General features: G+C 37.2%; 53 protein-coding genes and 2 riboswitches. Of the genes, 40 read left to right on the forward strand and 13 right to left on the reverse strand.

Annotated elements, in window-relative coordinates:
- Window positions 1-168 precede the first annotated feature (168 nt).
- The 8 genes from Q0794_RS05400 (at window position 169) to Q0794_RS05435 (ending at window position 8639) form a co-directional block, all read left to right on the forward strand.
- On the forward strand, window positions 169-1185 hold the full coding sequence (locus tag Q0794_RS05400; protein ID WP_298940716.1) for a YjgN family protein: 1017 nt from the start codon (window positions 169-171) through the stop codon (window positions 1183-1185).
- Between the two features lie 9 nt (window positions 1186-1194).
- Window positions 1195-2229, forward strand: a complete 1035-nt coding sequence (locus Q0794_RS05405) for a M48 family metallopeptidase (RefSeq protein WP_298940717.1) — start codon at window positions 1195-1197, stop codon at window positions 2227-2229.
- 315 nt (window positions 2230-2544) lie between these two features.
- Window positions 2545-3579 carry a methionine ABC transporter ATP-binding protein MetN gene (metN, locus tag Q0794_RS05410; protein WP_298940718.1) on the forward strand — a complete coding sequence of 345 codons (1035 nt, stop codon included), beginning with the start codon at window positions 2545-2547 and terminating at the stop codon, window positions 3577-3579.
- The gene (locus Q0794_RS05415; protein WP_298940720.1) at window positions 3569-4255 is read left to right on the forward strand and encodes a methionine ABC transporter permease; all 687 of its coding nucleotides are present in this window, start codon (window positions 3569-3571) and stop codon (window positions 4253-4255) included. The genes metN and Q0794_RS05415 overlap by 11 nt, the downstream gene beginning before the upstream one ends.
- A gap of 108 nt (window positions 4256-4363) precedes the next feature.
- Window positions 4364-5182, forward strand: a complete 819-nt coding sequence (locus Q0794_RS05420) for a MetQ/NlpA family lipoprotein (protein ID WP_298940721.1) — start codon at window positions 4364-4366, stop codon at window positions 5180-5182.
- Window positions 5183-5398: 216 nt separating this feature from the next.
- Window positions 5399-6610, forward strand: a complete 1212-nt coding sequence (locus Q0794_RS05425) for a hypothetical protein (RefSeq protein ID WP_298940722.1) — start codon at window positions 5399-5401, stop codon at window positions 6608-6610.
- Between the two features lie 152 nt (window positions 6611-6762).
- Window positions 6763-7233, forward strand: coding sequence for a nuclear transport factor 2 family protein (locus Q0794_RS05430; RefSeq protein ID WP_298940723.1), 471 nt, complete (start codon window positions 6763-6765; stop codon window positions 7231-7233).
- 569 nt (window positions 7234-7802) lie between these two features.
- The gene (locus Q0794_RS05435) at window positions 7803-8639 is read left to right on the forward strand and encodes a mechanosensitive ion channel domain-containing protein (RefSeq protein ID WP_298940724.1); all 837 of its coding nucleotides are present in this window, start codon (window positions 7803-7805) and stop codon (window positions 8637-8639) included.
- Window positions 8640-8792: 153 nt separating this feature from the next.
- Here the strand turns inward: Q0794_RS05435 and Q0794_RS05440 are convergent, their stop codons facing one another.
- The 7 genes from Q0794_RS05440 to Q0794_RS05470 form a co-directional block, all read right to left on the reverse strand.
- The gene (locus tag Q0794_RS05440) at window positions 8793-9272 is read right to left on the reverse strand and encodes a DoxX family protein (protein WP_298940725.1); all 480 of its coding nucleotides are present in this window, start codon (window positions 9270-9272) and stop codon (window positions 8793-8795) included.
- Entirely contained in the window at window positions 9269-10051 is a 783-nt protein-coding gene (locus Q0794_RS05445) for a DNA-binding domain-containing protein (RefSeq protein ID WP_298940726.1), read from the reverse strand. Before Q0794_RS05445 ends, Q0794_RS05440 begins: the two co-directional genes overlap by 4 nt.
- Entirely contained in the window at window positions 10051-10965 is a 915-nt protein-coding gene (locus Q0794_RS05450; RefSeq protein ID WP_298940727.1) for a DUF692 domain-containing protein, read from the reverse strand. Before Q0794_RS05450 ends, Q0794_RS05445 begins: the two co-directional genes overlap by 1 nt.
- Window positions 10966-10980: 15 nt before the next feature.
- Complete coding sequence (locus tag Q0794_RS05455; RefSeq protein ID WP_298940728.1) at window positions 10981-11253, reverse strand: DUF2282 domain-containing protein; 273 nt, start codon at window positions 11251-11253, stop codon at window positions 10981-10983.
- A 320-nt stretch (window positions 11254-11573) separates the two neighbouring features.
- Window positions 11574-11849, reverse strand: a complete 276-nt coding sequence (locus Q0794_RS05460; protein ID WP_298940729.1) for a DUF2282 domain-containing protein — start codon at window positions 11847-11849, stop codon at window positions 11574-11576.
- A 42-nt stretch (window positions 11850-11891) separates the two neighbouring features.
- Window positions 11892-12206 (reverse strand): thioredoxin family protein, encoded by a 315-nt coding sequence (locus tag Q0794_RS05465; protein ID WP_298940730.1) that lies wholly within the window; start codon window positions 12204-12206, stop codon window positions 11892-11894.
- Window positions 12207-12319: 113 nt separating this feature from the next.
- Entirely contained in the window at window positions 12320-12805 is a 486-nt protein-coding gene (locus Q0794_RS05470) for a YHS domain-containing (seleno)protein (protein WP_298940731.1), read from the reverse strand.
- A gap of 161 nt (window positions 12806-12966) precedes the next feature.
- Between Q0794_RS05470 and Q0794_RS05475 the strand changes: the two genes are divergently transcribed.
- Entirely contained in the window at window positions 12967-13788 is an 822-nt protein-coding gene (locus Q0794_RS05475) for an AraC family transcriptional regulator (RefSeq protein ID WP_298940732.1), read from the forward strand.
- 322 nt (window positions 13789-14110) lie between these two features.
- Complete coding sequence (locus Q0794_RS05480) at window positions 14111-15283, forward strand: hypothetical protein (protein WP_298940733.1); 1173 nt, start codon at window positions 14111-14113, stop codon at window positions 15281-15283.
- A gap of 382 nt (window positions 15284-15665) precedes the next feature.
- Here Q0794_RS05480 and Q0794_RS05485 read toward each other — a convergent pair whose 3' ends face one another.
- Window positions 15666-16616 (reverse strand): 5'-nucleotidase, encoded by a 951-nt coding sequence (locus tag Q0794_RS05485; protein ID WP_298940734.1) that lies wholly within the window; start codon window positions 16614-16616, stop codon window positions 15666-15668.
- 24 nt (window positions 16617-16640) lie between these two features.
- On the reverse strand, window positions 16641-17105 hold the full coding sequence (locus tag Q0794_RS05490) for an HAD hydrolase-like protein (protein ID WP_298940735.1): 465 nt from the start codon (window positions 17103-17105) through the stop codon (window positions 16641-16643).
- A 287-nt stretch (window positions 17106-17392) separates the two neighbouring features.
- Window positions 17393-17539: riboswitch (cobalamin riboswitch) on the forward strand.
- A gap of 143 nt (window positions 17540-17682) precedes the next feature.
- Between Q0794_RS05490 and Q0794_RS05495 the strand changes: the two genes are divergently transcribed.
- The 27 genes from Q0794_RS05495 to Q0794_RS05625 all read left to right on the forward strand — a co-directional run bounded on the left by Q0794_RS05495 (window position 17683) and on the right by Q0794_RS05625 (window position 47418).
- Window positions 17683-18519: a DUF4198 domain-containing protein gene (locus Q0794_RS05495; protein WP_298940736.1), complete on the forward strand. Its 837-nt coding sequence runs from the start codon at window positions 17683-17685 to the stop codon at window positions 18517-18519.
- Window positions 18520-18679: 160 nt separating this feature from the next.
- The gene (gene cbiM, locus Q0794_RS05500; protein ID WP_298940737.1) at window positions 18680-19288 is read left to right on the forward strand and encodes a cobalt transporter CbiM; all 609 of its coding nucleotides are present in this window, start codon (window positions 18680-18682) and stop codon (window positions 19286-19288) included.
- A complete protein-coding gene (locus tag Q0794_RS05505; RefSeq protein ID WP_298940738.1) occupies window positions 19288-19980 on the forward strand; it encodes a hypothetical protein in 693 nt (230 codons plus the stop codon). Before cbiM ends, Q0794_RS05505 begins: the two co-directional genes overlap by 1 nt.
- Window positions 19980-20774, forward strand: a complete 795-nt coding sequence (gene cbiQ / locus Q0794_RS05510) for a cobalt ECF transporter T component CbiQ (RefSeq protein ID WP_298940739.1) — start codon at window positions 19980-19982, stop codon at window positions 20772-20774. Before Q0794_RS05505 ends, cbiQ begins: the two co-directional genes overlap by 1 nt.
- A 4-nt stretch (window positions 20775-20778) precedes the next feature.
- A complete protein-coding gene (locus Q0794_RS05515) occupies window positions 20779-21468 on the forward strand; it encodes an ABC transporter ATP-binding protein (RefSeq protein ID WP_298940740.1) in 690 nt (229 codons plus the stop codon).
- Window positions 21469-21487: 19 nt separating this feature from the next.
- Window positions 21488-23353, forward strand: a complete 1866-nt coding sequence (locus Q0794_RS05520) for an AAA family ATPase (RefSeq protein WP_298940741.1) — start codon at window positions 21488-21490, stop codon at window positions 23351-23353.
- Window positions 23354-23418: 65 nt separating this feature from the next.
- The gene (locus Q0794_RS05525) at window positions 23419-24909 is read left to right on the forward strand and encodes a cobyrinate a,c-diamide synthase (RefSeq protein WP_298940742.1); all 1491 of its coding nucleotides are present in this window, start codon (window positions 23419-23421) and stop codon (window positions 24907-24909) included.
- A gap of 9 nt (window positions 24910-24918) precedes the next feature.
- A complete protein-coding gene (locus Q0794_RS05530; RefSeq protein ID WP_298940743.1) occupies window positions 24919-26103 on the forward strand; it encodes a cobalt-precorrin-5B (C(1))-methyltransferase in 1185 nt (394 codons plus the stop codon).
- On the forward strand, window positions 26100-26903 hold the full coding sequence (locus Q0794_RS05535; RefSeq protein WP_298940744.1) for a precorrin-6A/cobalt-precorrin-6A reductase: 804 nt from the start codon (window positions 26100-26102) through the stop codon (window positions 26901-26903). Before Q0794_RS05530 ends, Q0794_RS05535 begins: the two co-directional genes overlap by 4 nt.
- Window positions 26893-27534 carry a precorrin-8X methylmutase gene (locus Q0794_RS05540; RefSeq protein WP_298940746.1) on the forward strand — a complete coding sequence of 214 codons (642 nt, stop codon included), beginning with the start codon at window positions 26893-26895 and terminating at the stop codon, window positions 27532-27534. Before Q0794_RS05535 ends, Q0794_RS05540 begins: the two co-directional genes overlap by 11 nt.
- Window positions 27534-28943 (forward strand): precorrin-6y C5,15-methyltransferase (decarboxylating) subunit CbiE, encoded by a 1410-nt coding sequence (cbiE, locus tag Q0794_RS05545; RefSeq protein WP_298940747.1) that lies wholly within the window; start codon window positions 27534-27536, stop codon window positions 28941-28943. Before Q0794_RS05540 ends, cbiE begins: the two co-directional genes overlap by 1 nt.
- A gap of 14 nt (window positions 28944-28957) precedes the next feature.
- Entirely contained in the window at window positions 28958-29719 is a 762-nt protein-coding gene (gene cobI / locus Q0794_RS05550) for a precorrin-2 C(20)-methyltransferase (protein ID WP_298940748.1), read from the forward strand.
- Window positions 29716-30495, forward strand: coding sequence for a cobalamin biosynthesis protein (locus tag Q0794_RS05555; protein WP_298940749.1), 780 nt, complete (start codon window positions 29716-29718; stop codon window positions 30493-30495). Before cobI ends, Q0794_RS05555 begins: the two co-directional genes overlap by 4 nt.
- A gap of 95 nt (window positions 30496-30590) precedes the next feature.
- A complete protein-coding gene (cobJ, locus tag Q0794_RS05560) occupies window positions 30591-31376 on the forward strand; it encodes a precorrin-3B C(17)-methyltransferase (RefSeq protein WP_298940750.1) in 786 nt (261 codons plus the stop codon).
- 12 nt (window positions 31377-31388) lie between these two features.
- Window positions 31389-32195, forward strand: a complete 807-nt coding sequence (cobM, locus tag Q0794_RS05565) for a precorrin-4 C(11)-methyltransferase (RefSeq protein WP_298940752.1) — start codon at window positions 31389-31391, stop codon at window positions 32193-32195.
- On the forward strand, window positions 32179-33279 hold the full coding sequence (gene cobW, locus Q0794_RS05570) for a cobalamin biosynthesis protein CobW (RefSeq protein ID WP_298940753.1): 1101 nt from the start codon (window positions 32179-32181) through the stop codon (window positions 33277-33279). Before cobM ends, cobW begins: the two co-directional genes overlap by 17 nt.
- 6 nt (window positions 33280-33285) lie before the next feature.
- Window positions 33286-37092 (forward strand): cobaltochelatase subunit CobN, encoded by a 3807-nt coding sequence (gene cobN, locus Q0794_RS05575; RefSeq protein WP_298940755.1) that lies wholly within the window; start codon window positions 33286-33288, stop codon window positions 37090-37092.
- Window positions 37089-37742 (forward strand): 5,6-dimethylbenzimidazole synthase, encoded by a 654-nt coding sequence (bluB, locus tag Q0794_RS05580; RefSeq protein WP_298940756.1) that lies wholly within the window; start codon window positions 37089-37091, stop codon window positions 37740-37742. The genes cobN and bluB overlap by 4 nt, the downstream gene beginning before the upstream one ends.
- 85 nt (window positions 37743-37827) lie before the next feature.
- Window positions 37828-39063, forward strand: coding sequence for a sirohydrochlorin chelatase (locus tag Q0794_RS05585; protein ID WP_298940758.1), 1236 nt, complete (start codon window positions 37828-37830; stop codon window positions 39061-39063).
- A 259-nt stretch (window positions 39064-39322) separates the two neighbouring features.
- A complete protein-coding gene (locus Q0794_RS05590) occupies window positions 39323-39937 on the forward strand; it encodes a histidine phosphatase family protein (RefSeq protein WP_298940760.1) in 615 nt (204 codons plus the stop codon).
- Window positions 39934-40857 carry an adenosylcobinamide-phosphate synthase CbiB gene (gene cbiB, locus Q0794_RS05595; protein ID WP_298940762.1) on the forward strand — a complete coding sequence of 308 codons (924 nt, stop codon included), beginning with the start codon at window positions 39934-39936 and terminating at the stop codon, window positions 40855-40857. The genes Q0794_RS05590 and cbiB overlap by 4 nt, the downstream gene beginning before the upstream one ends.
- 131 nt (window positions 40858-40988) lie before the next feature.
- Window positions 40989-42032 (forward strand): threonine-phosphate decarboxylase, encoded by a 1044-nt coding sequence (locus tag Q0794_RS05600; RefSeq protein ID WP_298940764.1) that lies wholly within the window; start codon window positions 40989-40991, stop codon window positions 42030-42032.
- Window positions 42033-42241: 209 nt separating this feature from the next.
- Window positions 42242-42691 (forward strand): DUF302 domain-containing protein, encoded by a 450-nt coding sequence (locus Q0794_RS05605; protein WP_298940766.1) that lies wholly within the window; start codon window positions 42242-42244, stop codon window positions 42689-42691.
- Window positions 42692-42958: 267 nt separating this feature from the next.
- On the forward strand, window positions 42959-43720 hold the full coding sequence (locus Q0794_RS05610) for a transporter substrate-binding domain-containing protein (protein WP_298940768.1): 762 nt from the start codon (window positions 42959-42961) through the stop codon (window positions 43718-43720).
- A gap of 407 nt (window positions 43721-44127) precedes the next feature.
- Window positions 44128-44306, forward strand: a riboswitch (FMN riboswitch).
- Window positions 44307-44599: 293 nt separating this feature from the next.
- Window positions 44600-45523 (forward strand): DMT family transporter, encoded by a 924-nt coding sequence (locus Q0794_RS05615; RefSeq protein WP_298940770.1) that lies wholly within the window; start codon window positions 44600-44602, stop codon window positions 45521-45523.
- Between the two features lie 327 nt (window positions 45524-45850).
- Window positions 45851-46813, forward strand: coding sequence for a YHYH protein (locus Q0794_RS05620; RefSeq protein WP_298940772.1), 963 nt, complete (start codon window positions 45851-45853; stop codon window positions 46811-46813).
- Window positions 46814-46890: 77 nt separating this feature from the next.
- Entirely contained in the window at window positions 46891-47418 is a 528-nt protein-coding gene (locus tag Q0794_RS05625; RefSeq protein WP_298940774.1) for a hypothetical protein, read from the forward strand.
- A gap of 201 nt (window positions 47419-47619) precedes the next feature.
- Here Q0794_RS05625 and Q0794_RS05630 read toward each other — a convergent pair whose 3' ends face one another.
- Window positions 47620-51012, reverse strand: coding sequence for an EAL domain-containing protein (locus Q0794_RS05630; RefSeq protein WP_298940776.1), 3393 nt, complete (start codon window positions 51010-51012; stop codon window positions 47620-47622).
- A gap of 482 nt (window positions 51013-51494) precedes the next feature.
- On the opposite strand from Q0794_RS05630, the gene Q0794_RS05635 reads away from it, so the two are divergent.
- The 3 genes from Q0794_RS05635 (at window position 51495) to Q0794_RS05645 (ending at window position 53735) form a co-directional block, all read left to right on the forward strand.
- The gene (locus Q0794_RS05635) at window positions 51495-51878 is read left to right on the forward strand and encodes a VOC family protein (RefSeq protein ID WP_298940778.1); all 384 of its coding nucleotides are present in this window, start codon (window positions 51495-51497) and stop codon (window positions 51876-51878) included.
- A 205-nt stretch (window positions 51879-52083) separates the two neighbouring features.
- The gene (locus tag Q0794_RS05640) at window positions 52084-52707 is read left to right on the forward strand and encodes a YitT family protein (protein ID WP_298940780.1); all 624 of its coding nucleotides are present in this window, start codon (window positions 52084-52086) and stop codon (window positions 52705-52707) included.
- Window positions 52708-52850: 143 nt separating this feature from the next.
- Entirely contained in the window at window positions 52851-53735 is an 885-nt protein-coding gene (locus tag Q0794_RS05645) for an alpha/beta hydrolase (protein WP_298940781.1), read from the forward strand.
- Between the two features lie 152 nt (window positions 53736-53887).
- Here the strand turns inward: Q0794_RS05645 and Q0794_RS05650 are convergent, their stop codons facing one another.
- The 3 genes from Q0794_RS05650 to dgcN form a co-directional block, all read right to left on the reverse strand.
- Window positions 53888-54745, reverse strand: coding sequence for a D-amino-acid transaminase (locus Q0794_RS05650; RefSeq protein ID WP_298940782.1), 858 nt, complete (start codon window positions 54743-54745; stop codon window positions 53888-53890).
- A gap of 98 nt (window positions 54746-54843) precedes the next feature.
- Window positions 54844-55821: an N-acetyl-D-Glu racemase DgcA gene (dgcA, locus tag Q0794_RS05655; RefSeq protein ID WP_298940784.1), complete on the reverse strand. Its 978-nt coding sequence runs from the start codon at window positions 55819-55821 to the stop codon at window positions 54844-54846.
- Between the two features lie 10 nt (window positions 55822-55831).
- Complete coding sequence (dgcN, locus tag Q0794_RS05660) at window positions 55832-56836, reverse strand: N-acetyltransferase DgcN (RefSeq protein WP_298940786.1); 1005 nt, start codon at window positions 56834-56836, stop codon at window positions 55832-55834.
- Window positions 56837-57671: the final 835 nt, after the last annotated feature.

Consider the following 57671-nt stretch of genomic DNA (forward strand, 5'->3'; position numbering starts at 1 on the left):
CAGACAGAGATAAAAAAAGAGGTAGATTGCAATATGGTTTGCACGCGGTTACCTCTTAATGTCCAACCTATGAATAGATCTTACTTTTTAAAGATACTTTTACTGGATTAATTAGTGAGAACAATTTAATAAACATCATTCTTAACTCAAACTTCACAAGGACGTTTAATGACAAACCAAACCACCGAGTCTACCGTTAGCTCTTCTTCGCGTGCTCTTTTTAAATTTACTGGTAACGGTTCAGAGTATTTTAAAATATGGATAGTTAATGTGTTATTTACTATCTTAACTTTAGGTATTTATTCTGCGTGGGCAACGGTTAGAAACAATAAGTATTTTTATTCAAACATGTATCTTGATGGTAGCAACTTTAGATATTTAGCAGATCCTATGACTATTCTAAAAGGGCGTATTATTGCAATTGTTGTCTTAATTATTTACAGCTTGGCGGCAAATTATTCACCAGTGTATTCAATGATCATTCTTATCCCATTATTGATTTCAATGCCTTATTTTTATAATCAATCATTGGCTTTTCATATGAGAATGTCAGCTTACAAAAATATCCAATTCCGTTTTAAAGGATCTTATCTTGGTGCTGTCATGGCATTATTTGTATGGCCTATTTTAGGTGTGCTTACTTTAGGGATATTATTACCTACATCATTACAAAAAATAAATGAGTATGTTGTTAACAATAGCTCTTACGGTACTTCGTCTTTTAAATTTAGCGCTACTTATAAAGATTATGGAATGATTTTACTCATGATGATTGGTGCGACAGTGTTGTTTGCTATTTTTGGGGCCATTATAGGCGCAATCTTTGCTTTCTTTATACCTGTTCTGCTTCCTGTATTTATAGGCTTCTTTTATTTAATTATGCTTGTATTTTTTATCGCGTCGACAACGAACCTATTTTATCGTCGTCTATCTTTAGTTGATCATGAGTTTGATTGTACTTTAACTGTTAGTGGTTATATTAAAGTTATATTAATTAATACCTTTTTAATTATTATTACGCTTGGTTTGTATGCGCCAGCAGCTAAAGTACGTATGGTTAAATACTTGAGTGACAATATCGTTATGAAGGTTAATGGTAGCCTTGAAGGTTTTTCTGCTGCAGAGAAAGAAAATGTTAATGCTTTAGGTGAAGAGATGGGACAAGTTGTTTTTGATTTCGCATAAGCAATAACCATGAATCAATTAATTATTCATGGTTATTTCCTTGATGGGTTGAGTGCTAAACGTATTAATGCAAGCTTGCAATTAATCAATAACACCAGCCTATCATTGGTGATAGATAATAATGACATTACCCCTATCATTGTAGATTGTGGCGATATTCGTATCGAAGCACCTTTAGGTGATACACCCAGAGAAATTGAATTAGGTGATGAACGTTTATTTGTTAGTGATGATCATGAGGGGGTAGAACAACTTAATAAACTGACACAACAAAGTTCGCTTCCTTTTTCTTTAGTACATCGGTTAGAAAAAAGTCTTACTGCTGTCATATTGTTTAGTTGTTTGATGATTGGGTTTGTATGGGCGATAACCGTACATGGTATACCTGCCGCCGCTAAAACCATTGCATTCGAAATGCCGGAATATATTGAAGAACAGTTATCTACTAGCTTGGATCTATTAGATCAAACTGTATTTGAACCTTCAAATTTACCCATTAAAAAACAAGTTCAAATACGTACTCTATTTGCTAAGCACTTAGCACATCATAAAGCTCTTAATCCGCATATTTATTTTAGATCTGGTATGGGGGCCAATGCCTTAGCTTTACCTAATGGCGATATAGTTTTTACTGATGATCTCGTTAATTTAGTGGAAAATGAGCAAGAATTAGTTGCTGTTCTTTTTCATGAATTAGGGCATTTACATCATAAACATATTACACGACGTATTTTACAAGGTTCGATGGTTACATTAGTCGTTATATTATTAACGGGAGATCTGGATGCTGTTGATATTGTAACCGGACTTCCTACACTGGTGATTGATTTAGCTTATTCAAGAGAGTTTGAACTTGAAGCTGATAGATACGCTCTAAGTATGTTAAAAGCATCAAATATTTCTGTTAATGTATTTTCTTCTTTAATGACTCGCTTGAGCAATCATGCCAATGTTGATGGAGAAGCTCGCATAAAAATGAATGACTTTTTATCTACTCACCCGCATTTACAAGATCGTATCAAATTAACTGAAGAGTATAAATAACCTCCTGTGTGAAACATTATTATGAGAATCTAGGAATGGATTTTTACATCAAATTACCCAGTAATGGTATTATCATAAAAATCCTTCTTTCTCTCCAAAGTTAACCACAACGTCTTTTTTAAAGTAAGTTCTATTCACATGAATCGGAGTCAAATTTAGCGACTACAATATTGATCTAAATATTTTATTTATTTCGCTTTAATGATTAATTGCTTTAGACGTCTAGATGTCTTAGTATGCACGGGTAATTACGGTATAGATCACTAATAACAGTGGTGTTTGAGACGTAAGCTGTATTTAATTTCAGGAAATCTGATGATAGAAATAAAAAATGTAAACAAAGTGTTTTATCAGGGCGATAAAGTGATTAATGCACTTTCTGATATTAACCTGAATATAGCGCAAGGTAGTATTTTTGGCGTAATAGGCTCTTCTGGTGCAGGTAAAAGTACGTTAATACGTTGTGTTAACTTATTAGAGCGTCCAACCAGTGGTAAAGTGATTGTTGATAATATCGATTTAACGCAATTATCTGAACAAGAGTTAACACAAACACGCCGTAAAATAGGCATGATTTTTCAACACTTTAACTTATTATCATCTCGTACTGTTTTTAATAATATTGCATTGCCATTAGAGCTAGCGGGCGAGTCAAAAAGTAAGATTAAAAGCAAGGTAGAAGGGTTATTAGAGTTAGTTGGATTAGCTGATAAACGCGATGTATACCCTGCAAATTTAAGTGGTGGTCAAAAGCAACGTGTTGCCATTGCACGCGCACTTGCGTCAGACCCTAAAGTATTGTTATGTGATGAAGCAACTAGTGCATTAGATCCTGCAACCACTATTTCTATCTTAGAGCTTTTACGTAAAATTAATAAAGAGTTAAATTTAACTATCTTATTGATCACTCATGAAATGGCTGTGGTAAAAGGTATTTGTCAAGAAGTGGCTATTATTGGTGATGGTAAATTAGTTGAGAATGGTTCTGTTGGTGACATATTTGCACATCCAAAAACAGAACTTGCACGTGAATTTATTCGTTCGACTTTAGATCTTTCTATTCCTGGTGATTATAAAGAACGTTTACAAGCCACACGAATTGAAAATAGTTTTCCATTGATACGTCTAGAATTTACAGGGGCTTCTGTTGATGCGCCGGTAATAAGCCATGTTGCACGAGAATTTAATATTGATATCAGTATATTAAGCTCAAATATGGACTATGTTGGCGGCGTTAAGTTTGGTCTTATGCTAGCAGAGTTTATTGGTTCAGAAGATTGTGCTAATAAAGCTATCCAATACTTGAAAGAACAAAAAATTGAATTAGAGGTACTAGGTTATGTCAGTTAATGCAGTAACTATGTGGTGGGCTGAAAATACACGTTTAATTGAACTATTAGTCGACTCTTTATGGGAAACATTAGTAATGGTATTTACCTCCGGTTTTATTGGTTTTGCGGTGGGTATTCCCCTAGGTGTTTTATTACATCTGAGTAAAAAGAACGGTTTATTAGAAAATACGACTTTAAATAAAGCGTTAGGCATCGTAGTCAATATCGGTCGCTCTATTCCGTTTATTATTTTATTGGTGGCATTGATTCCCGTGACACGTTTTATTGTTGGGTCATCAATCGGTACGGCAGCTGCTATTGTGCCATTAACCATCGGTGCTATTCCTTTTATTGCTCGTCTTGTTGAAGGTGCATTATTAGAGGTGCCAAGTGGTTTAGTAGAAGCGGCTCAAGCAATGGGGGCAAAACCCATTCAAATTATTAACAAGGTACTTCTACCAGAAGCATTGCCTGGCATTATTAATGCGGTAACGATCACTTTAGTGACTTTAGTTGGTTATTCAGCAATGGCGGGTACAGTTGGTGGTGGCGGTCTTGGTGATGTTGGTATTCGTTATGGTTACCAACGTTTTGATGCAACGGTAATGATGATAACCATCGTTATTCTAGTCATCATGGTGCAAATGATTCAATCACTGGGTGATTACCTTGTTAAACGTGTTGATCATCGTTAAATTTTTAATGGTTAATTTGAACCATTAAATACTGTTAATTGAGAAACATTAAATGTTAACGTTATATTTAAAGTGACATTTAATCATTACATTAAAAAAGGAAAGTTTATGAGTTTTAATATCAAAAAAGTATTAGCCGTTTTAGGTCTTGCATCAACATTCGCATTAGCAGGCTGTGGTGAAAAAGAAGCTGTTGCAGTTGATAATACTAAAGTGACTATCGGTGTTATCGCCGGTGCTGAAGCACAAGTAGCAGAGATTGCAGCAAAAGTTGCAAAAGAAAAGTATGGTTTAGACGTTTCTTTAGAAATTTTTTCTGATTACATTACGCCTAATGCAGCACTAGATGAAGGTTCAATTGATGCGAATGCATTCCAACATAAACCTTATTTAGATCAACAAATTACTGACCGTGGTTACAAATTTTCTGTTGCTGGTAATACATTAGTTTATCCAATTGCTGGTTACTCAAACAAAATTAAAACACTAGATGAATTGAAAGATGGCGATCAAATTGCCGTGCCAAGTGACCCAACTAACTTAGGTCGTTCTTTAATCTTATTAGAGAAACAAGGTTTATTAACACTTAAAGAAGGTGTTGGTCTACAAGCAACGGTATTGGATATTGTAAGCAGTGATAAAAACTTGAAAATAATTGAGTTAGAAGCTGCTCAATTACCTCGTTCATTAGATGACGTTAGCCTAGCTATCATCAACACTACTTATGCAAGTTCTATCGATCTTTCGCCTGAGCATGATGGTTTATTTGTTGAAGATAAAGAGTCTCCATACGTTAACTTAATCGTTGCTCGTGAAGATAACGTTAAGTCTGAAAACGTGCAAAACTTTGTTAAAGCATATCAATCAGATGAAGTATACCAAGCTGCACTTGAAATCTTTAAAGGTGGCGCTGTTAAAGGTTGGTAATCACTTTCTGATAGCTCAATGTTAAATTAGTTAAAAAGGTATGAAGCTTAGCTTGATACCTTTTTTTATACCTGCGAAAAGACAATCCTTGTGAATAAACCATCAGTATAAATAGTGAGATGATTTTAGTATTATCTTCAGTTATCTCTATCATCTTAATCAATTCTATTTATGTAGTTTTTTGAAATTAATAGCGTCTTTAAAGGAATTTACGAAATGGAAAGAATCATTCCCCTTATCTGTCTAATAGTGGTTTCAATATCGGCTCAAGCTGATTGGAAGGAATCATTGTCAACAGGTTGGAGTTCAGTTAAAAATAGTAGTTCAGAACTTTACTCTGACCTCACTGGAGAAGGGGACGAAGTCGCACAAGGTTTATCAACACTGTCAGCCGCTAGACAAAAGTCGATATCGTCATGGGATAACATGGAAGACCGATTCGCCGATATTATCAAAGTAAAAGGGGATAAAAACCAAGCGCCAGAAAGTGCTTTTTTCAAAAAGGATAAAGCGAGTTACCAAGAAGATATTGATGCATTGTTAGGTGATGTTTACGGCATTTTAAATGATGATATTGTAAAAGAGGCGAGTGATAGCATTGCACACATTGACTCAACTATTTTAGGGCTTCAAGAGAAGGCATCTCAACAAAAATCAAAGTCGGTTATTTTGATTGGTGAAGATAAAAAAGAGGCGTTAAAGAAACAACAACAATACGAAGATGATATCGCTGAATACCAAAAAAATCGTGAAAAGATGATTGAAGTAGTACAAATAAGACTCGATGAGTTTGGTACTGAACTTTCATTTGAACAAGTTGAAGCATTATTAGTACGTGTTAATGCTGATGATATTCTAGCCATGACGACTATTTTCCCGGTGATTGGTGAAATAGCTTCTTCATTTGCTAAGATCACAGCAACTTCGGGCGAAGACCTTAATAACGCTAAAAAATATTACAGCATGTATGTGGTGTTATTGGAATTACAGCTTTATATTCAAGAACGCTATATGGCTGATTTAAAAAACAAATATATCCCTCGCATTGATACGCTACAGAATAAACAAAATAATCTAATCAAAACAACTAAAAGCGAGATGGATAAAGCTTCTTCAAAGCACAAAAAATCTTATTCTTTAAATTTAAAGAGCCAGAATACAACCTTACAAGCAATTAAATTATATAAAGTGAGTATGCAACAAGACTTAAATAATATGTCTAAGGCTCACCGCCTGTTAATGGAAGATTATACATTAGCTGTTAATACCTTAAATACAGTGACTATGTCTTCTCAAGTCAGTAATCTGATAACGGATAGCAGTCAATTATTCGATAAAATAATGGCATTACAAGCGCCTGAGTTAGTACCATTCAATAACCTTCAAATGCAAAAAGAGTTTTCAGCTTTGACGGATAAAATTAAATAAGACTTAATCGTTAATGAGTAGCAATCGATCATCTTACTCATTAATTTACTGATAAAATATGTAATCTTATGTGAGTGCTCAATGAATAGTGTTGATTATTGTTTAATTGGACTATTTAAGTGTTAAATGTAAATGATTTAGGAGAAACATCGATGAAAACCGCACGTCCACCTTTACCACCTTTTAATTTTGCTACTGCAACGTTAAAAGTAAGAGCTGCTGAAAATGGTTGGAATAATAAAAATCCTGAAGCTGTTTCTCTCGCTTATAGTCCTGATAGTGAATGGCGAAATCGTTCTAATTTCATCAATGGTCGTGCTGAGATCGTTTATTTCTTGGCGAACAAGTGGCAAAACGAATTAGATTATAAATTAGTGAAAGAGCTTTGGGCTTTTACTGATAATCGTATTGCAGTGAGGTTTGCTTATGAATATCGAAATGCTGAAAATCAATGGTTTCGTGCTTATGGTAATGAAAACTGGGAATTTGATGAACTAGGGTTAATGCAAAAACGTTTTGCCTGTATTAATGATTTAGCCATCGATGAAAAAGATAGATTATTTACGTGGGAAGGGAGCAGTAGACCTGATGATTTTCCAAGTTTATCTGATTTAGGATTATAGGCTTAGGTTTTAGACCTAATAGTGCTTTATATCGTTAGTTAAACTTTGCTTTAGTTATACCGTTATTCATTATTGTCACTGATACTCACTGCTTAAAAAGTAGATGAATCACGGTATTATTTTTTATTGCTTCTATCGCTTTTATGTCGATGCCTAAAAATAAGCTGCACCGACGAAGTTAATTACACTTTTATACGGCGGTACTCTAAACGTCTAATCACAGCAACAATCTACTACCCATATTTAACTTTAATGTAGGCACTCTAGCCATATCTACCACTATTAATAACTGGTCTATTTTACTGGCTAAAATACCCCATTGCTTCGTTATACAATGTCGAATGTGAATAAAGACAATATTAATTCATGCTTAAATTGAGTTGTTATACGTGAAATCTAGATTAAACGCTTATTGATATCAGTTTTTTTGTTGGAAAATAGTACAGTTTTTTAGAATAAAAGTGATCTTGCCCGAGAAAAAGCTTATCTAAATAGGTACTTATTTTTAGCCCTTATATAATACAAATAATGGTATGTGCCATTATTTGATCATTATAAAAGGAAGTTAAATGAGTGCTTTAGATGTCTCGACGACACAGCTCGAAAAATTATCAACAAAAGCGTATGAATTAGGAATTGAATACGCTCCTAAATTAGCATTAGCGATAGTGACACTATTAATTGGTTTATGGATCATTAGCATGATTTGTAAAGTGATTCGATTATCAATGGAACATTCCAAAGTAGATCCTACTTTAATTCCATTTATGACTAGCTTAGCTTCATGGATATTAAAAGTATTACTATTTATTTCAGTTGCTTCAATGATAGGGATCGCTACGACATCATTTGTGGCTGTATTAGGTGCTGCAGGTTTAGCGATAGGTTTAGCACTTCAAGGTAGCTTGGCTAACTTTGCTGGTGGTGTGCTGATCATGGTATTTAAACCTTATAAAGTAGGTGACTTGATTGAATCTCAAGGACACTTGGGTGTTGTTAAAGAAGTACAAATTTTTAATACTATTTTAATCGCTCCACAATCTAAACGCGTTATTATTCCAAATGGTGCAACATCTAATGACTCAATTATTAATTATACGGTTGAAGGTAAGATTCGTGTTGATTTGACCATTGGTGTTTCATACGATGCAGATATTGATAAAACTAAAGCGGTGTTAATGGATGTGTTACTTGCAAACGATAAAGTAATGCAAACACCTGCTCCGTTTGTTGGTGTCTTAGAAATGGGTGACAGTTCAGTTAATTTCGCCGTTAGACCACATTGTGATCCAAAAGATTATTGGGATGTGTTCTTTAGTGTTAATGAAGAACTGAAGAAAGCACTTGATAGAAATGCGATTAGCATTCCGTTCCCGCAACGTGATATCCATTTAATTCAAGCTTAAGGATAATATAAGCTTAAAAATAATAATGATTGCAAGTTATTGGTAATGTTTTCATCTATGATTTTTTGAGCTGGCGATTATGCTATAAAAAAGGCGTTAATACCTAGGTATTAACGCCTTTTTTATGACTTCGTTTTTATTGCTTAGCCCTTATTACTTTTTATTAAATACGCTTTTAATAAAGCGGTCTAAAGCAAGGAAACCACCACTGAAGAGAACAACTTGTGCTAATAGAATCCCCCATAGAACATGCTCCGCATAAGCTACGGGCGCAATATCTTCTAAACTAATCACTGCAACAATATTAACAAAAAACAATCCTAAAGCGGCAAAACGAGTCGTTAATCCGAGTATTAATAAGACGGGTAGTACGAGCTCACCGATAGTCCCTAGATAAGCTGCTAACTCAAAAGGCAATACTGGTACTTGGTATTCGTATTCAAATAAAAGAAGCGTGCTTTCCCAGTCTCGTAACTTGGTGAGACCTGATGCAAAAAATGCCCAACCAACATAAACACGAGCTGCTAATAGAGCGAGCGGTTGTAATAGGTTTATTTTCTCAGCAATATTTAAATATAGATCGCCAATTGATGAAAATAATGATTTTTTTGATTCAGAAGTATAAGTATTCATAGTGAGTTCTCTTTAAAGTGTAAAATTAAATTTTGTTCTATTGCTTTTACCAACCATTTATCAAATGAAAAATCATCATAATGGCTGACGGCATCCAGTGATTCTGCTAATGACTTCCTTGCCTTTAAACAAAACATAAACTCAGCTTCGCTATCTGTTAATGTTGTTACTTTAGGTTGGAATTCTGGCCTGAATATCATGACGACATGTTTTTTGGGTTCAATATTTAATGCTATTTTAGCTTGCTCCATTGCCTGTTCTCGTTGTTTTTCTTCAGGGTGATGGTGTGCATCAAAAATCTCACTAATAGGTGATGTTGTTCTTATTAGTGCAACATTGTTATTTAATACAATGCTAATATCTTCTGGTTCAGCACTAGCAAGTAATGCTAATGACGTATAATCGAGTGTTTGGTCTTGCCCATTTAATGCTTTATGTATGTGCCAATCTAACTCTGCGCAATCAGGTAAGTAAGCATATTCATGTGCAATCTGATTTGTTGCAATAAAACGTGAAAATTCATCTCCCCATTGCGCCCAGTCACCCTTGTTTGGTGGATATTTTTTTAAAAATTCTTGTACTAATATCTCATTAACATCACTATCTAATAACTGTGAAATAGTGGGGAAAGTGATACTTAAAGCACGCTGTGCATTCGCTAATAAATTACGTCGGTAAATATTAATACCACGAACATCAAAGCCGCTTTCTTCTCGCTCTTTAATGAATGATGTTGGATCATCATTCCAAATAAGAGCTAACAATTGCTGCTGATTCATTACAGTTCCTTGGTCAATACTGACTTATTGATCATGGTTTGATTTAACAGGTTTTTATTAAAAACAGTACGAGCTATATGACGTGCTTTATCTGCTTCACTTATTAAAACTGACCATTCTGGTAAGTCATTGTCCCATTCTATTAATGTAGGGATTTTTCCAAAGCGTTGAAGTGCTTGCTCATAACCTTGCCAAACGTGATCTGAAACTGGTCGAGCATGGTCATCGACCACTAATTCGCCTGGTAACGCTGTTGTACAACCTGCAAGGTGAATTTGAGCAACACTATTAATTGGCAGAATATTAATATAATCATTAACTGATTGCTTAATATTACCGTCCTCAAAATTAATGCTATTAACCGCTATATTATTAATATCTAATAATATTTTTGAATCTGTTCGTCGGCTAAGTTCTGCTAAGAATTCAGCTTCAGATAAATAACTTTGATCAAATTTTATATAAGCAGACACATTTTCAATAATTAATTGTCGACCCAAAATTTCTTGCACTTTATCAACTTGTTCACACATACGATCTAAGCTTGTATTAGTATGAATAATAGGTAATAAATCGCCGCTATGGATTAACTGTCCTTGTTGTTGCCCCCACGTAAAACAGGCATGCTCAGACATTAAAAATGGATCGATACTTTGTGCTAATTTGCTTAATCGGTTTAAATAGTGAAGAGGTATATCTTGTTCAGATCCCAGTCCCATTGACGTTGAGTGCAAACTGATAGGGTATTTTTCACGAACCTGGTTAAGCACAGATAATGCCGCACCGCCTTCACCAAAAAAATTCTCAGAGTGCACTTCTACAAAATCAACTTGTTGAGGTTGAGTTAATACATCAGTAAAATGCACGTGTCGTAAGCCAACACCAATTAAAATATCTTTACTTTCTACTGACATATTATTTCTCACCTATTAGCTAGCTTTGTATGCTGCTTTAGCTTCTGATTTTGATAAACCACCTAATGTTGAACAAGTTCCTTTTTCAACTAGTTTCCATTCGCCTTTATCGTTATCAAGTGTTGATTGGCCTGCACATGAATGTGTTCCTGCTAAGTTTGCACAGTCATTTTGACCTGCTGCTGCAATGCCGTAACATTTTTCTTTACTTGCTGCTTGTGCTGGCGCTGAAACACCTGCTGCGATAACGGCTGCTAATGCTGCACTTGCTAATAATTTATTGCTCATAAAAAGATCCTTTTATTGATAAAAACTAAATATATTATGTTAACTATTTCATGTGTTTAGCCGATGAGTATCATCAACTTATTGAGTAATAGCTGAGTATTATTTACTAAAACAGTGTCAATACACCGTCTATACCATCATTAATTAAAAGATTTATTTTCAATTAAATATGTATGCCTAAAAGACATAACAATAGGATTAAAAATTTCAGAATAATTGTTTATAGAGTCAATTTTTGTTTGTTTTAGATAGTAATGTGAACTTGATCTACAAGTAACAATCATAATTAAACGGTTACTCGTAGGCATAAATTACGATTCTTATGAGTTTGCTTTGTAAGCTGCTTTAGCTTCTGATTTTGATAGCCCACCCAATGTTGAACAAGTACCTTTTTCAACTAATTTCCATTCACCTTTATCGTTATCAAGTGTGGATTGACCGGCACAAGAATGCGTGCCTGCTAAGTTTGCACAGTCATTTTGACCCGCAGCTGCGATTCCGTAGCATTTTTCTTTACTCGCTGCTTGTGCTGGCGCTGAAACACCTGCTGCGATAACGGCTGCTAATGCTGCACTTGCTAATAGTTTATTGCTCATAAAAAATCCTCTTATTGATAAATATAAAAATAAATTAAAAAACTAAATGTACTGTTCTATCCATTGCATCAATTGAATCGCGGGCATACCACCTATTTGTTGCGCAACAATTTCATTATTTTTTACTAAAAGTAATGTCGGAACACTACGAATGCCATAATCGATAGCATCATTCTGCGATGTATCAACATCAACCTTAATAATGTTAAGGCGCTCATTCATTGCGTTGGATACATTTTCAATAACAGGTGTCATTGATTGGCAAGGTCCGCACCATGAAGCACTAAAAAACAATAATGAGTGTTCGTGTTCTGATAATAAATTATCTAAGTTATCGGTAGAGGTTAGTTTCTTCATGGTTAAAATCTCGCTTATTTATTATTAACACTAAAGAGGTATTTGGCAATGTTTGTGCTTTTAAATTAAGAGGCTTATTACATATCAACCAAATACTCTCTTTAAAATAGGTCTTAATCGTTTATTTCTTCTATTTGCTCCGTTGTAAGACCTTTAATCGTTGTCCAGTTACCTTGTGACTGTGCAAGGTATCCAGGTACATCTGTTAACCATTTCTTTTGAACGTCTTTATTAAGGTTTAAATATAATTTGTCACCTTTGATATGCCATGCTGTTGGGTCTGTATCAAATTTTTGGTTTAAAGCCACACCAAATGCACAGAAACCACCGTATTGTGGTGCATATTTAGTTGGATCTTCCTTAAATAAGTCACGGTTATCTGCGCTAGCAAAATGATAAATAGCGCCGTTGTAAGCTGCGGTATATTTATCTGAACCTTTTGTTGGTGTTCCTTCAGTAAAATATGAAACAGTATCGTAACCTTTAATTGCTAGGTCATTATCGTTTGCATTAACTTCAATATTAGCGGCAAATGCAAAGCTACTTGCTAATAGTGCAGTGCTGACTAGTGTTGATTTGATTAATGATGAAAGTTTCATTGTGTATCTCCATATAGAATAAATTATTAATGTTTAATTTAAGTTAAGTAAGGGCTCACCCTTGGCTTGGTTGATAATATAAGGCTTTCAATATTTAAAAAGGGATGACATAGTCCCTATATTGAACCCAATCGTCCAAATTAGTCATAAAGAGAGTCAAAATGGATCAACTTTCAATTATATTGAAGCGATTTTCGATGAATACGGAAGTCTTTTTTAGTGGTAACTTATGCGGTATTAGCCATTTCGATAAACAACCTAATCAGGGGCATTTACACCTTTTACAAAGTGGTGAACTCACATTAATTGATGGGCAGGGGGTATCGCAGGTATTTAACGAGCCGACTGTGTTATTTGTGCCTTTACCGCATACTCATCGTATTATTGGTAATGACGATAATCCTCCACAATTAGTCTGTGCTAATGTGATGTATGATGAAACGACCTCGAATCCTATCGCTGAAGCCCTACCGGCGTTACTATCTTTTAACTTCAATGATTGTCCTAAAATAAAACAAACCTCGTTATTATTATTTGAAGAAGCTTTTAACGACCGATGTGGGCGAACGCCAATGATTAACTCATTAACCGATATCTTTATTATTTATATTTTAAGGCATGTTTTAAGCAATAAAATAATGGAGCATGGTTTATTGGCTGGATTGGCTCACCCACAATTATCTAAAGTAATATTAGCGATTCAAGATGCCCCCGAGCAAGCATGGGGATTAGAAGAAATGGCAGAGCTAGCATTGATGTCTCGCTCTAAGTTTTCAGCGTTATTTAAACGCATTGTCGGCCAAAGCCCTGGTGACTATGTCATTGATTGGCGAATTGTGGTTGCTAAAAGTTTATTAAAACAGAATAAATCAGTTGCGTTAGTAGCGAATGCTGTTGGATATGAAAATGGTTCTGCTCTGGCAAGGGTATTTAGAAAGAAACTAGGTATTTCACCTAAAGAATGGTTGGAATTAAATAATTAATGGTTTTAATTATCTATAGACATTAAAGTACTTAGTGTCAGTATTGTTATTTATTACGTTTGAGATTATCTACAGTAAATTAAATATAATCGTTATTTTTGGTTAACCAAACTTTACAGGCGCTTTTTTAAATATTCTACTTTGAATATAGGCCTACTTTGAGTATAGTTTTACTCTTATATAATGTAATATATTACAAAATAAGTGTTGTAGTATAGACACCCTTTTTTATAGCGCGTTAAAGTTCATATGGACATTAATTTAGAATACTTCTGCTTAATTATTTAACCCTATTAGGCAGCTCATTTATAATGGAGAAAAAGTGAGATACTGTAAGCTTACAATTGGTTTGTTATTCTCATTTGCAACTAACCTATCTGCTTTAGAGTTGGTTACGCCGTCTGAAGAGTCTGCCATAGAGCAAATAAATCAAGAATATGACATTAATAGTCTATTGATATCTTCTAACAATAAGCTAGGCCGCTATAACAAAAATGAATTTGAATATAGAGCGTTAGGTTTAGAGATTGAACATAGTAAAAATAATTATCAGAAAAGCCTTAACGTGCTAAGTGAAAAAGTGGTTGCAAAGGATAATGTACAACAATTCTTTAAAGACTTAGAAGCGCTTGTTTTAAAAATAGATACGCTGGAAAAAGATTATGAAAATAAAGGTCTTGAGTTAAAAGAAGAACATAAATCTATTTTAAATGATGGCCAAAAACTGAAAGATACACGTATAAAAAGAAGTACTGAATTAGCTGCGTTAAAACAAAAAGTGGTAGGACGTTTAACGTCTGAACTAGCCGATCCAAAAAGTGTGAAAAATGTTTCACTAAGTGGCACTGCGGTTTGTACTAAATTTCAATCTATTAATGAATGTTTGAATGAAAATGAAAGTCAGATCATCAAAACTGCTAAACAATCAGATGACTTTTTAAATGAACGAAGTGTTTTACTGTCATATAAAATAGTTGATGCGAGTCAAAATTTGGACGGTGAATTGTCTTATCGTGCTGCTATTTCATTTAAACCATCTTACAATTCTAAAATAGAATCTATTTTAAATGAAAAATTTGGACTTAAGTCTGCTGTCTTAACGTTAAAAAGTAATGTCAAAGTCGATTGGTACATTGATGGTAATAAAGTCGGTAGTGGCAAAGAAATTACACATGAAGTCTCACTGGGGCGACATGGTATATTGGCTTCTTATAACTCTATTGGTCAATCAACTATTGAGGTGATTGAAAGTAATGGTGAGTTTTTCTATACTTTTTCAGAAAAAACTAAAAAAAATCAAGCCCATAAAGCAGTCTCGACACAAAATAAATTAGCTAAAACTAACTATCCTAATGTGTCAATGACAGCGCCTCATAGTCAAACTAATAAACCTGTTATCAAATTGAAACCAAGTGATAGTGTAAATAAAAAAGAGAAAGGTTATTTATATTACATTGGTCTTGAGCCAAAAGATGAATTACAAGAAACTTTTTAATCGACTTGTCTCATTTAAAAAGAAGTAATTATTAAAAAGTAACGTCAATGTGATGTTACTTTTTTTTTATCAATTGGTAGCTAAATAATAAATGACTTACTTTCACTTTGAACCCATTGAAAGATCTCAACAGATATCTTTATGTAATGATGGTGAGTATATAGAAACATATACACAAAGTAGTTATGATATCTGGAAATAGTCGTTTTTTGTTTTTTGTAGATGAGTATTAGTGCCAAAGTAAATTATAAAATGATCATTATATTTATAATCGATTAAGTTATTAAAACTTGGCCATTATTCTTAAATCGCTTCCACAAGTAGAAGTGTATTAATCACCTTTTTGATTACTGCTATGGCGATGACCAAGTTGTTTAATAACTTATTCCGTTGGCTCCACAATATTCTTAATACCAAAAGGAATGTGTACGGAAGGAGCAACTTTGCTGGTTGAGTTTAAATGTCCAGATTGATCGTCGAAAAATATATGTGGCTTTAATACACCTAATACCAATCCCTTATCAACACCGCCTAAGAAGAAGGCATCATTTGCCATCACTCCCCATTTTTTTAATGTGTTTAATGCACGCTCATGAGAGGGAGCATTTCTCGCCGTCACAATAGACACGCGTAATCTATTTTTATACTGAATATCTATTTTCTTTTTATTTTCTTCTCTTAGCTGAATCGCTGATATTTTCACTAAAAATTCTTTTAACGGCCCAGGCGTATGCGGTTGCAGAATGTTCTTCGTTTCATGATTGTGAAATTGTTTTAAGTCATTAGTGGTGTGCATGACCGTTTCAGATTCGTCATCTGCTAATACGCCATCAAAGTCAAAGGCAAGCCTTAAATCATCATCGTCTTCTTCATCAATAATGGTTGAACTTAAAACATGTCCTGCAGGGTAGCCACGTTTAATTGCTTCTCTTACATCTGATAAGTTACCTGAAAGAAAAAGTGAAATACTCAATGCAGGGATATATTCATAAGGTGATTTACCTTGCATGAAAATCGCTCTAGAGATTTGTAAATGATGATGCTCTATTGATTTCATTACTCGAAGCCCAGTATCAGGATCATTACGAGACAATAAGACCACTTCAACTAAAGGATCTTCACTTGGGTCATCACTTAAATCATTTAACGACAGTAATCGTTTAATAAAAGAGAAAGCAACGCCTTTGCTAAGCGGCTTTTTAATGTTTTTAGCTTGGTATTTTCTATACTCTGCTTCGCCTTTACTTTTAAATACTTGATCTGATTCTGTTAGGTCAAATACCGCACTCGAGGCAACACCAATGACTAAACGTTTTCCTAATTCATAGGACATATTTTTACCTCTTGTATTGTAGGGTTAAGTGAGTTCACTCAAACTTTTGATGATGCGTATATTATCAGGCGCTATTTGAACACTATTTGGCGTAAACCAGATAGGCGTAATACCGACAGAAATAGCGGGTTCAATGTCTTTTACAAAGGAATCGCCGACCATGGTGATATCCAAGACAGGAACCGGAAAGGTTGAAATAATCGCATTAAGAAATGCTGCCGTTCCTTTATCTATCCCTATATTTTCTTTGCAAAAATAACCTAAAATATATTGGCTTAGCTGAGCACGCTCAAAGGCTGCTTTTATTTCCTGTTCAGTTGAGTCAGCGGCGCCTGTGGCTATATAAATTTTAGCTGTTTGGGATAAAACAGCCAATGTTTCTCTTGCGCCTTCGATCGCTTCCACTGTTTCCCATTCACACATCTTTCCTGTGTTTTGAGGGAAATCAACCATTAACGTATCACCCCAATCAAACAGGTAGACATTCATCGTAACCGTTCCTTTTATGTGTTTAATGCCAAGTATTTAAAGTTAGTATATGAAACTACTTTTTTATAGTTAACGTTAATAGACAGTATCAAATTTAATCGTTTAATCAATGGCTTAAATAGTGGTTAGCATTACAAATACAGTTAGGGTAAAAAACTCCATTGGTTAGCCTTCTCAATCACAGTTTAACTTAAGATAAAGCCTGTAAAAATAACCGCATAAAAGAGGCTTTATATTGACTGTTTAGCCCGTAACACGCTATTGTTCAGCTTCCTTTGGATATAGCATTAAAGCTATGCATTTTTGTCTTATAGAAAGTTAAGATATAAGTGTTTGGGAACTTGGTTAAAAGCCAAGGCTGCCCCCGCAACGGTAAAGCAATTAAAATATTATTTTGCTAAGCCCGGATACCAAACCACAGGATGATACTTGCTCTTGAAGTAAGTACCGTGGTGTTGCGGAGGGCTTCACCGGCTGGTCTGCTTTTATTGATAATGAGTATGTAAATATTATTAAATAAAAGTAACCATCTCCTCCACAACTTCGCCTGTTCATTACTCAGACGGAGATTTTCCTTTTGCTAAACGTAAAAAGTACTAAACCAACTTCCTATTTAAAGCCATTGTTGACTGCAATATCTATTGCTACAGCCAGTATGCTTTCATTTTCAGCGAATGCACATTTTCAAATGCTTTATACCCCGAATTTATTGCATGAAAAAGGCGGCGCAATAACCTTAAAAATGCCTTTTACTCATCCTGCCTCGAGTGGTCATGTGATGGCGGTGGATAAACCCGAAGCTTTTTATATGATTAAAAAAGGTAAAAAAACTGATTTAATCGATACTATTTCTGATATCGAATGGGAAAGCTCGGTCGATAAAGGTCATGCTTACCAAGCAGATGTTAAATTGCGCGGATTAGGTGACTACGTCTTTATTGCACAACCTTCTCCTTATTTTGAAGCAGAAGAAGATAGTTACATTCAACAAATCACTAAAACGATTGTTAATGTTGGCAACCTACCTACCGACTGGAATACAGATTTCGGATTGAGTGCTGAAATTGTGCCATTAACTAAGCCTTATGCTATTTATGAAGGTGGTATTTTTAGTGCTGTGGTTAAATCAAGAGGCAAGTCCGTCCCTTTTGCTGCCATTGAAGTTGAATTCATGAACTACGCACCAGATATGCAAAAAAATCATTTTGCTAAAGAGCCTATCATGACACCGCCTTCGGACGTATTCGTGACACAAACTATCTACGCTGATGCGAACGGTACTTTCCACTTTTCATTATTGAAAGCCGGTCAGTGGGGATTTGCTGCGTTAGGCGTAGGGGAAGAGAAAACCTACAAAGGCAAAGAACTTTCACAGGATGCGGTTATTTGGGTGCAAGCAACTAAGCTACCATAGCTTTTAAGTTGTTTTATTTGGCTTGATAACTATATATATCAAGCCACATCATTTTTTTTAATAAAAGTTTGCTCTAGTCAGGCTTTGTAAATTATTGAACTATTTAGTTTTTGAAATATGTAAATGTTGAAATGTTAACTAAACAGTAAAAAGGTAAATTATGCATATTGTTGATGGAGCATTATCATCTCCCGTGTTGATAACTGGCGCCGTGCTAACCGTTATTGGGGTTTTTATTGGTCTTAAGAAAATGGATTATGATCATTTACCATTAGTGGGTGTATTAGCATCGGTATTTTTTATTGCTTCTTATATTCACTTACCACTGGGGTTTTCGAGCGTACATCTGATCATGAATGGTTTATTGGGCATTCTATTGGGTTGGGTTGCGTTTCCTGCCTTATTAGTTGCGCTGTTATTACAGGTTATTTTCTTTGGGTTCGGTGGTTTATTGGTGCTCGGCGTGAATACACTGAATATTGCCTTGCCTGCCGTGATTATTTATTACCTTTGTTACAGAGGTATTCGCCATGAAAGTGCTAAAGTCGCTGCTATTTGGGGAGCAATGGGTGGTGCAGGTGCAATTATTATTACCTCATTGATGGTGGCATTTTCCTTAGCATTATCTGGTGAGTCATTTGTATTAGCTGCGAAAGCGGTATTACCGGCACATATTCCGATTATGATCATCGAAGGGTTTGTTTCTTATGCGGCTGTTTATTTAATTCATACCGTTAAACCTGAATTTATTACTAAGGATGCTCATTAATGAAACAACGGATTAAACTAATGAAAGCAAATGCTTTATATACTGCTCTGCTATCTCTTTTCTTATCTATTTCATTAGGGTTTAGTTCACTTGCTAGTGCACATAATGTAGTAGGTGGCGTTTACGCTGAAGGTTTTACTATTGAAGGTGAAGCTGGATTTTCAAATGGGTCTATGGCCAATGCGGGTACTGTCGTTAAAGTTTCGGATACCTCTGGAACACCGCTTGGTGAAGCGATGACTGATGATGAAGGTTACTTTGTTTTTATCGCTAAGAAACGCATTACCCATGTTTTTGAAATTAACATGGGAGCAGGGCATATCTTAAAAATGCAATTACCTGCGGAAGAACTGCCTGATAATTTAGATGATAAATCAGCTTCTCTGCCAAGCTCTAATGCTTTAGCTTCTACAAGCGACATAACACAAACCTCTGTTAGTGATGGGCAAGTTGTAAAGACTAATCAAGCGACGAATAATCAAACTGTCACTCAAAAACAAATTCAAAACCAAATTACACCGCTGATGTTAGAAAAAGCGATAGCTAAACAAATAAAACCATTACGCAGAGAAATTAGTGCGTTAAAAGAAAAATCAGGACTGCGCGATATTATCGGTGGTATTGGTTATATCTTTGGTTTATTAGGGTTAGTTGCCTTTTTACGTGAGCGTAAATTAAAGGCAAAACAATAATGTCCCAAGGTCTAGAGCATAGCCTGACATCTTGGTCTGGTCAGGCATTAAAACATCAAGCATCATGGATTGATGATATTGATGCACGCGTACGCGTTGTTTGTTCTGGACTCTTTGCGTTAGTGGTTGTGTCGAGTCAGTATTTTGTACCGGCATTATTAGGTTTGTTATGTGCTTTTTTATTAGTTAAATCTAGTAAGCTTAATATTAAGCGTACTTTACGTCGTGTTGTCGCGATGGATTTATTTATGCTGATGCTGATTTGTGTACTCCCTTTTACCACACCAGGCGATGCTATTTTTACCGTGTTTGGATTGACCGCAAGTTGGCAAGGGTTGTTCCATGCATTATTGATTACCGTTAAAGCGAATGCTGTATTATTGGTGTTATTTTCATTAGTTGCGACCATGAGTGCTTCAACCTTAGGTCATGCACTTGCACATCTTAAAGTACCTGATAAATTGGTTCACTTGATGTTGTTTATGGTGCGTTATTTAGATGTGATCAGCCAAGAATATAAGAAGATGCGACGTGCTATGCAAGCACGTGCTTTTGTATTACGTACTAACAGACATACTTGGAAAAGCATTGGTTATCTATTTGGTATGTTACTCATTCGCTCAGTAGAACGAGCGGAACGTATTTCAGATGCAATGAAGTGCCGTGGTTTTTGTGGTCGCTATTATCTTAATGATGAGATGAAAATAGGGCGCGTAGATGTTGTTTTTAGTGTCACTTTTTTGTGTTTTTTAGGGCTGTTGATAGGGCTCAATGTTAATGACTTATTCAGGTAAACCTATGATTAAAATTGCGCCCCCATTGATTGAAATTAATAATCTTAGTTATGCTTACCCGAGACGTGGCAGTGTATTGAAGGATGTTAACTTTGCTTTATTTGAAAGCGAACGTGTAGTGATAAACGGTGATAATGGCGCCGGAAAAACAACCTTATTACACCTGATTGTAGGTTTGAAAAAAGCGAAGCAAGGTGACATTGTTGGTTTTGGTGAAATCTGTAAAACAGAAAAACAGTTTAATCAATTACGCGCTAAAGCTGGATTATTATTTCAAGACCCTGATGATCAATTATTTTGTCCTACTGTGTTAGAAGATGTCATGTTTGGACCGCTTAATTTAGGTTTTACTAAACAACAAGCTATTGAAAAATCATTACAGACATTGAACGATTTAGGTATGCAGGGCTTTGAATCACGTATTACGCATCAACTGTCTGGTGGTGAAAAACGCATGATCACACTAGCAAGTGTACTTGTGATGGAACCAAAAGTATTAATTCTAGACGAACCCACTAATGCGCTAGATGAAAAAGCAAAAACACGTTTAGTCAATGTGTTGCAAGCTTTACCACAGGCGATGATTATTATCTCTCACGATAAGTTGTTTTCAGATAAATTAGCAACAAGACAACTTAATCTTAAAGATGGTTTGTTAACGGAACAGTTAGCCGCAACGGTAGCAGTAGCGTAGGTTACTGTAATAGATAATTATGATGAATAAATACGATGAGCAAAAGACGATGAATCAAGAGCAACAAGAAGTCATTTTTCCTTTTAGTGCTGTACAAGGTCAACCCTTGTTTAAGCTCGCATTATTGCTTGCGACGGTTAATCCTTTGATTGGCGGTGTGTTGATATCTGGACCTCGTGGTAGTGCTAAATCAACCTTAGCCCGTGCAGTTGCTGAGTTATTACCGGTTACAGAAAACATAACGCCAGAGTTTGTAACATTGCCTTTAGGTGCAAGCGAAGAGATGCTCATTGGCACCTTGGATTTAGACCACGTATTAAAAGATAAAAAAATTAAGTTTTCTCCTGGTCTATTGAAAAAAGCACATACTGGCGTGCTATACGTCGATGAAGTTAATTTGTTGCCGGATCACCTTGTGGATCAGTTACTCGATGTTGCTAGTAGTGGCGTTAACCTTGTTGAACGAGATGGCGTGAGCCATCGTCATGATGCGCGTTTTACGCTAATTGGCACCATGAATCCCGATGAAGGTGAACTACGCCCACAATTGAAAGATCGTTTTGGTTTGATGGTTGAATTAAATAATATTTATAGCATCGAAGAACGTATTAGCATTGTTAAAGCACGCCAATCCTTTGAGAAAGATAAAGTCGCTTTTTGTGATAATTACCAAGCGAAGCAAATACTATTACAACAACAAATAAGTGATGCGCAAGAGTTACTCCCAAGTGTGAACTGTGACGATGCTTGTTTAATTGAAATCGCAACGCGTTGTCAGCAAGCTAATGTAGATGGGTTACGTGCCGATATTATGATGCACCGAGCGAGTTTAACGCATGCTGCCTGGTGTGGTAGAAAAGCAGTGACCTTTGAAGATATTGAACAAGTTGCGCCATTAGTGTTAGTGCACCGTCAGCAACATCTTGGTTCAACGCCACCTCCATCATCTCCACCACAGTCGCCATCACCTTCAGATAAACCATCAGAAAAAAATAATAGCGGTGGTTTTTCACGACCTCAAGCACCTCAAAAAAATGATTCACAAACACCCTTGGGATCTAAGCCCGAGCAACAAAATATAGAGCAGGATCGTCAATCAACTGATGATCCTTCTAATGAGACTGATAATGTTGGAGAATGGGGGGCAATGCCACCTCAAGCTGGCGAAAAACAAAAAACTGATGAAGCTGTAAAACTAGAGCTGCCGAGTTTACAACCTCATTCTTTAAAAGAAGCGTTAAACTCAACATTATTAACTGAAGCATTTAATAAAAATAAGCAGGGTAATACGAGTAAAGGTGAGAAAAAATCAACTTTAGTGAGTAATAAACCAGATTGGTTTAATACCTTAACCAAAAGTCTGGGGCAGTGGCCTCCAGCGCAGTTTTCCTTCAAAAAAGTAAATACAGGTGAACACAAATTACATCTTATTTTATTAGACACTTCTGCGTCTACGTTAAGTGATAGTTTGTCAGCAATTGCTAAATCAGTGGTGATGAATATTACTGATAATGCCTATATTAATCGCGATAAAATTAGCTTGTTAGGATTTGGTAATAATAATGTCGATACTATTATTAAAGCAGGGCGCGCACCCAAAAAAGTGACTAGTTTATTAGATGACATTAGCGCATTAGGTGGCACTCCTTTACGGCTTATTTTAGAAAAAGCTGGCCAAAGTATTAAGCAACTTAGCCAACAGTATCCTGGCGTCTCTCTTTTTTGTTATTTAATAACCGATGGTCGTAGTCGTGCTGACATCGATGATTTAAAATTAAATATTCCCACATTATTAATTGATATTGAATATGCGCCAATAAAGCGTGGACGTGGGCAAGTATTAGCGAATCAATTAGATGCACAATACTTTGCGATTTCATCTTAAGCAAAGCAAAAAGATACTTATGTACGACGAAATAAGCTGTTAATTATGAATAGTAGGAAATAGAGATGACAGAAAAAGCAAGTTGCCCCGCATTATTTTTAGCCGCTCCGGCGTCAGGGCAAGGTAAAACAACCATTACTTCGGCAATTGCTCGTTACTTTACTGAGCAAGGCAAAGTGGTACGTGTTTTTAAGACTGGACCTGATTATCTTGATCCGCAAATACTAGCGCAAGCATCACATGGCCATGTTGAACAGTTAGACATGTGGATGGCAGGCGAGAACTATTGCCAGCAAAAATTGTATGAAGCAGCACAAGAAGCCGACCTTATTTTAGTCGAAGGCGCGATGGGGTTATTTGATGGCGAACCTTCAAGTGCCGACCTAGCTGCTCGTTTTAATATCCCTGTTGCGATTGTGATGGATGTAAAGGGCATGGCACAAACCGCAGCGGCTGTTGCGATTGGTCTTGCTAACTTTCGTGATGATTATAGTTGCTATGGTTTAATCGCTAATAATTGTAGCAGTGAACGCCATGCTCAATTAATTAGAGATGCATTGGCTGAACAATTACCGTTATTAGCATGCCTTAAAAAAGACGCTGATATTGCCTTACCTGAGCGTCATCTAGGATTAGTACAAGCCAGTGAAGTCTTTGATGAGCTAGAAGAAAAATTTACATTGGGTTGTGAATGGTTAGCTGATGGTGTCGCCCGCGCTAATGGCAATGAAAGGTCTGAAAGCCCGTTACTCACATTACCGTCAAGTGTTGATTTCTATGCAGGAAAACCTGAAAAAGTAGGCAAGTTACTTGAAGGCAAAAAGATTGCTATTGCCCGTGACCTGGCTTTTAGTTTCATCTACCAAGCTAATACGCGATTATTAGAAGAGATGGGCGCTACACTGCATTATTTCTCTCCGCTAAAAGACACCCAATTACCAGAGTCTGATGCTTTATGGTTACCCGGCGGTTACCCTGAATTATATGCACAGCAACTTGCGGCTAATACCCAATTACAAACACAAATTTCTGATTTTTATGATGCAGGTAAACCGCTGCTCGCTGAGTGTGGTGGTTTTCTCTATTGTTTAAATGAGCTGGTGGATCTCGATAACAAACATCATAAAATGTGTGGTGTGTTAAATGGTCAAGGCAGTATGTCAGGTAAGCGCGGTTGTCAGGGCATGCAAAAAGCCATGTTACCGGAAGGTGAAATACATGGACATGCACATCATCGATCTCGTGCAATAATGGAAGTAGATGCAATGGGTTACGGGCAACGTCAACGTCACCCTGCACCCGGTGAAGCTATTTATCGCGATAAGAAGTTAACGGCGAGTTACCTACATCTATTTTTCCCGTCTAATCCAACCTTGATTGCTGATTTGTTTACGGGAAAATTACAAGCAGTAGATCAGCAAAAATTAACGGATTGGCAAAACTACGCGACGTTAGACACTAATAAAAAGTCTGAAAGTTCAGCCTCTCCTCTCAATGCGTCAAGCGCTGCTGATCAAAAGCAAGTTGCTCATGCCGCTATGCAAGCACAACAGTAGGAAACGTTTATGTGGCCTGAATCGAGCGAAACAGAACAACCATTACGTAATGGTTTAACAACAGGAAGTTGTGCGACAGCTTGTTGTGTTGCTGCTGTACGCTCGTTATTGGCAAAAAAACAACCCAACAGTGTTGAAATTACCTTACCGCGCGGAGAACAAGTTGATCTGGATATCATCAGTTATCAACCTATTGATAATGGTATTCGTACTAGCACCATTAAAGATGCTGGCGACGATCCTGATGCGACTCATGGTGCGACCTTGTTTGTTGAATTACGGTTAACTGCTGAACAAGGTATTAAATTTAAAGCCGCAGAAGGTGTGGGGACAGTGACTCGAGAAGGCTTAGTACTGGCCATCGGTGAGCCTGCTATCAATCCTGTGCCCCGTAAAATGATGGTCGAGCATCTTGAACATTATGCGCTAGCTTATCAATATAACGGTGGTTTTGAAGTGTCAGTGGGCATTGAAAATGGCGAACAGATTTCTCTGAATACCATGAACAGTCGTTTGGGTATTCTTGGTGGTTTATCTATTTTAGGCACAACTGGTATTGTGCGTCCTTATTCTTGTGCTGCTTATATTGCTTCCATTCATCAAGGTATCGATGTTGCTCGTGCCAATAACTTTACTCATTTGGCTGCTTCGACAGGTGTTGCTAGTGAGCATGCCATTAAAGCATTTTATCAAATGAATGAAGTGAGCTTAATTGAAATGGGTGACTTTGTTGGGGCAATGTTAAAATATTTACGCCGTGAAAAAGTCGATCCAAAAACAGGTAACCGCATTCAAAAACTCAGTATCAGTGCAGGTTTTGGGAAGTTAACTAAACTTGCAAATGGCCATTTAGACTTAAATAGTCGTCAATCGAGTATCGATTTTCAGCAATTAGCTAATATTGCAAAATCCTTAGGTGCGTCGCAAATACTTCAACAGCAAATACTAGATGCGAACACCACTATTGAAGTGTTAAATAAAACCAAAGAAGCTGGATTAGATATTGCCACTGTCGTGTGTGTTGAAGCCTTAAAATTTGCTAAAAGTATTGTTCATGAATCTATTGAAGTAGAGGTTTGGGCCGTTGATAGAAAAGGCTTATTTGTAGCGAATAGTTACAATGATCGCTTTGATAAAAATGGACATCAGATTAAAATATTAGACGAACAATTAAAGAGTGAAGCAAAACAATGAAAGTGTTAGTCATTGGTGGCACCGCAGACGGGCGAAAACTGGCGACTCAATTATATGAGTTAGGTTTTGATGTAGTTTACAGTATTGCTGGGATCGTGCGTAAAGCAACGGTACCAGGGCCAGTTATTAGCGGTGGCTTTACACAATTTGGCGGCTTAGAAAAATACATAACCGACAACCAAATAACTCACCTAGTTGATGCAACACATCCCTTTGCTGAAAAAATGAGTCATACCATTGCACAAGTCACTGATCATTTATCTATTCCTGCAATACGCTTTCATCGTAAGCAGTGGCTTAAAACCGAAAATGATCATTGGATTGAAGTGTTAGCGTGGCCAGAATTAATTGAAAAAGTAGCGCAACATCAGTCTTTGTTTATGACTGCAGGGCAAATCTCCCAAGATATTATCGATCAGCTAGCCAAACAAGCCAACCATCTATTACTGCGCACAGCGATGCCAGCAAGAGCAATTTTACCAAGCAATGTTACTTGGCTAAAAGCGATCGGGCCTTTTTTGTTAGAAGATGAGCAACAGTTACTTCAAACATATAAAATAGATGCCATTATTAGTAAAAATAGCGGTGGTGAAGCTACCTACGCAAAAATACAAGCGGCTGCACAAGCGGGTATTCCCGTTTATCAATTTAAACGCCCATCGCTGCCACCATTACAATATGAATTTGATAATGCCGCTGATTGTATCGACTTATTGCAATCATGCTTAGCTGCGTCTAAATTGCCTAAATCTGCTTTCGCGACTTCTGCCGCATCAACTGAGTTAAAAAATGAAATTTGATTATATCCACGATCCGAGCTTGATCGAGAATGAAAGCTTTCGCCAAATTAGAACCTTAACAGACCTTGACCATCTATCAATAGAAGCCCAACAAGTGGTGATGCGTGTCGTACATAGCGTTGGTATTCCTGCAGTTGCTTCACAGGTTAGGTTGAGTGAACACGCTTGCCAATCAGGTATTGATGCGTTGAAAAAAGGGGCAGCAATCTTGTGTGATGTGGAGATGGTTAAACAAGGCATCACTAAACGAATGATTAAAACAGACCCGTTGTGTTTTTTAAACGCAGAAGGAGTGCCTGAGCGCGCAAAAGCAACGGGCGAAACTAGAACCATGGCTGCATTAACGTCGTGGTTACCTTATTTAGAAGGGAGTGTCGTGGTGATTGGTAATGCGCCCACTGCCTTATTCCGTTTATTAGAAATGATTGACCAAGGTGCGCCTAAACCTGCTTTGATCATCGGTATGCCTGTCGGATTTGTCGGTGCCGCTGAATCTAAGCAAGCATTATGGGATGTTCACCAAGAGTTAGGTATTGAATGTATTACTTTATTGGGGCGAGAAGGTGGCAGTGCGGTATCTAGCGCAAGCTGTAATGCCTTATTACGTTGTATCAAAGGAGAGTTGTATTAATGAATATCGTTAAAAAATTAATGGGAATGTTTGGGGTGAAGCTTGATAGCAGAGCTAAATCATCGTCTAAATCAGTGCGTGAAATCGCAGTGATTGGTTTAGGCGTAGCTGAAAATGCCATGCTAAGCGATCAAGCTTTATTAGCATTACAATCAGCAGACTTAGTGATTGGATCTGAGCGTCAATTAAAAACCTTAGAAAAGCATTTAGCGATTCAACCTCAAATAGAAACGTTAGGAGAGGGAGATCAGCAACAAGTTGAGCCTCAATTAATCAGCTTGCCTCCAAGAACTGAAATAATCCCCAAACTAAAAGAACTAAAAGCGTTAATAGAAACAGAGAAAAAAGTGGTTGTGTTGGGGTCTGGCGACCCGCTTTACTATGGTATTGGCACCTGGATTAGTAAACATTTTAATGACGCAACGGTACGTTTCTTTCCTGCTGTTTCTAGCATTACTCAAGCATGTCATAGCTTATCAATTGCGCAACAAGATGTGCATGTAGTGAGTTTACATGGTCGTCCGTTGGCTAAGTTAAAAGTAGCTTTGAAAGCACAGCAAACGTTATTGTTATTAACTGACAAAGATAGCTTACCGCATCACCTTGCAGCGGTTTGTAAAGAAACGGGATTTACCGAAGCAGAAATCATTGTATGTGAACGCCTTGGTTACACTGAGCAAAAAATATCTCGTTTCACTGTTCAAGCATTATTAGAGGCTGAAGCCGAAGAGAGCCTGCAGGAGTTTGATGCATTACATGTGTCTTTTGTTATCTGCGGCGCAAACAAAGGTTATTTACCTGAATTTCCGGGGATTAAAGATGCTGATTTTGAAACCGGTGAATTAGGCTCAAAAGGGATGATCAGCAAGCGTGAAGTACGTTTAGCGATTTTGTCATTATTACAACCAAGTAAAAGAGACGTTATTTGGGATATCGGTGCTGGTTGTGGTGGTGTGTCAGTTGAGATGGCTTATTGGCAACCTAAAGCTAAGATTTATGCGATTGAACATAACCAAGAACGATTCGATTGTCTGTTAGCAAATAAGCAGAAATTTGGTGTGGTCAATAATTTAAAAAGTACTTTTGGTCGCGCACCAGAAGCGCTAACTGGTTTACCGACACCTAATAAAATCTTTATTGGTGGCAGTGATGGCGAATTAACCGAACTATTGGAGACACTGTGGACAAAACTACCTGAAGATGGGCAAATCGTTGTTTCCGCTGTGATGGAAAAAACGAAGTCTCAACTACTTAGTTTCTATACCAAACGAAGTGTTGCTGAAGACAGTCAATCAGAGACATTACAAGTTGCTGTTAATAAAAGTAGAACCTTAGGCGGGCAGCTTGCTTACAATCCTGCTTTATCTGTTAGCTTATTTAGCTTTATCAAAAATACAACACAGAAATAGTAAAGGAATAGAAAATGAATGATCTTGCTTCAACAGTCCCAAACGGCCTCTTTATTGGTGTAGGCGTTGGCCCTGGTGATCCAGAATTACTGACCTTAAAAGCATATCGTGCGATTCAACATGCAGATGTTATTTGTTATTTAGAGAATGAATCAGGGCAATCGCAATCACTGGATATCGCTGTAGAAGCATTAAAAGATCCGATTAAACAACAACTGCATTTAGGCGTGCGCTTTGCGATGTCACGTGAACGTGTGGCTGCGAATGCTGCTTATGATAAAGCGATTGGTCAGATACATGCGCAGCTTAAACAAGGAAAAACAGTGGTGTTTCTTTGCGAAGGTGACCCATTGTTTTTTGGCTCTTTTACGTATCTGTTAGAGCGTTTAGACAGTCAATACGCATCAAAAGTTATTCCTGGTATTCCAGCCTTTGCAGCGGCAACGGCTGAATTGCAATTACCGTTAACTGTATTAAAACAATCTTTTGCAGTGATCACGGGGCGCCACAGTGATGCAAAAATCAAAGCGGCCTTGTTAGAACATGATGCAGTGGTGATCATGAAAGCGGGTATTGAACGACCTCGTTTGCTTACGCTACTAAAAGAGACTAAACGATTTGATGATGCTAATTACTTAGAATACATCAGTCGCGATAAACAAAAAATAATTCGCGATTTAAATGATTTGGAAATGTCAGCAGGCCCTTATTTTTCATTGTTTGTTATTACTCGACAGGAAATACCTAAAGAAGCTAATCAGGATGTGAAGGCATGATTAGAATTATCTGTTTAACAGAAGTTGGATTACAACTAGCAAGACGTTTGCAGTACCTTTTAAAAGTTGAGCAATCAACGCTGAAAAACAGTGAAATTTACTTCAAACCTGCTCCTTTTAAAGAGTCAGTGCAAGATTACTTTCAACAAGGTGATTCTTTGATTTTCATTTGTGCCACCGGCATCGTAATGCGCACGTTAGCCTCTGTGATTAATGACAAATACAAAGATCCTGCTGTTTTGGTGTTAGATGAACAAGGGCAGTTTGTGATCCCGCTGTTATCAGGTCACGAAGGTGGGGCGAATGAGTTAGCAAGGCAAGTGTCTGTTTTATTAGAAAACCAATTAGTACTAACGACTGCAAATAGTTATCTAAAGCCAGTTTATGTAGTCGGAATGGGATGTGAACGACATTGCCCTGAAATGGTTTTAAAAGGTTTGTTAGATGAATGCTTAATTAAAGCGGGTTTAACGATTAATGATATCAGCGCGATTACTAGCATCGATATTAAAAGTGACGAAGTGGGCTTAATCGCACTAGCGGATACCTTACAAAAGCCTTATTTAACGTTTGATGCGAAAAACTTAAGTACCATGGAAGAACGACTTTCTACAAAGTCTGATTATATTTTAAAAACGGTTGGCGTGTATGGCGTAGCGGAATCTGCTGCTTTATACCAAGCTGAACAGCTAACCAATAACGGTAGTGAACTATTACTGAAAAAACATAAAAATAAACAAGTAACCTGTGCCATTGCCAGAAGTTATAGCTTGTAGTGAATGGCTATGTTTCATTGAAATAGCTAATAGACACAGCGAATAGTCGCTAAAAAGAATTAAACTTAAAACGTGTAATATTAAAAGAGAGAGTCATGAATAATAAGAAACAACTTTTTGTTGTCGGTATGGGACCGGGCAATGCGGATTTAGTCGCACCAAAAGCATTAAAAGCCGTTGAGCAAAGTACTGATTTAGTCGCTTATGGACTCTATTTAGATTTGTTAGGTGCACCCTGTAATAATAAAGTACACCATGATTTACCGTTAGGTGAAGAGATTGGACGCGCTCGTTTAGCATTAGATTTAGCCGCAAGTGGTAAAACGACTTCATTGATTTCTAGTGGCGATATCGGTATCTACGCAATGGCAACCTTAGTATTTGAATTGTTAGATAGACAATTACAAGGCCTTGAAAATCATCCAGAATGGTTAGAGGTTGAAATTGATGTGGTACCCGGTATTTCTGCAATGCAAGCTGGCGCAAGCCGCATAGGCGCTATGTTAGGCCATGACTTCTGTACTGTTAGCTTATCTGACCTTCTGACACCTTGGGAAACTATCAATAAGCGTATTCACAGTGCAGGCGAAGGTGATTTTGTTATCTCTTTTTATAACCCTGTTTCTAAAAAACGTGACTGGCAACTTAACCATGCGCGTGACGTGTTATTGAAATATCGTCCTGCTTCAACACCGGTTTTATTAGGTCGTCAATTGACCCGTGAAGATGAATCTATCCGTATTATTCGTTTAGATGAACTCGATGCTAAAGATGTAGATATGTTTACCTTAGTCAGCGTAGGTAACAGCGAGTCTCGTCATATCATCAACGGCGATAAACATTGGGTTTATACACCCCGCGGCTATAAAAAGAAATTATAGAAAGGAATTATTATGAAAGTTTATTTTATTGGCGCAGGGCCGGGTGATCCTGAATTAATGACGATTAAAGGGGCGCGTTTATTAAAGCAGTGTCCAGTCGTGTTGTATGCAGGATCGTTGATCCCACGTCAAACATTGCAAGATGTTGAAGACTCAGCTGAGCTGATTGTTGATACTGCGAAGATCAATCTTGATGAAATGGAAACGTATTTTTTTGAGGCGTCAAAAGCAGGTAAAGATGTCGCGCGTTTACAATGTGGTGACCCTGCATTATATGGCGCGATTGCTGAGCAAATTCGACGTTTAGATAAACATGGCATTGATTATGAAGTGATTCCTGGCGTGAGTGCAACGGCTGCTTCTGCGGCATATTTAGGTAAAGAGTTAACATTGTCAGGTGTATCGCAAACGGTGATCATGACGCGTTACGAAGGTAAAACACCTTTCCCTGAGCGTGAGCGTTTACCGCAACTTGCGCAAAGTGGTGCAACGTTAGCGATTCATTTAGGTATTACTAAAATCCGTAAAATCGTGGCTGAGTTAATTCCACATTACGGTGAAGATTGTCCTGTGGCTGTTTGCTATCGTAGTTCTTGGCCTGACCAAGATAAAGTCACGGGCACATTAGCAGATATTGCGGAAAAAGTAGAAGCGAAAGGCTTCAAATTAACGGCATTGATCCTGGTTGGTCATGTATTAGACACCACCAATTTTGAAGATTCATACCTGTATAAAAAAGATAAACCGAATATTTTCCGTCGTCGTAAAAACACACTTTCCATTGAAGAATTAGAGGCTCAAGATGTCAACAGCAAATAACATGTCGTTTAAAAAAATCCCCACTACCGTTGTGACTGGTTTTCTTGGAAGCGGTAAAACAACATTACTGGCTAACTTGCTTAAAAAAGCCAAAGGCAAACGTATTGCCGTGATCATGAATGAATTTGGTGAGTTAGATATCGATTCAGAACTACTGCGAAGCTGTCCACTTGAATGTGATGATGAAGATGAAGCCGCGGTATTAGTCGGTGGAGATGACGGTATTTACGAACTCGCTAATGGTTGTATTTGTTGTACGGTAGAAGAAGAATTTTTACCGGTAATGAAAAAATTGGTTGAACGTCGTGATCAAATTGACCATATCTTAATTGAAACATCTGGCCTTGCGTTACCTAAGCCGTTAGTACAAGCGTTTAACTGGCCGGGCATCAAAGAATACTGCACCGTAGATGCTGTTATTACTTTAGTTGATGGCCCTGCAATTGCAGCGGGTCGTTTTGCCGCTGATGAAGATAAAGTAAAAGAGCAACGTGCCCTAGATGAAAGTTTAGATCATGACCCAAGCTTACAAGAGTTGTTAGACGATCAACTTAACTCTGCTGACTTAGTGGTCGTGAGTAAAAGTGATTTATTAAACGAAGAAGAGCAAGCGCGCGTTAAAGCGGTAATAGAAAAACGTGTACCAAGTTCAGTTAAAACAGCTTATATCAATAATGGTGATGTACCACTTGAAGTGTTAATCGGCATTAATGCGGGCACTGAAAAAACCATTGATAAAGTGCATAACCACCATGATCATCATCATGCTCATGGTGCACATCATGACCACGCACATGACCATTTTGATTCAATGGTGATCAGCTTAGGTACTGTTGATGCAGATAAGCTTAAACAAAGTGTTGAAAAACTATTAAACGAGTTTAACTTATTCCGTATTAAAGGTTTTGCTGCTGTTGAAAACAAGCCAATGCGTCAAGTATTACAAGCCGTTGGTAAACGTTTAGAAGTACATTTTGACCGTTTATGGGAAGCAACTGAAACGCCAAAAACAGAATTAGTGTTGATCGGTAAAGGCTTAGATGAAGCCGCAGTGAAAGCTATTCTAAAAAGCGCTGAGGTTTAATCGTTAATGCACCTTTTAGCAGCACAACCAGGCGGATTTGTTGAACAGGAGGGGATTGTAGATTTAGCACAATCTCCCGCTCCTTTAGTCGTGTTCAGCGCAGCCGATAGTCAATTGACTGCACTTTCTGCAGGATACGAAGCAGCGGGGTTGCAGCAAGCAAGTGAAACACACACTTTAGCTGAAACGCGCTTAGTGAATTGGACTAACTTACTAAAGCCTGCTGCTTTTGACCTTTATGAAGATAAAGTGCTAGGGCAAGCGCAAGTCGTGGTGGTGTCGTTATTAGGTGGCAAAGCTTATTGGCAATATGGTGTGGAAGGGCTAATACGTTGGTCAAAAGAAGCACCTAATCGCCATCTTATTTTAGTACCCGGTGATGATAATATTGACCCTGAGTTGATTGAGTTATCTACCGTATCAGAACAAGTTCAACATCAAGTATGGCGTTATTGTCGTGCTGGTGGCATTGATAATAGTGCTCAGTTATTTATATTTTTGAATCAGCAATTTTTTGACCTTCGTACTGATTGCGCTGACCCTGCTTTTTTACCTGTTGCGCAGTTTTATCATCAGGACAGTATTCAATGGCAAACAGGTCAGCAAGTCGTCGCGCTGCTGTTTTATCGTAGCCATTTACAATCGGCTAACTGCCAGATGTTTGATCAGTTTATTCAACTTATGTCAGACAATGGTTTGAATCCATTGCCAATAGTGATCAGTTCATTAAAAGATCCACAAGCAATGAAAGTGGTGAATACGTTATTAGTCGAGCATGATTGTCGTTTAATTTTAAACAGCACCGGCTTTGCCTCTAATACTGTCAGTACACCGGGGTTAAGCTCTCAGCCAAATAGTTTTACGCGTTTATTTGATGTGGATATTCCCATCCTACAACTAGTGCTTTCTAGCAGTACACTAGAAGACTGGAATGATTATAAACAGGGTTTAAGAAGCCGAGATATCGCGATGCAAGTGGTCTTGCCTGAAATGGATGGCAAAGTATTAACCCGCGCGATTAGCTTTAAAAGCGAAGCATTTTTTGACGAAAAAACACAAATCTCATTAGTACAGTATCAATTACATACGGAACGTGCACAATTTGTTATTGAACTGGCTAAAAAATATATTCAACTTTCTCAAACGGCTAACCAAGATAAACGCATTGCCTTAATCTTAGCGAACTATCCCACTAAAGATGGACGAATAGGTAATGGCGTTGGGTTAGACACGCCAAATTCGACGGTGAATATACTACATAAATTAAAAACTGCAGGTTACCCAATTGGTGACGTGCCAGAGAACGGTAATCAACTGATTGAGCAACTATTACAATCAGTAACCAATAACCCCAATACGTTACACCATTTAGCCTGTTGGCAAAGCCTGTCGCTAACGGACTATAAAAAACACTTCGCAGCGCTACCGTTAGTAAGTCAGCAAGCGATCACCGAACGTTGGGGGCAACCCGAAGATGATATTAAATGCCGTGATGGTCGTTTAATGATTTCAGGTATTCGCTTAGGTGAAACCTTTGTCGGTATTCAGCCCGCGCGTGGTTTTAATATTGATTTATTAGCAAACTATCACGATCCTGATTTAGTGCCGCCGCACAATTATTTAGCGTTCTATTTTTGGTTACGATTTACTTATCAAGTGAATGCGGTGATTCATGTCGGTAAGCACGGTAATTTAGAATGGTTACCGGGCAAAGGCCTCGCGCTTTCTAATGAATGTTGGCCTGATGCGGTACTCGGTCCAATGCCGCATTTTTATCCGTTTATTGTTAATGACCCCGGTGAAGGTGCGCAAGCTAAACGCCGTACACAAGCTGTGATTATTGATCATTTAATGCCGCCAATGGCACGCGCTGAAACTTACGGCGACATGGCTGAACTAGAAGGGCTGGTGGACGAGTATTATCAAGCACAAGGCTTAGATACTCGCCGTGAAGTCTGGTTAAGAGAGCAAATTTTAGAAAAAGTACAAAGCACCAATATCTTAGATGAATTAAATGAAGCGGCCCGTGGCGATGATAATCAAGTACTAGAAGAGTTAGACACGTACTTGTGTGATATTAAAGAAGCACAAATACGCCATGGCTTGCATATTTTAGGTGAATTGCCAGAATCGCATAAAGTCGCGAACACCTTAATTGCTTTATTACGTTTACCGCGTGGGGAAGGGCAGATTAACCAAGGTATTTTACATTGTTTAGTGAATGACTTTTCACTGCAAATTGACGGTGAACCGTTTGAGCCGTTAAGTGCAGGTCGTGAACCTTGGTCTGGCGTGAAACCTGATTTACTAGCGAATATTGATGGATCACTTTGGCGTAGCACTGCTGATACTCGTGAACGTTTAGAGTTATTGGCGTTACAGTGGGTACAACAGTATTTATTGGCAGACAACGACTTAACCGAATTGATCGCGTTTCCTGCTACTTATGCATTATTAGTGTATGCACAAAGTACTATTCATAAGGCATTACAACAAAGTGTCGAAAACGAGTTAAATGCCATTATTGATGGGCTTGATGGTAAGTTTATTGAAGCAGGACCAAGCGGTGCACCAACACGTGGTCGTTTAGATACCTTACCAACAGGTAGAAATTTCTACTCCGTTGATAATCGTGCTATCCCGTCAAAAGCCGCTTGGGTATTAGGGCAACAATCGGCTCAAGCCTTGATTCATCGTCATTTGCAAGAACATGGCGATTACCCTAAACAACTTGGTTTATCGGTGTGGGGCACCGCAACCATGCGCACTGGCGGTGATGATATTGCACAAGCTTTTGCATTGATGGGGGTGAAACCTATTTGGGCGCAGGGTAGTAATCGTGTGGTGGATTTTGAAATTATTCCATTCCAATTATTGAATCGTCCAAGAGTCGATGTGACCTTAAGAGTCTCCGGTTTTTTCCGTGATGCCTTTGCGAATGTCATGGCACTTTTTGATGCAGCGGTCGTTGCGATTAGTGAACTCAATGAACCGGGTAATGGTAATTTAATCCAACAAAATATTAAACAACGTGAAGCACAATTGATTGCCGATGGCATGACGATCGGTGAAGCTAAACGAGAAGCAAGCTATCGTGTATTTGGTTCTAAACCGGGTGCTTATGGTGCAGGGTTACAAGGTTTAATTGATGAACGTTGTTGGGAGCAAAAAAGTGATTTAGCAGAAGCCTATTTAAATTGGGGCGGTTACGCCTACGGCAATAGTGATAAAGATGGTGTACAGGCCAAAGAAGCCTTTTTGCATCAACTAAGTAATATTGAAGTCGTGGTGCAAAATCAAGATAACCGTGAACATGATTTATTAGATTCTGATGACTATTATCAATTTCAAGGTGGCATGAGTAATGCGGCACAAGTGTACTCAGGCAAAGCGCCAAGCATTTATCATAGTGACCATAGTAATCCAAGTAAGCCGGTGATCCGTACATTAAAAGAAGAATTAAACCGAGTGATTCGTTCGCGTGTTTTAAATCCAAAATGGATTGAAGGAATGCGTGAACATGGTTATAAAGGCGCCTTTGAAATGGGAGCAACAGTTGATTATCTGTTTGCTTATGATGCGACCACTGATTTGATTGCAGATTATCAATATGAACAAGTGACTGACACGCTACTGTTTGATGAGGTTAATCAGCAATTTTTAAAAGATAATAATCCACACATTATGGAAGAGATGGCAGAACGTTTAATGGAAGCGGCGCAACGTGGTTTATGGCAAGCACCTGATGAATATCAAGAAAAGCTACAAGACTTGTTGTTACAGTGTGATGAGATGCAGGAAGCTAAATCATGATAAGTGAACATAGTTATAGCCAACCTGAAAAAGAAGCAGTTTATCGTGTGATAAAAGAGCGGCGTGATATGCGCCATTTTAGTCAACAGCCACTTGAAGATGGGTTGTTATTACGCTTATTAACCGTGGCGAATCAAGCGCCGAGTGTCGGATTAATGCAACCTTGGCGCTTTATTCGAGTGACGAATGCGCCATTAAAAAATGACATTAAAAAACTCGTAGAAGCAGAGCGTGTCGCAACAGCTAATTTATTGGATGAACGTAAAGGTGAATTCTTAAAGTTAAAAGTAGAAGGCATTTCTGAATGTGCAGAACTGATAGTGGTGGCATTGCCTGACGGTCGTGAAAAGCATGTCTTTGGTCGTCGTACTATGCCTGATATGGACTTAGCCTCAGTTTCCTGTGCTATCCAAAACATGTGGTTAGCCGCGCGAGCAGAAGGGATTGGATTGGGATGGGTTTCATTATTTGAACCTATTCAACTAGCAAATTTATTGAATATGCCAGAAGACAGTCGACCGATTGCTATTTTGTGTATCGGACATGTTGAAAAATTTTACGAGAAACCAATGTTAATTGAACAGAAATGGGGTGAAGCCGCTCCAATTGAAGATTTTTTGTTTGAGAATAGTTGGCCAGAAAAAGTATAAAGTTAACGTTGCTGTTTTCATTGCTATTGGTACCATGGCAGCCAAATCAGCTCAGCATACAACCAGATAAGAAAAGAGATTTAAAATGAATGAACAAGTAGTTAAGAAAGGCATTATGGTGTGTGGTCACGGTAGCCGTGATAAAGACGCTGAAATGGAATTCTCATTAGTGGCTGAAGGGTTAAAAAAACGTTTTCCTGACCTGCCTGTTGAATATGGATTCTTAGAGTATTCAGCGCCGAACATTCACATGGGTTTAAACAGCTTGATCAACCAAGGTGTTGAGCATATTTATGCTGTGCCAGGTATGTTATTTGCTGCAACTCATGCTAAAAATGATATTCCTTCAGTATTAACTACTTTTGAAGAAAAAAATGAAGGCTTAGAGGTCAGTTACGGTAAAGAGTTGGGCCTACAAGACCCAATGATCAATGCATTCCAAGCTCGTATCTATGAATCATTAGGTTTAGACGCTGATAACCCACCCGCTGAATTATACGATACGATGTTGGTTGTTGTTGGTCGTGGCACTTCTGATACACAAGCGAATGCTGAAGCGGCTAAATTAACGCGTATTGTAAGTGAAAATATGGGGTTTGGTTGGGCTGATACGGTTTACTCAGGTGTGACTTATCCTTCAGTGGGAGTGGGCCTTGAAAAACTAATTAAACTTGATTACAAACGTATTGTGGTTGCGCCTTATTTTCTATTTACAGGTCGTTTAATCAAACGTATTTCTGGCTATGTTGATAAAGTTGCAAAAGAAAATCCTGAGATTGAGTTTATTAATACACCTTATTTACGTGACCATGACAAAGTAATCGATGCATTTGAAGTACGTGTTCGTGACATCATGGATAATACACCCTCGAGTGAAGAAGATTTAATGGCGATATTCAAGCGTCGATTAGCTGCTGGCGAAATTGATGTGCATCATCACCATGCGGAATACCAAGATCCTGAAGCGTCGCATAGTCACGATCATGGCGACACTAAAGAACACAGTCACGATACTCATTCACATGACCATAGCCATTCACATGACCATAGCCATTCACATGATTACGCGCACAAACATGAAGATCATTCTCATGATCACTCACACAGCCACTCGCATGACCATTCACATAGTCATAACGAACCTGAGCCGCATAGTCATGGTGTTTACAAACATATCGCTCACCCATTAGGGCCAAGAACGATGATTGGTGAAGGGATCTGTTGTTGTTTCATGGGGCAATTCCCACAATGGTTATTGGACGAAGAAAAAGAGCGTATTGATAATGGCGTTCAAGGTGAAGCGTTAGCACACAGAAAATAATGGTGTACTAATCAACTAGTGAATCTAATAAACAGTTAACAACAATGCTTGATAACTATTTACTAGAAATTAAGCACCGTATATCATTATTTTATACGGTGATTTTTTACTATGGTTTAAATGACATTTGATAACTTATTCTATACGCTCAATAGCTTATATAATTTATATAGCTTAAGCAGCTTAAATATCTAGCATAGCGCTATCAAACTTCATCACGATCACTTTCCGCAATGCTTCATCAATATAAGAGTTCACATTGAATAACAAAACTACTTTTTATCTTGCCCGTCATGGACAAACTGAATGGAATGTTGCACACCGTATTCAAGGTCAACTGGATAGTTTGCTTACACCACAAGGTAAAACTCAAGCTGCTTTATTGGCAGAACAGTGCCGCACACTAAACATTACTCAAATTCTAACGTCCCCATTAGGGCGAGCTGTACAAACAGCTGATATTTGTAGCCAAATATTGCAAATTAAACCCATATTAGTGAAAGGTTTTGAAGAGCGTCATTTCGGTGAGTGGCAAGGTAAGTTTACTTATGAAGTGCAGCCTTTAGCGGATTATGATGAAATAACCTCTGAAATTACTGACAGTAAACCAGCACAAGGTGAAAGTGCAAAACAGCTGATAACGCGTTTTGAAACGACGTTAAGAAAAGAGTTAAAAAATGCTTCAGAAGAGGTCTCTTTAATTATTATTCATGGCGATATTTTACGTTGTTTTATGGCGCAATTTGTTCCAGACTTAATACCTACTCCTCACTCATCACCCAAAGAAAATGCAAGTACAGGGTACGATTATAAAAATGCTGAGTTAATCGCACTCAGTTATGATCAAAGTACCGGTACCTTCTCAAGCTTATGATGGTCTTTTTTACCTTAGTTATGGCATTAATTATCGACCATTTCATTGGTGAGCCTAACCGTTATCATCCATTGATATTATTTGGTAATCTCGCCAATAAATTAGAAAAAAAACTCAATAAAGGGAACGAACCACAGCGTTTTATTAATGGGACGGTGGCATGGGTTTTATTAGTCTTACCTGTACCATTAATTTATCTCATCTTAATGTGGCTACTCCCCGGTTTTTTAGTGGTGTTAATCAATATTTATGTAGTTTATTGGGCAGTGGCATTAAACAGCCTTAACTTACATGGCATGCAAATATTTCACCCCTTGAATAATGATGACCTCTCGCAAGCACAACATTTCTGCTCTTATATTGTCAGTCGTGATACTAGCCAACTTGATGCCCAAGAAATTAGTCGAGCAACCACTGAATCAATGCTAGAGAACGGACATGACGGTGTCACTGCCACACTTATCTACTTTGTTATCGGCGGAGCTCCACTAGTGATAATACATCGTTTGAGCAACACCTTAGATGCAATGTGGGGCTATCGAACTGAGCAGTATCATTATTTTGGTAAGTTCAGTGCCAGAATGGATGACTTGTTAGGTTTTCTGAGTGGAAAAATCACAGCGTTATTATTTAGCATCATTGGTTTATTTAATGGTACAGGCAAACAAGCACTTATTAATGCCTATTCACAAAGCCTGTCTTATAAAAGCCATAATGGTGGATGGGTAATGGCGTCGGGCGCAACCGTCATGCATGTTTGTTTAGGCGGTAGTGCTGTTTATTTTGGGAAAACAGTTCACTCACCGTTATTAGGGCAAGGTGATATTGTTCAAAGTAAGCATATTAAAGCTAGTCTAACCCTAGTAAAACAAGCCGTTGTGTTATGGCTGTTTATGGTATTTATTTGGCAGATCTTTTAATGTTTGCATTGAAGCGCTTAAAAATGATTAAACAGCAAAGTAGAAGGTAATAAACAGAAAGCAGCATTATCGTCATTTCAATCAATTCAAGCACACGTATTTAATTATTTAAAAAGAGGTTTATCAGAACAATGGCAATCTTACATGGAGGTCAATTAAGTCGTGTTGCAAAGCAATACCAAATTGCAGAAAAAGACTGGTTAGACCTTTCTACTGGCATTGCGCCTTTTAGTTACCCGATCCCTGATATTCCCCAACAAGCTTGGCAAGATCTCCCGACGATTTCAGATAGCTTAATTGAAGTGGCAAAAGCTTATTATCAAACTCAATATTGTTGGCCAGTTGCCGGTAGCCAAGCGTTAATTGAAAAATTACCTGAGCTGTGGAATCAAAAAAATAAATATTGTCAGGCAAATGTTAATAACCAACTGACAGTAGAAAAACACGCTTACTTACCAAAGGTGGGTTATAAAGAACATCAACAAGCTTGGTATAAAGCAGGGTATCAATTGCATTTTTATCAGGACAGATTACCTACTGATATCGAAAAAAACAGTGTCGTGGTTGTTATTAACCCGAATAATCCGCTGACAGATACATTTACTATTGAGCAGCTAAAAACACTGCAAAATCTTTGTGAACAACAACAAGCCTTATTAATCATCGATGAAGCCTTTGCGGATATATTCACCTCTGAGTTTAGTTTTTCACCTCATCTTTCGACATTAAAGCAGACTGCTGATGTATTGGTGCTACGTTCATTTGGTAAGTTTTTTGGATTGGCTGGGTTACGAATTGGTTTTGTTTGTAGCAATAGAACTTGGTGCGAGAGTATCCAAGAAAGTAGTGGGCCTTGGGCTGTTAATGGTGCAGCGCTATTTATTAGTGAACAAGCTTTGCAAGATAAGACATGGCAAGTTGAACAATTGAAACGGTTACAACAACAAAGTGAAGCGATGCAAGTGTTGCTTAAAGCACATTTATCCAGATCGCGAATAGAAGCAAATGCCTTGTTTATTACGGTTTTTCTTCCCGATGCTCCCGCTATTTATCAACAGCTTTGTGAAAATGCAATTTACGTTCGGTTGACTGATGAGAAAAATGCATTGCGCTTTGGTTTGACAGAAGAGGCTAATATTGCACGTTTAAATAGTGTCTTAGCATCAATCGTTTAATTCTTTTGTCTCAATATGCTAACAATAAGATTATTAGCATTATTTTTGGGATCTAAATACTAAATAAGTGATCGCTTTAAAATTGTTAATATTTATCGAGGTGCCTACCTATAAAGTAAAGTAGCCGCGTTATAAATTTGATGGTACTTTGAATTTATCTTTTCCCCTTACGTCATACTTACTTTAAATCGACACAAAGAGACATAATTATGAAAAAATTTATCACATTAGTATTTTTATCACTTTCTATCTCAAGTTACGTCAATGCAGCTGATGGACTAATCTCCGTCGAAAGTAAGCATTCAGTGAAAGAGACAGCAGACAAATTTGCCTCTATTGTCGAAAGTAAGGGGCTAACCTTATTTGCACGTATCGACCATCAAAAGAATGCTACAGGTGCTGATTTAACATTAAGAGAAACAGAAGTGCTTATTTTTGGTAATCCTAAAGTGGGTACCCCGCTAATGCAATGTGCGCAAACAATGGCGATAGACTTGCCGCAAAAAGTATTGGTGTGGAAAGATGCAGATAATAAAGTATGGCTTTCATATAACGATCCTGAATACCTAAAACAAAGACACAGTATTGAAGGCTGTGATGAGACAGTGAAAAAAGTAACTAACGTATTGAGCGGATTAACTGGTGCGGCTGCTAAATAAACTTTATATTAGTATTTAACCTCAGTTCCCGTTAAGTAAAGCGATACAGTACTAACTGCGCTGACTATTAAAAAATATAACTCATTTATTTTGCGTTAAATGACGCTTTCATTAACCAGAATTGATTTTTTCAAATAACTGAAAAAAGCACATTGCTTAAAGCGCTAATGTGCTTTTTTAAATTCAGCCATAATAAAAGCCTTTCTTAACGATTTCATTCTTTTGAAAATAGACTCAAATGGCTCGTACAAATTAATAAGGACATTCATGAAACTAACTCATATTGCTTTAATTTCCATTGCCTCTTTTAGCTTTAATGCTCAAGCTGACTTACTTGACGATATCCAAGAAAAAGGGGTTTTAACTGTCGGCACAACAGGTGACTACAAACCTTTCACCTATTTTGATGGTAGTCACTATTCTGGTTATGATGTTGATGTTGCCAAGCACGTTGCAGAGCAACTAGGCGTAGAAGTCCGCTTTGTAAATACAACTTGGAAGAACTTAGTTTCAAACCTTACAGACGGTAAGTACGATATTGCCATGGGCGGGATCACGCGTCGTATGTCTCGCCAATTAGCGGCTGAGCAATCCCAAGGTTACATGACTTTTGGTAAAGTGTTTTTAGTGGCTAACGGTAAAGAAGCACAGTATGACACCTTACAAGAAGTGAATGTGCCTAGCGTTAAAGTTGGTGTCAATATCGGTGGAACAAATGAGAAATTTGCTGAGCAGTTTTTAACAAAAGCAACCATTGTAAAATATGAGAATAACTTGGATGTCCCTAAAGCCGTTTCAGCAGGAACAGTCGATGTAATGGTCACTGAAACGCCAGAAGCGCTGTATTACCAAACAATAGATAAAACCCTACAAGCAGTAAGAGAAGAAAATCCGTTTACTAAAAGTCAGTTTGGTTACTTAATGCCAATAGGTGAGCAGCGTTTATTGAATACGGTGAACTTCATTATGGATGAAATGAAGCTAAAAGGGGTTGATCAAACGTTAATGAAGAAAAACTCTTTAATGTAAATTTTAAGGTTACCTTTAAAAATAGCCGATAAAATGGTGACTTTACCTTTTTAATATATTTTAAGCCTAGCTAATTTAGCTGGGCTTTTTTATGACTAAGCTTTTCCTGTTTTTAGCTTTGAAGCATTACTGTAATCCGATAAAGATTATTGTTGTAGAAGTTGTAGAAATCAATAAAGCGGCTATAAAATTATTTAAGAAAAACTATTTAAGAAAAGTTTTCTAAGAAAGCTGTCTAATAAAAAGCGCATAAGCCTACCTAATAAACATATCTAATCAATATGCCTATAAAGAATAAAGTGTAACCCTCATCATTTAGCTTGTTTTTTAAAAAAACCTTATTAATATAACAAGCAGTTAAGCGACTTTATTTATTGTTAATAACAATGACTAAAATCCTTTAACTAACTCGACTTCAGGGCGGGGTGTAATTCCCCACCGGTGGTATTTTTACAGAATATAATATGCTAGTAAAAGAGCCCACGAGCGCCTAATTTTATTAAAGTAAATTTTTTACAGTTAGGGTCAGCAGATTTGGTGAGACGCCAAAGCCGACGGTGATAGTCCGGATGGAAGAAGATCGATAATAAATAGATTTATCCTATATTAAAAACAGATCTGGTTAGGCGATGAATGATGTCTACGATTGTTTCTGTGATTTGTATTTTTTGCTTTAATCGCAGAGTATTTTCTGTGTCAATTAGCATGGTTTGAGCAGTTAAAGTAACTCGTCAATACGCTACAAGCTTACGGGTGTTTTTTTGTACTGTAAAATTTAAGTCTATTTATTGGATTCTTTAGTGATTAGGTTGATTTGATCCTATTGAATCATGTTCTTTCCAAGCTCTGTCCTTCTTCCTTTTTTGTTTAGGAAATGTAATGACAGGTATTATCTTTATTTTTTTCGCGTGCCTACTTTGGGCCGCAGATACATTAATTCGCTATCCTTTGCTGTTTGGTGGTTCCAGTGCGCAACAAATAGTGTTATTTGAACACTTAATTGTATTTGTTGTACTGATTGGTATTTTTGTATTTAAGCGTCGTAAACCAAGCTTTTTAAGTCGCGGAACCTTACTACCATTTATTGTGATTGGTGTATTTGGCTCTGCTCTTGGCACATTAGCTTTTACCGAAGCTTTCTATCTCGCTAATCCCACCGTGGTTATTTTATTGCAAAAGCTACAGCCTTTAGTGGCTGTGACCTTAGCTTGCGTCTTATTAAAAGAACAAATCAACCCTCGCTTCTTTTTCTGGTTAGGCCTTGCTTTATTAGGTAGCTTATTACTTATTTGGCCAGATTTACAAATACTCTCTGCTAGTTTTAAAGAAGGTAATATAGAGCATAATAACAATGCGATATTAGGTTACGGATTGGCTTTATTTGCTGTGGTTAGTTGGGGATGTGCAACAGTGTTCGGTAAAAAACTCAGCACCAAAGGATTAGATAGCATCGACTTAATGGCGGGGCGCTTTAGTTTCGGGTTATTGGGTATGTTGCCTTTTGCCTTTATGACACCAACATTAATCACCACAATTGAGATAAGTATATTACAAAAAATCGCGATACTGGCTTTGCTATCAGGTGTGTTAGGGATGTATTTTTATTATCAAGGCCTAAAACGCATTCCTGCTCATTGGGCGACATTAGCTGAAATGTTTTTCCCTGTCGCGGCTATTTTTATCAACTGGTTATTTTTAAGTGTAGAAATGACACAAATTCAATTGCTGGGAGCTGTTACGTTAATTGCTGCGAGTACCATGGTGCAACGAAAACCAATGGAGAAAACGATTAAAGCTGCTTAATAGTTAACTTCTGTTCGGGGTAAGCAAAGCGACACTGCACTGTAGGCTTTAAATGTAACTGATTCATTTTAAGTTAAATTACGCTTTTATTAACCAGAATCGAGTTAGCATGTCTATATTTAGGCTCTTTGAATAAAAAAGAGCCTAACACGTTATTTTAACTACCTTTCATCCTCAATACTGATTACGATTTCCTTATTTAAAAATCTATTTTTAGCTTACCACATCAAGTATTTCGACTTACTCAAGTCGATTATTGTACTTTGCACGGTGTTTGCACATTTAATCGTTATTATTGCTCAAATTTAATTAATTTGAGCTAAAAACATGCAAAATTATGATATTAAAGCAGGACAAATATTAAAAAAATCGTCTGGTATTCTTATTGCTTTTTCATTATTTGCATGCGATTCAGGCGTTGAAACTACCACTGAAACAACTACAACGATTGACTCTGTAACAGAATCTACAGAGGGGGTTTTATGTGACTACTCATACAGTGAATATAACGGCTCAGAGTCAGTGCAGGCAACAAGTACATCAAACTGGAGTTGCAGTAGCAATAGTCGTGATTTAGTGGCAAATGGTATCCCTGACCATGATGTCGGAGAGTTTCCAAACGAAGATAACCCTAACTCTATTTATGAACAATCAGTCAGTGAAAGCTTTACCTTGGAGCCTGTTGAAACAACCGGGTCGACGACATTAGGTGGTCCGCGTGGCAATATTGGTGTGGTGTTAAATGGCATTAAAATTGATGCTGGCACAGCCGGTAGTTGTGATGACTCAGGAGATAGCTGTAGCTTAGTTGATAACAGTGGCAACTGGAGTATTGAAGCATTAGGGCAAGATGCATTTGATTTTGGTACTGATGCTAATAATGCGCATGTTCAACCAGATGGGACTTATCATTATCACGGTATGCCTGAAGGCTTTATTACACTTCAAGGTGGCAATGGCTCAACTATGACATTAATAGGTTGGGCCGCTGACGGTTTCCCTGTTTATGCACGTTATGGTTATTCCGATACAGATGATGCAACATCAGAGATTAAACTGATCACTGGTAGTTACCAGCTTATTAGCGACATTAGCGATAGTCGACCATCTTCTGATATTTATTCACTTGGCTCGTTTTTACAGGACTGGGAATATGTAGAAGGTTCAGGCGATCTCGATGAGTGTAATGGACGCGTAGGTGTTACGCCGGAGTTTCCTGCTGGAATTTACCACTACTATGCTACGGACAGTTACCCATACTTTCAACGTTGCGTAAAAGGTCAGCTCTAACCTTATTAGTGAGCTTTAAATAGACAAGCATCACCTTAAAACTAATTGTAAACATCACCTGAAAAATGTGAGATAAAATGAAGTCCTTGAAAAAAATATTAATAAATGTCGCGAGCCTTAGCCTTTTAATTATTCCTATGATGGGGTCAGCTCACTTAATGGTTGCTGAAAATGGGACGTTAAACTTTGTTGATGAGAATGTTTATGTTGTTTTATCATTACCTATCTCAGCTTTTAAAGGGGTTGACGACGATAACGATGGGCATGTTTCACTGAAAGAGTTTAATGAACACAGAACAGAAATCAGTGCGAATATTATGCATAATATTTATTTATCTGACGTGAGCAATAAGTTTAATATTGATGGTTTATTACTTAATCCAACAGTATCACATGAAAATACTACTGAAATAGATGAATTGACTATTATGGGACGTTACTCCTTACCAACACCTGATACCAAGGTGAGCTTTAGTGTAAAACTGTTTAGTGGGCATAAAAAGCTGCAACATTACGACATTACAGCTACTAATAAAAAACAAGCGCTTCACAATAAGTTTCAACTTAATCCAACAACACCTACTACGATTGTATTTAAAAAATAGTAAAGCAGAACACGTTTGAGCTTATTATTTTATCGTCAGCTTATTACTTTAAGGGACGTGGCTTTTTATGTTTGGCAGATTCAACTTTGAAGTGGGTAACGACCAAGCAGCTAACGTTACCATATCTTCAGCTATTAATTTGGCTGGCGTTTTATAATTAAGTTTTTAGTCTGCTATTTAATTCCACCATCACTCTTTCAATTAATGATTCTGATTATTGTTCCAAGTTTCCAACAAAATAGGAATGTCTTGCGCTGCGACGGGTTTAGAAAATAGATAACCTTGCAGCTCTTCGCAATCTAGTTCCTTTAAAAAATCCCATTGCTCTTGTGTTTCTACTCCTTCTGCAATGACTTTTAATTTAAGTCCCTTAGACATCATAATAATTGCTGGAACAATACTCGCGTTCTCTTGGTTATTAGCGCAATCATGAATAAATGAACGGTCAATTTTTATAATATCTACCGGTATTTTATGAAGGCAACTTAAAGAGGCATAGCCTGTTCCAAAGTCATCAATGGCGATTGTAAAACCATAATCGGATAATTGTTGTAAGGTCGTTTGTGCTTTTTGATGATTATCAAACACTGCATTTTCTGTAATTTCTAATGTAATGGTGCTTGGATCTATTTGCCTTTCTTCAAGTATATTAATGAACTCAATCGCCAAATTTTTATTTTGAAATTGTTTGGCTGACACATTGATAGAGCATTTTAAGTGAATGCCTGAACTGATCCATTTTTGTTGTTGTATGCAGGCATTTTTAAAAACACGGAGTCCAATTTCTTCAATTAATCCAGCTTCTTCCGCTAATGGGATAAATTCTTGTGGATTAAGGCCATGATACTTTTCTGCGGGTAAACGGAGCAATGCTTCGACACCACATATTTCACCGGTACTGCTTTTAACTTGTGGTTGGTATACAAGAAAAAAATCATTTTCACGCAGTGCTGTATGTAAGGTATGACGGATCTTTGCCGTTCGATTAAGTGAATCTTCCAACCCTTGTTGATAAAAAGAAAATTGATTTTTACCACTGTGCTTCGACAGATACATTGCCTTATCAGCTCTCTGCAATAAGATATCTGATTGTTCACCATGCTCAGGGAATAGTGCGATACCAATACTGGCGCTAATAAAAGCAACTTGTTCTTTAATGGTCACTGGGACTGATAATGTTTTTACGATTTCTCTAGCAATGTCCGCTGTAAATTGGTCATGCTCAATATTCGGTAGTATCAGAATAAACTCATCGCCAGCAAAGCGAGCTAATATGTCCTCACTTCGTAAACATTTTTTTAATCGTTTACTTACTTCTATTAATAATAGATCACCACCATCATGCCCTAATGAATCATTCACTAATTTAAATCCATCAAGATCGATAAATAGCAAAGCAAATTCACATTGTTGCCGTGTTGATGTTGAGATCATTCTGTTCAAGTGTTCATTGAATAACACACGATTGGGTAAGTTGGTTAGAGGGTCTTGATACGCAAGCATTCTAATACGTGCTTGTTGTGCTTTAAGCTCTGAAATATCTTTATAAGCACCACGATAGCCAATGGTTTTTCCATGTTTAACAATAGGGTTACCTGTCGCTAGCAGTACTTTCTCACTGCCGTCTTTGTGCTGGTAACGTGTTTCAAGACCTGTTAATTGATCTTGATTTTGCATTGATTTTATTAGCTTTTGTAATTCATCTGTAGAGTGTTTAGCGATGAAATGTGTCATAGGCTGATCAATAATTTCTTCACGAGAATAACCTAATACTTGTTCGACCCCATCTGAGCTGTATTTAAAACGTGTTTCTGTATCAATTTCCCAGAGCCAGTCTGAAGCACTATGTGCAATATCACTAAACTTCTCTTCAGCTTCACTTAAGTGACTGACGTGAATTTGATTTTTTAAAGCAGATGAGAATAGAGTGAGTAGCCCCTCATATATAACACCTTTACGTACAGCAAGGTCTAATATACAAGTGCCAATAAAGTCTTTTTTAAAAGATAACGGCATAATAACTAAAGCAAATAATGGGTTATCGCTGTTAATATCGGGTGGAATTAATGCTGAGGCAGGGTAAGGTGTTTTAGATATCGCCAAGCGTTGCTTATCATGCATTGCAAACACACAATTCAATCGTGTTTTATTTTCACCTAAGTCTTCAAAAATACTGATATAACAATCATTAAAATTTAAGCCCTGTTGTAATTGCAGTGCTATTTCATCAAAATTGAGCTCTGAATTTAATTGAATGCCGATTTCTCTCATCGTGCCTAGCTGTTGCTCTGTTTCAAAGCTGCGATAGTGGCCTGCTTTTACATGGCATTGTTGTACTATTTTAAATAGATCACTCACAATATTGAGCGATTTACTTTTGTTTTCAATATTTTCAATTGATTGTATGAGTCGATGATGGATGACTTGCGTAAGTTGACCCCATAAGAATATTTGGTCTGTTTTTAACGTTGATTCTAATAGGTCACTAAAGTAATCAATTAACAGGTTACTTTTTTGATCTGCTAAGTCCGTTAGGAGCATAGTTGATAATGTAGAGGCAATATCATGGGGAACATATTCACGTTGGTCTGATGGAAGATGGTTAATGACTTGTGCTAACTCCATGTGAATATTTTCTATTGTTAGCATTTTTTCAGAATGTTCTGTGTTAACAGAGTTAGATGATTGAGATAACCCCATATCAGCTTGATGACACCCACAAGATTGTCTTACGATTAATGAGGTCGGCAGTACCGTATTGTCGGTGATGGCCTTTCCATCAATGATGTCGATTATTTTTTTAGCAGCATACCATCCAAGATCATAGGTAGGTTCAATAATACTGGTTAGTGGCGGATCTGCAAAAAGACTGGTCATATTACCCATACTACCTGTCACGATAATATCTTCTGGTACTTTTATACCTTTCTTTTTTAACAACGAGATGATTGAAATAGCTTGGCTATCAGTACTGACTACAATGGCTTGAGGCCATTCTTGCTTGGGTTTGTCTAGTAGTTCATCAAGTCCTGGTATTGGGGCATTAGTGGACATATCGCTGGTGATATACATGCCAGGGTCAAAACGTATTCCTTCATTTTCTAGCGTCGCTTCAAAAAGTTGTTTCTTGCGTTGGCTAGAAAGGTGTTCTCCTGTTGGGCCAGCGAAAGCAAAACGCTGAACATGATGCTGAGTGATCAAGTGAGTAACTAAATCTTCAATGCCTTGCTGAGGACTATAACCCACATCGAGGTAACCTGGGATAGAACTGGTCACGGTGATCACAGGAATATGAGAAAACTGCTTTAAAAATAGCAATTGTTGTTCCAATGAAATAAAGCGACTCAGCGCACCCATAGGAATAATTAAACCATCAATTGCATCTTTATCAAGCAGCTCAAATATTCGGTCTCGAGACATATTAGTTTTAGCTGGTTTAGCAAATTCAGCTCCGCTAAAACAGAGAATATTATATTGGTGTTGTTGGGCGTAATCTTTCGCACCAAAAATAATACCTTCAGAAAATGGGGTTGCCATCATATTGGTTAATATTGCGATGGTCGGGAAGTTATTCTTTAGAAGGCTCATATTCATTTAATCACCTGAAATGAATATCTGCTTACTTTCTGTTGATAGTTGTTAATACCCACCACAATAATCATATCTCTATCCTTGAGTTTTTGAATTTTTTAATGAATCCGTTCACTTCCTGTGAACGTTTAAACGGTTAGTGGCATAAAAGTATCGAGGTTATCTTTTAGGATCTTTAATTAACGTGAGTGCTTTATTAACTGACTAATCAATTAACCAGCTAACCAACCAATCAACTAACCAATTAACCAATTAACCAATTAACCAATTAATCAACTAACTAATAACTCATCTATCCATTAAACTGCTTTGGTTTATATTAACACGAGACTCTGAACGTGGTGCACATGACGATACAATTAATTCATTACAATTTTATATATATATTAATTGTTTAAACTTTACTAAACAATTCGTTATTAAGAGATTAAAGTATGAAGTGCATGTTTGAATGCTATAAATTTGAATACTAATAGAGGATAAAAATGTTTAGTCATGTCGTATTGGGTACAAATAATATTGAAAAATCAAAAAAATTCTATGATGCTACTATGGCTGTTTTAGGTTATTCCGAAGGTGTAATCGATGAAAAAGGGCGTTGTTTTTATTTCACTTCAGAGGGCGTTTTAGGGCTTACTTTGCCTATAAATGGTGAACCAGCAACCATTAGTAATGGCATGACAATAGGTTTTAAAGTAGCGAGTCCAGAAGTCGGTAACCAATGGCACGCTGTTGGAATTGCTCATGGTGGTGTTGCTTGCGAAGAACCGCCTGGTCTTCGCGTTGGCCCGACTAAAACATTATACCTTGCTTATTTACGCGATCCATCAGGTAATAAAATTTGTGTCGCTCATATTTTACCTAGTTAAAATAAATGAGTGCCAACTATCTTGAAAAACACCGCCTAACTAAAGTGGTGGGATTTTCCTGACTAAAATGAATGGGCGTTAATATTGAGTCATTTTTGTTTGAATCATTTTTGTACTTGTTTATTAATTCCCTTTTTAATGGGTTCACTGATTGAATCATCGACCTAATAAATAACTGATAACTTAATAAAAGGAGATTGTTTTTATGTCAGAGACTGCATTAAAAAAAATAGAAATATTAACTCAACACCGTTGGTTTGAAGATGCAATGGCGATATTAATCGGCACTAGTTTAGTCTCTTTTGGTGTGGTGTTTTTAAAGCATGCAGGGCTTTTAACGGGCGGTACAGCAGGGTTGTCACTTTTAATTCACTATAAACTTGAGATTCAATTTGGTTTAGTCTTTTTTCTCATTAATTTACCCTTTTATTACTTTGCGCTGCGTCGTATGGGCTGGGTGTTTACGCTTAAAACATTTGTGGCTGTATTCCTTGTGTCGACGTTCTCATCGTTACATGGCAAGTTTATTGATATCCAATCGCTTAATGCAGTTTATGCGGCTATCTTTGGTGGTTTTCTGTTTGGTGTCGGGTTTATTATTTTATTTCGTCATAAAGCCAGTTTAGGTGGATTCAATATTTTAGCCTTGTACCTACAAGATAAATATTCGATTAAAGCGGGGTGGTTGTTAATGGGAGCTGACCTGACGATTATGTTGATTTCATTGTCTGTCGTGTCGTTTTATCAGCTAGTGTTATCGATAGGGTGTGGGGTGGTATTGAATGTGATCATTGCATTAAATCATCGTCATGATCGTTATAACGTATGATTTTAGAATGTTGTTTTCAAGTGCTTTATTATTTTCCTTATGACTCTAATTATAAACCCACTTAGATTCCATTATGATCTAAGTGGATTTATAACCGTAATAACTCATATACCTACTTACTTTCTAATAAAAAAGAGACTCGATTGAAAAGATTATTAATAGTTATTGCACTCATTCCTGTCGCAGTTCTGGTTTTTGCATTCATAAGAGATAGTACGGGCACAGGACTTAATATACTCAATACGGCTGTTTCATTATCGTCAAACATGAAGGTAAATAAAGAGATTGTTTTTGATACTAATAAAGACTTAAAACTTGATATTTACAGTAACGCGGATTGGCAGGACAATACCAAACGCCCTGTCATTGTGTTTTTTTACGGAGGCGGTTGGAGTTGGGGAGATAAAGCTTACTTTACCTTTGTTGCCGATAGTTTTGTCAAAAAAGGTTACGTTGTTGTGCTACCGAATTACACACTTTATCCTGTAGAAAAATACCCCACGTTTGTAAAAGACGGTGCCAAAGCTGTCGCATGGGTAAATGACAATGTGTCAGAGTATGGTGGAGATGTTAACAATATATTGGTAGTCGGGCATTCGGCAGGCGCTTATATTGCGGCTATGGTGGCGTTTAATGACCAATATTTAGCGGCTGAAAATAAACAAACGTCAATCATAAAAGCCGTAGCAGGTATTGCAGGGCCGTATAATTTCACACCTAAAGCGCAAGAGTATATTGATATTTTTGGTGAAGAGAATTTTGATGATATGAAAATTCAACATCATGTTAATGGTAATGAGCCACCTTCGTTACTTATTCATTCTGAAGGTGATACAACGGTTGGTCTATTCAATCAAAAATTAATGGCAGAAGCGTTGACTGCAAATGGTGATACATTTGAGATGTTACTCTACGGGCAGGATATAACTCATACAAGTGTATTAATGAAGTTACACCCATGGTTTGCAGGTAAAGTGGATGTTGCATCTGATATAGATGCATTTTTTAAACGCATTAATATTCAATAGAAATATTAAATAGATGTACCTAATAGAAATACCAAATATAAAAGGCAAATAGTTGTTTTTTGTATTTGCCTTATATAATCGTATTTAATAAATAGCTTTTGGGTTAAGAATGTTTAGTTAATAATACTTTGTAATAAAACATTTAACTCATTTTATTCAGCTGTTTTTGTGGCTAACTCAATGTAAATTTCGCGTAATTTTTTCGCTACATTACCTGGTTTTCCATCACCTATGGTGTGACCGTCAATTTCAATAACAGGCCATACAAACGTAGTTGCAGAACTAACGAATGCTTCGCTTGATTGATACGCTTCTTCTGGAGTGAATAGACGTTCCTCAATTTTGATGCTTTCTTTTTCAGCAAGTTCAAGTAATGCCTTACGGGTAATACCGTGCAAAATATCATTACTTAATGGACGTGTTACTAACACTCCATCTTGTGTCACGATATAAGCATTGTTTGAACTACCTTCAGTGATATAACCATCTTCAACTAACCATGCGTCATCCACTTTTTTGTCGATAGCACCTTGTTTAGCCATACATGGCGCTAGCAATCCAACGGTTTTAATATCACGACGTTTCCAGCGGATATCTTCAGTAGTCATCACTTTCATGCCTTTAGTGGCTTTTGGGCTGTTTAGTAATTCACGCGCTTGAGTGAATAATACTAAAGTTGGCTTCACATTTTCAGGGTACCCAAAGTCACGATCACCAGCAGAACCTCGGCTGATTTGTAAGTAGATCCCACCTTCATTAAGTGCATTCTTTTTAATCAACTCTTTTTGAATATTAGTGATTTCAGCTAATGTCACTGGTAATTCGATTTGTAGTTCATTACATGAACGTTGTAAGCGAATCATATGGCCTTCGTTGTCGACCAATTTACTATTAATTACCGCTGTTACTTCATAAACGGCATCGCCAAAAAGAAATCCACGATCGAAAATAGAAATTTTAGCTTCATTTTCTGCAAGATATTGACCATCTAGGTAGACAATACGTCCCATCATTTAATCCTCGTAATATAGCGATAATCTGATTCTCGCTATTTATAAAATAGATAACCTAAATTCATTAACTTAAAATTTGGGTTCTTGTTAATGAATTAACCCCAAAGCTCTGCTTGGTAAACATTCATTAAACTTTCATCAAATTGAATGCCTGATTGACGATCTTCAGCTAGTAATAGTGGCCCATCAAGATCAACAATCTGAACATTTTGTGCGACAATAAAAGCAGGTGCCATTGCCAGTGACGTTGCAACCATACAACCGACCATAATCTGCAATCCCGCCTTTTCGGCCTCTTCTTTTAATGCGATGGCTTCTGTTAAGCCGCCCGTTTTGTCTAACTTAATATTAATCATGTCATAGCGACCAATAATATTTTTTAAGCTACTGCTATCATGGCAAGACTCATCGGCACAAAGCGTAATTGGGCGAGGTAAATGTGCAAGTGCTGCATCATCACTTGCCGGAAAAGGTTGCTCAATCATTTCAACACCCAATTTTACTAATTCAGGTACCATGGTTAAGTATTGTTGTTCATTCCAACCTTCGTTTGCATCAACAATGATACGAGCATTAGGTGAACCTTCTCGCACTGCGGCAACACGCTCAACATCACCTTCTCCAGCAAGTTTTAGCTTTAATAAAGGTCTATGCGCATTTTTAATTGCCGCTTCTTTCATGCGTTCAGGTGTATCTAAAGATAGCGTAAAGGCAGTCATTAAAGGTTTAGGCTGTGGGTCTTCAAGCTGTTGCCAAATGCGTTGACCTAACTTTTTACAGGCTAAATCCCAGTAGGCACAATCTAATGCGTTACGTGCTGCACCTGCTGGTAATAAAGATTGCATTTCTTGTCGGGTTAATCCTGCTGCTATTTGTTCTTTTAAAGCTGCAAGTTCAGCAATGACCGATTCAATAGATTCGTCATAGCGAGCATAAGGGACACATTCACCACGGCCAATATGTTCACCCTGTTGTAGTTCAACAACCACTACATTCGCGTGAGTTCGACTACCGCGAGAGATGGTAAAAGAACCTTCAATCAGCCAGCTTTCGTCTACTAGGTTAACCTGCATAATATCGCCTCTAAATTTTTGCTAGTGCTTCAACAATACGACTAACACCTTCACGGAATGGGTCAACAGCGGGTAGATTAAATTCAGCTTCAACTTCTGCTAAATATTTTGTCGCTTCAGCTTCAGAAAGTTGTGAAGTATTAACTGATATGCCAACAAACTTAACATCAGGGTTAGTGATGCGAGCCATCGTTAAGTTAAGTTCCATACAGGTTTTTAAGTCTGGAAGTGGGTAAGTTGGTAGACCACGCATATGAGCACGTGTTGGTTCATGACATAGTACTAACGCATCTGCTTGTGAACCGTGGATAAGACCTGCTGTTACACCTGAGAATGAAGCGTGGAATAACGAACCTTGCCCTTCAATCACATCCCAGTGATCTGCGTCGTTTGCAGGGGCAATTGTTTCAACTGCGCCAGCAATAAAGTCAGCAACCACTGCATCAATACTGACACCTGAGCCGCTAATTAAAATACCTGTTTGACCTGTTGCACGAAAACTTACTTTCATTTTTTGTGCTAGCATTTCTTTTTCAAGTGCTAATGCTGTGTACATTTTACCTACTGAGCAATCGGTGCCGACTTGTAGTACACGTTTACCTGAACGTTTAAGGCCGCTAGCAACTGGAAATGTTTGTGTAGGAAAACGTACGTCGAATAAATTACGACCTAAGCTATCAGCAAGTTCTTTTAATTCTTTAATATCGGTTAATTTGTTATGTAAACCTGATGCTAAGTCCATGCCTGCTTCAAGTGCTTCTTTTAATACAGTTAACCATGTGTCTGAAATGATGCCACCCCGGTTAGCAACACCAATCACTAATGTTTTTACACCCGCTGCTTTAGCTTCTGCAATATCCATGTCTGTTAAGCCACAATCAGCTTTACAGTCTTCCATGCGGTATTGGCCAGCACAGTATTCTGGATGCCATTGTTTAATACCTTGCGCAACTTTAGCGGCTAAAGGATCTTGAGCATCGCCTAAAAATAATAGGTAAGGTTTTTTAATTTCCATATTGATATTCCCATTGGTAGTAGAGTTTATTTTATTATTGCCTAAGCGTTAAGTTGCACTGTTTTAATCATGTACTGGATCAAAAATAATTAGGCTCGTTAGTTTGATAGAGCATGTTATATGCCAAAAATTAACGTTTTAATTAATTTATCTAAAGTACTTTTCATACTGGTTAATACTGTTTTTCTATTAATTACTCTAGCAGTTTTACTTTAGTCAATAATGCTTATTTAGATGGGATTTATAGTTTATTATTCTGTTGTTATTGATTTTAAATATATCGGGAAGTTTTTTATTTTGTTGTGTTTTTTTCGATGTTTTTTATTAAAAAAAATAAACAGCGAAAAATATTAATATGGCTTTTAAATTAATTTTTATTTTAAATTTGAAATTTATAATCTCTTTATACGTGCACTTTTATGGTGTTTTTTTATTTGTATTGTTTGTTTTTGGTGCAGTTTGAACAACGCTGTTTTTAATAATTTAAAATAAAGAGTAAATTAATCGTCAAATTATTAAGGGGTATTTAATGTTTTTATCTCTATTTTTTTTGTTTTATTTTATGCTAAAAGATAGGTGGTAAGTAATTTATTCCTCTATTTTAAAATCTGATAGGTGTGCTTTATTGTGCCTGTTAGTTTGAATGTTTTTAACGTTGATTTTGCTTTGTATGGCGTTACACGGTTTCTATTCAAACTATCCGAGTAAGCTTATGTATTTACGATCTGAACTTTAAGGTTATTTTACTTTTCTGCTTATGTTTTTAAGCTATATGATGAATATCACTCATCGACAGTGCGGTCATCTATTAGTAAAAACGAAATAATTACCGCAA

This window comes from uncultured Psychromonas sp. (assembly GCF_947489755.1).
Lineage (GTDB): Bacteria > Pseudomonadota > Gammaproteobacteria > Enterobacterales > Psychromonadaceae > Psychromonas.

What these genes read in the sequence shown, in the direction of transcription:
- Q0794_RS05455 (WP_298940728.1), bottom strand. Translation starts at nt 11,253, where the DNA reads ATGAGCAATAAATTATTAGCAAGTGCAGCATTAGCAGCCGTTATCGCA.
- Q0794_RS05525 (WP_298940742.1), top strand. Translation starts at nt 23,419, where the DNA reads ATGACAGAAAAAGCAAGTTGCCCCGCATTATTTTTAGCCGCTCCGGCG.
- Q0794_RS05585 (WP_298940758.1), top strand. Translation starts at nt 37,828, where the DNA reads ATGAATGAACAAGTAGTTAAGAAAGGCATTATGGTGTGTGGTCACGGT.
- Q0794_RS05605 (WP_298940766.1), top strand. Translation starts at nt 42,242, where the DNA reads ATGAAAAAATTTATCACATTAGTATTTTTATCACTTTCTATCTCAAGT.
- Q0794_RS05440 (WP_298940725.1), bottom strand. Translation starts at nt 9,272, where the DNA reads ATGAATACTTATACTTCTGAATCAAAAAAATCATTATTTTCATCAATT.
- Q0794_RS05465 (WP_298940730.1), bottom strand. Translation starts at nt 12,206, where the DNA reads ATGAAGAAACTAACCTCTACCGATAACTTAGATAATTTATTATCAGAA.
- Q0794_RS05625 (WP_298940774.1), top strand. Translation starts at nt 46,891, where the DNA reads ATGAAGTCCTTGAAAAAAATATTAATAAATGTCGCGAGCCTTAGCCTT.
- Q0794_RS05435 (WP_298940724.1), top strand. Translation starts at nt 7,803, where the DNA reads ATGAGTGCTTTAGATGTCTCGACGACACAGCTCGAAAAATTATCAACA.
- Q0794_RS05420 (WP_298940721.1), top strand. Translation starts at nt 4,364, where the DNA reads ATGAGTTTTAATATCAAAAAAGTATTAGCCGTTTTAGGTCTTGCATCA.
- Q0794_RS05415 (WP_298940720.1), top strand. Translation starts at nt 3,569, where the DNA reads ATGTCAGTTAATGCAGTAACTATGTGGTGGGCTGAAAATACACGTTTA.
- cbiE (WP_298940747.1), top strand. Translation starts at nt 27,534, where the DNA reads ATGAATATCGTTAAAAAATTAATGGGAATGTTTGGGGTGAAGCTTGAT.
- cobW (WP_298940753.1), top strand. Translation starts at nt 32,179, where the DNA reads ATGTCAACAGCAAATAACATGTCGTTTAAAAAAATCCCCACTACCGTT.
- dgcN (WP_298940786.1), bottom strand. Translation starts at nt 56,836, where the DNA reads ATGGAAATTAAAAAACCTTACCTATTATTTTTAGGCGATGCTCAAGAT.
- cobM (WP_298940752.1), top strand. Translation starts at nt 31,389, where the DNA reads ATGAAAGTTTATTTTATTGGCGCAGGGCCGGGTGATCCTGAATTAATG.
- dgcA (WP_298940784.1), bottom strand. Translation starts at nt 55,821, where the DNA reads ATGCAGGTTAACCTAGTAGACGAAAGCTGGCTGATTGAAGGTTCTTTT.
- Q0794_RS05485 (WP_298940734.1), bottom strand. Translation starts at nt 16,616, where the DNA reads ATGTCCTATGAATTAGGAAAACGTTTAGTCATTGGTGTTGCCTCGAGT.
- Q0794_RS05540 (WP_298940746.1), top strand. Translation starts at nt 26,893, where the DNA reads ATGAAATTTGATTATATCCACGATCCGAGCTTGATCGAGAATGAAAGC.
- Q0794_RS05490 (WP_298940735.1), bottom strand. Translation starts at nt 17,105, where the DNA reads ATGAATGTCTACCTGTTTGATTGGGGTGATACGTTAATGGTTGATTTC.
- Q0794_RS05445 (WP_298940726.1), bottom strand. Translation starts at nt 10,051, where the DNA reads ATGAATCAGCAGCAATTGTTAGCTCTTATTTGGAATGATGATCCAACA.
- cobJ (WP_298940750.1), top strand. Translation starts at nt 30,591, where the DNA reads ATGAATAATAAGAAACAACTTTTTGTTGTCGGTATGGGACCGGGCAAT.
- Q0794_RS05635 (WP_298940778.1), top strand. Translation starts at nt 51,495, where the DNA reads ATGTTTAGTCATGTCGTATTGGGTACAAATAATATTGAAAAATCAAAA.
- Q0794_RS05450 (WP_298940727.1), bottom strand. Translation starts at nt 10,965, where the DNA reads ATGTCAGTAGAAAGTAAAGATATTTTAATTGGTGTTGGCTTACGACAC.
- bluB (WP_298940756.1), top strand. Translation starts at nt 37,089, where the DNA reads ATGATAAGTGAACATAGTTATAGCCAACCTGAAAAAGAAGCAGTTTAT.
- metN (WP_298940718.1), top strand. Translation starts at nt 2,545, where the DNA reads ATGATAGAAATAAAAAATGTAAACAAAGTGTTTTATCAGGGCGATAAA.
- Q0794_RS05505 (WP_298940738.1), top strand. Translation starts at nt 19,288, where the DNA reads ATGAAACAACGGATTAAACTAATGAAAGCAAATGCTTTATATACTGCT.
- Q0794_RS05475 (WP_298940732.1), top strand. Translation starts at nt 12,967, where the DNA reads ATGGATCAACTTTCAATTATATTGAAGCGATTTTCGATGAATACGGAA.
- cbiB (WP_298940762.1), top strand. Translation starts at nt 39,934, where the DNA reads ATGATGGTCTTTTTTACCTTAGTTATGGCATTAATTATCGACCATTTC.
- Q0794_RS05650 (WP_298940782.1), bottom strand. Translation starts at nt 54,745, where the DNA reads ATGGGACGTATTGTCTACCTAGATGGTCAATATCTTGCAGAAAATGAA.
- Q0794_RS05530 (WP_298940743.1), top strand. Translation starts at nt 24,919, where the DNA reads ATGTGGCCTGAATCGAGCGAAACAGAACAACCATTACGTAATGGTTTA.
- cbiQ (WP_298940739.1), top strand. Translation starts at nt 19,980, where the DNA reads ATGTCCCAAGGTCTAGAGCATAGCCTGACATCTTGGTCTGGTCAGGCA.
- Q0794_RS05620 (WP_298940772.1), top strand. Translation starts at nt 45,851, where the DNA reads ATGCAAAATTATGATATTAAAGCAGGACAAATATTAAAAAAATCGTCT.
- Q0794_RS05600 (WP_298940764.1), top strand. Translation starts at nt 40,989, where the DNA reads ATGGCAATCTTACATGGAGGTCAATTAAGTCGTGTTGCAAAGCAATAC.
- Q0794_RS05405 (WP_298940717.1), top strand. Translation starts at nt 1,195, where the DNA reads ATGAATCAATTAATTATTCATGGTTATTTCCTTGATGGGTTGAGTGCT.
- Q0794_RS05470 (WP_298940731.1), bottom strand. Translation starts at nt 12,805, where the DNA reads ATGAAACTTTCATCATTAATCAAATCAACACTAGTCAGCACTGCACTA.
- Q0794_RS05535 (WP_298940744.1), top strand. Translation starts at nt 26,100, where the DNA reads ATGAAAGTGTTAGTCATTGGTGGCACCGCAGACGGGCGAAAACTGGCG.
- Q0794_RS05515 (WP_298940740.1), top strand. Translation starts at nt 20,779, where the DNA reads ATGATTAAAATTGCGCCCCCATTGATTGAAATTAATAATCTTAGTTAT.
- Q0794_RS05630 (WP_298940776.1), bottom strand. Translation starts at nt 51,012, where the DNA reads ATGAATATGAGCCTTCTAAAGAATAACTTCCCGACCATCGCAATATTA.
- Q0794_RS05615 (WP_298940770.1), top strand. Translation starts at nt 44,600, where the DNA reads ATGACAGGTATTATCTTTATTTTTTTCGCGTGCCTACTTTGGGCCGCA.
- Q0794_RS05430 (WP_298940723.1), top strand. Translation starts at nt 6,763, where the DNA reads ATGAAAACCGCACGTCCACCTTTACCACCTTTTAATTTTGCTACTGCA.
- Q0794_RS05520 (WP_298940741.1), top strand. Translation starts at nt 21,488, where the DNA reads ATGATGAATAAATACGATGAGCAAAAGACGATGAATCAAGAGCAACAA.
- Q0794_RS05640 (WP_298940780.1), top strand. Translation starts at nt 52,084, where the DNA reads ATGTCAGAGACTGCATTAAAAAAAATAGAAATATTAACTCAACACCGT.
- cbiM (WP_298940737.1), top strand. Translation starts at nt 18,680, where the DNA reads ATGCATATTGTTGATGGAGCATTATCATCTCCCGTGTTGATAACTGGC.
- cobI (WP_298940748.1), top strand. Translation starts at nt 28,958, where the DNA reads ATGAATGATCTTGCTTCAACAGTCCCAAACGGCCTCTTTATTGGTGTA.
- Q0794_RS05400 (WP_298940716.1), top strand. Translation starts at nt 169, where the DNA reads ATGACAAACCAAACCACCGAGTCTACCGTTAGCTCTTCTTCGCGTGCT.
- Q0794_RS05460 (WP_298940729.1), bottom strand. Translation starts at nt 11,849, where the DNA reads ATGAGCAATAAACTATTAGCAAGTGCAGCATTAGCAGCCGTTATCGCA.
- Q0794_RS05555 (WP_298940749.1), top strand. Translation starts at nt 29,716, where the DNA reads ATGATTAGAATTATCTGTTTAACAGAAGTTGGATTACAACTAGCAAGA.
- Q0794_RS05610 (WP_298940768.1), top strand. Translation starts at nt 42,959, where the DNA reads ATGAAACTAACTCATATTGCTTTAATTTCCATTGCCTCTTTTAGCTTT.
- Q0794_RS05425 (WP_298940722.1), top strand. Translation starts at nt 5,399, where the DNA reads ATGGAAAGAATCATTCCCCTTATCTGTCTAATAGTGGTTTCAATATCG.
- cobN (WP_298940755.1), top strand. Translation starts at nt 33,286, where the DNA reads ATGCACCTTTTAGCAGCACAACCAGGCGGATTTGTTGAACAGGAGGGG.